Source organism: Laribacter hongkongensis DSM 14985, assembly GCF_000423285.1.
In the GTDB taxonomy this organism is placed as follows: Bacteria; Pseudomonadota; Gammaproteobacteria; order Burkholderiales; family Aquaspirillaceae; genus Laribacter; species Laribacter hongkongensis.
In genome coordinates, this window is sequence record NZ_AUHR01000002.1 from 1 (window position 1) to 56,836 (window position 56,836).

At 64.5% G+C, this 56,836-nt stretch carries 48 protein-coding genes, 1 rRNA gene and 1 pseudogene (1 of these 50 cut by a window edge); 29 read left to right on the plus strand and 21 right to left on the minus strand.

The features are described from left to right. Positions 1–168: 168 nt before the first annotated feature. The 4 genes from rrf (at position 169) to G542_RS0101545 (ending at position 3,156) form a co-directional block, all read left to right on the plus strand. Positions 169–281 (plus strand): 5S ribosomal RNA (rrf, locus tag G542_RS0101525). A 156-nt stretch (positions 282–437) separates the two neighbouring features. Further along, positions 438–983, plus strand: a complete 546-nt coding sequence (gene orn, locus G542_RS0101530) for an oligoribonuclease (protein WP_027823189.1) — start codon at positions 438–440, stop codon at positions 981–983. 14 nt (positions 984–997) lie between these two features. Next, complete coding sequence (pgi, locus tag G542_RS17775) at positions 998–2,656, plus strand: glucose-6-phosphate isomerase (RefSeq protein ID WP_012697786.1); 1,659 nt, start codon at positions 998–1,000, stop codon at positions 2,654–2,656. Beyond that, positions 2,653–3,156 (plus strand): CinA family protein, encoded by a 504-nt coding sequence (locus G542_RS0101545; RefSeq protein ID WP_012697785.1) that lies wholly within the window; start codon positions 2,653–2,655, stop codon positions 3,154–3,156. Before pgi ends, G542_RS0101545 begins: the two co-directional genes overlap by 4 nt. A gap of 186 nt (positions 3,157–3,342) precedes the next feature. Here G542_RS0101545 and G542_RS0101550 read toward each other — a convergent pair. The 6 genes and pseudogenes from G542_RS0101550 to prpB form a co-directional block, all read right to left on the minus strand. Continuing rightward, positions 3,343–4,401 (minus strand): annotated as a pseudogene (locus G542_RS0101550) (IS3 family transposase). Positions 4,402–4,710: 309 nt separating this feature from the next. Further along, entirely contained in the window at positions 4,711–5,898 is a 1,188-nt protein-coding gene (prpF, locus tag G542_RS0101560; protein WP_027823192.1) for a 2-methylaconitate cis-trans isomerase PrpF, read from the minus strand. An 84-nt stretch (positions 5,899–5,982) separates the two neighbouring features. Next, on the minus strand, positions 5,983–8,622 hold the full coding sequence (gene acnD / locus G542_RS0101565) for a Fe/S-dependent 2-methylisocitrate dehydratase AcnD (RefSeq protein WP_027823193.1): 2,640 nt from the start codon (positions 8,620–8,622) through the stop codon (positions 5,983–5,985). A 78-nt stretch (positions 8,623–8,700) separates the two neighbouring features. Continuing rightward, positions 8,701–9,852 carry a bifunctional 2-methylcitrate synthase/citrate synthase gene (gene prpC, locus G542_RS0101570; protein ID WP_012697778.1) on the minus strand — a complete coding sequence of 384 codons (1,152 nt, stop codon included), beginning with the start codon at positions 9,850–9,852 and terminating at the stop codon, positions 8,701–8,703. Positions 9,853–9,895: 43 nt separating this feature from the next. After that, positions 9,896–10,225, minus strand: a complete 330-nt coding sequence (locus G542_RS0101575) for a cupin domain-containing protein (protein WP_027823194.1) — start codon at positions 10,223–10,225, stop codon at positions 9,896–9,898. Positions 10,226–10,234: 9 nt separating this feature from the next. After that, on the minus strand, positions 10,235–11,113 hold the full coding sequence (prpB, locus tag G542_RS0101580) for a methylisocitrate lyase (protein WP_012697776.1): 879 nt from the start codon (positions 11,111–11,113) through the stop codon (positions 10,235–10,237). Between the two features lie 273 nt (positions 11,114–11,386). Between prpB and G542_RS0101585 the strand changes: the two genes are divergently transcribed. Next, positions 11,387–11,923 carry a YfaZ family outer membrane protein gene (locus tag G542_RS0101585; protein WP_012697775.1) on the plus strand — a complete coding sequence of 179 codons (537 nt, stop codon included), beginning with the start codon at positions 11,387–11,389 and terminating at the stop codon, positions 11,921–11,923. Between the two features lie 90 nt (positions 11,924–12,013). Here G542_RS0101585 and G542_RS0101590 read toward each other — a convergent pair whose 3' ends face one another. After that, entirely contained in the window at positions 12,014–13,195 is a 1,182-nt protein-coding gene (locus tag G542_RS0101590) for a vWA domain-containing protein (protein WP_027823195.1), read from the minus strand. A 122-nt stretch (positions 13,196–13,317) separates the two neighbouring features. Between G542_RS0101590 and G542_RS0101595 the strand changes: the two genes are divergently transcribed. From G542_RS0101595 to G542_RS0101605, 3 genes are read left to right on the plus strand one after another with little or no spacing between them, the layout of a single operon-like run. Next, on the plus strand, positions 13,318–14,739 hold the full coding sequence (locus tag G542_RS0101595; RefSeq protein WP_051189867.1) for a coniferyl aldehyde dehydrogenase: 1,422 nt from the start codon (positions 13,318–13,320) through the stop codon (positions 14,737–14,739). Between the two features lie 2 nt (positions 14,740–14,741). Continuing rightward, complete coding sequence (locus tag G542_RS0101600; protein ID WP_027823197.1) at positions 14,742–15,281, plus strand: twin-arginine translocation signal domain-containing protein; 540 nt, start codon at positions 14,742–14,744, stop codon at positions 15,279–15,281. Between the two features lie 6 nt (positions 15,282–15,287). After that, positions 15,288–16,883, plus strand: a complete 1,596-nt coding sequence (locus tag G542_RS0101605; RefSeq protein ID WP_027823198.1) for a GMC family oxidoreductase — start codon at positions 15,288–15,290, stop codon at positions 16,881–16,883. 57 nt (positions 16,884–16,940) lie between these two features. On the opposite strand, the gene G542_RS18360 is transcribed toward G542_RS0101605, so the two are convergent. Continuing rightward, positions 16,941–17,105: a hypothetical protein gene (locus G542_RS18360; protein ID WP_012697770.1), complete on the minus strand. Its 165-nt coding sequence runs from the start codon at positions 17,103–17,105 to the stop codon at positions 16,941–16,943. Positions 17,106–17,229: 124 nt separating this feature from the next. Continuing rightward, positions 17,230–18,387 (minus strand): pyridoxal phosphate-dependent aminotransferase, encoded by a 1,158-nt coding sequence (locus G542_RS0101615; protein WP_027823199.1) that lies wholly within the window; start codon positions 18,385–18,387, stop codon positions 17,230–17,232. A gap of 165 nt (positions 18,388–18,552) precedes the next feature. On the opposite strand from G542_RS0101615, the gene mobB reads away from it, so the two are divergent. The 3 genes from mobB (at position 18,553) to G542_RS15610 (ending at position 22,155) form a co-directional block, all read left to right on the plus strand. Continuing rightward, positions 18,553–19,050, plus strand: a complete 498-nt coding sequence (gene mobB / locus G542_RS0101620) for a molybdopterin-guanine dinucleotide biosynthesis protein B (protein WP_027823200.1) — start codon at positions 18,553–18,555, stop codon at positions 19,048–19,050. Beyond that, entirely contained in the window at positions 19,047–20,270 is a 1,224-nt protein-coding gene (locus G542_RS0101625) for a molybdopterin molybdotransferase MoeA (protein ID WP_081666706.1), read from the plus strand. The genes mobB and G542_RS0101625 overlap by 4 nt, the downstream gene beginning before the upstream one ends. Positions 20,271–20,430: 160 nt before the next feature. Further along, positions 20,431–22,155, plus strand: coding sequence for a cation:proton antiporter domain-containing protein (locus G542_RS15610; RefSeq protein WP_012697766.1), 1,725 nt, complete (start codon positions 20,431–20,433; stop codon positions 22,153–22,155). A 407-nt stretch (positions 22,156–22,562) separates the two neighbouring features. On the opposite strand, the gene yaaA is transcribed toward G542_RS15610, so the two are convergent. The 8 genes from yaaA to G542_RS15620 all read right to left on the minus strand — a co-directional run bounded on the left by yaaA (position 22,563) and on the right by G542_RS15620 (position 29,396). Next, entirely contained in the window at positions 22,563–23,339 is a 777-nt protein-coding gene (yaaA, locus tag G542_RS0101635) for a peroxide stress protein YaaA (RefSeq protein WP_027823202.1), read from the minus strand. A gap of 47 nt (positions 23,340–23,386) precedes the next feature. Then, a complete protein-coding gene (locus tag G542_RS0101640; protein WP_027823203.1) occupies positions 23,387–24,043 on the minus strand; it encodes an MOSC domain-containing protein in 657 nt (218 codons plus the stop codon). Positions 24,044–24,079: 36 nt separating this feature from the next. Then, complete coding sequence (locus G542_RS0101645; RefSeq protein ID WP_027823204.1) at positions 24,080–25,297, minus strand: multifunctional CCA addition/repair protein; 1,218 nt, start codon at positions 25,295–25,297, stop codon at positions 24,080–24,082. A 26-nt stretch (positions 25,298–25,323) separates the two neighbouring features. Then, on the minus strand, positions 25,324–26,028 hold the full coding sequence (locus tag G542_RS0101650) for a MarC family protein (RefSeq protein WP_012697762.1): 705 nt from the start codon (positions 26,026–26,028) through the stop codon (positions 25,324–25,326). Positions 26,029–26,145: 117 nt separating this feature from the next. After that, entirely contained in the window at positions 26,146–26,448 is a 303-nt protein-coding gene (locus tag G542_RS0101655) for a chorismate mutase (protein ID WP_027823205.1), read from the minus strand. Positions 26,449–26,522: 74 nt separating this feature from the next. Beyond that, positions 26,523–27,764: a spore maturation protein gene (locus G542_RS0101660; RefSeq protein WP_155826578.1), complete on the minus strand. Its 1,242-nt coding sequence runs from the start codon at positions 27,762–27,764 to the stop codon at positions 26,523–26,525. A gap of 200 nt (positions 27,765–27,964) precedes the next feature. Continuing rightward, the gene (locus G542_RS0101665; RefSeq protein WP_027823207.1) at positions 27,965–28,183 is read right to left on the minus strand and encodes a tautomerase family protein; all 219 of its coding nucleotides are present in this window, start codon (positions 28,181–28,183) and stop codon (positions 27,965–27,967) included. Positions 28,184–28,226: 43 nt separating this feature from the next. After that, complete coding sequence (locus tag G542_RS15620) at positions 28,227–29,396, minus strand: YbfB/YjiJ family MFS transporter (protein WP_051189852.1); 1,170 nt, start codon at positions 29,394–29,396, stop codon at positions 28,227–28,229. A gap of 103 nt (positions 29,397–29,499) precedes the next feature. Here G542_RS15620 and G542_RS0101675 point away from each other — a divergent pair, with 103 nt between their 5' ends. The 10 genes from G542_RS0101675 to G542_RS0101720 all read left to right on the plus strand — a co-directional run bounded on the left by G542_RS0101675 (position 29,500) and on the right by G542_RS0101720 (position 40,820). Continuing rightward, a complete protein-coding gene (locus G542_RS0101675; protein WP_012697756.1) occupies positions 29,500–30,372 on the plus strand; it encodes a LysR family transcriptional regulator in 873 nt (290 codons plus the stop codon). Between the two features lie 38 nt (positions 30,373–30,410). Further along, a complete protein-coding gene (locus G542_RS0101680; RefSeq protein WP_162142318.1) occupies positions 30,411–31,355 on the plus strand; it encodes an alpha/beta fold hydrolase in 945 nt (314 codons plus the stop codon). Positions 31,356–31,357: 2 nt separating this feature from the next. Next, complete coding sequence (gene rseP, locus G542_RS0101685) at positions 31,358–32,701, plus strand: RIP metalloprotease RseP (protein WP_034984833.1); 1,344 nt, start codon at positions 31,358–31,360, stop codon at positions 32,699–32,701. A 10-nt stretch (positions 32,702–32,711) separates the two neighbouring features. Continuing rightward, a complete protein-coding gene (bamA, locus tag G542_RS0101690; RefSeq protein ID WP_012697753.1) occupies positions 32,712–35,015 on the plus strand; it encodes an outer membrane protein assembly factor BamA in 2,304 nt (767 codons plus the stop codon). 17 nt (positions 35,016–35,032) lie between these two features. Further along, complete coding sequence (locus G542_RS0101695; protein WP_012697752.1) at positions 35,033–35,518, plus strand: OmpH/Skp family outer membrane protein; 486 nt, start codon at positions 35,033–35,035, stop codon at positions 35,516–35,518. A gap of 91 nt (positions 35,519–35,609) precedes the next feature. Continuing rightward, positions 35,610–36,650 carry a UDP-3-O-(3-hydroxymyristoyl)glucosamine N-acyltransferase gene (gene lpxD / locus G542_RS0101700; protein ID WP_027823210.1) on the plus strand — a complete coding sequence of 347 codons (1,041 nt, stop codon included), beginning with the start codon at positions 35,610–35,612 and terminating at the stop codon, positions 36,648–36,650. Further along, entirely contained in the window at positions 36,647–37,105 is a 459-nt protein-coding gene (gene fabZ, locus G542_RS0101705) for a 3-hydroxyacyl-ACP dehydratase FabZ (RefSeq protein ID WP_012697750.1), read from the plus strand. The genes lpxD and fabZ overlap by 4 nt, the downstream gene beginning before the upstream one ends. Before the next feature lie 2 nt (positions 37,106–37,107). Beyond that, on the plus strand, positions 37,108–37,881 hold the full coding sequence (gene lpxA, locus G542_RS0101710; protein ID WP_027823211.1) for an acyl-ACP--UDP-N-acetylglucosamine O-acyltransferase: 774 nt from the start codon (positions 37,108–37,110) through the stop codon (positions 37,879–37,881). A 3-nt stretch (positions 37,882–37,884) separates the two neighbouring features. After that, positions 37,885–39,045 carry a lipid-A-disaccharide synthase gene (gene lpxB / locus G542_RS0101715; protein ID WP_027823212.1) on the plus strand — a complete coding sequence of 387 codons (1,161 nt, stop codon included), beginning with the start codon at positions 37,885–37,887 and terminating at the stop codon, positions 39,043–39,045. 128 nt (positions 39,046–39,173) lie between these two features. Further along, positions 39,174–40,820: a formate--tetrahydrofolate ligase gene (locus G542_RS0101720; protein ID WP_012697747.1), complete on the plus strand. Its 1,647-nt coding sequence runs from the start codon at positions 39,174–39,176 to the stop codon at positions 40,818–40,820. 427 nt (positions 40,821–41,247) lie between these two features. Here G542_RS0101720 and hrpA read toward each other — a convergent pair whose 3' ends face one another. From hrpA to G542_RS0101735, 3 genes are read right to left on the minus strand one after another with little or no spacing between them, the layout of a single operon-like run. Next, positions 41,248–45,147, minus strand: coding sequence for an ATP-dependent RNA helicase HrpA (gene hrpA / locus G542_RS0101725; protein WP_027823213.1), 3,900 nt, complete (start codon positions 45,145–45,147; stop codon positions 41,248–41,250). A 57-nt stretch (positions 45,148–45,204) separates the two neighbouring features. After that, positions 45,205–45,879, minus strand: a complete 675-nt coding sequence (locus tag G542_RS0101730; RefSeq protein ID WP_012697745.1) for a response regulator transcription factor — start codon at positions 45,877–45,879, stop codon at positions 45,205–45,207. Next, positions 45,845–48,118 carry an ATP-binding protein gene (locus tag G542_RS0101735; RefSeq protein ID WP_162142319.1) on the minus strand — a complete coding sequence of 758 codons (2,274 nt, stop codon included), beginning with the start codon at positions 48,116–48,118 and terminating at the stop codon, positions 45,845–45,847. Before G542_RS0101735 ends, G542_RS0101730 begins: the two co-directional genes overlap by 35 nt. Before the next feature lie 231 nt (positions 48,119–48,349). On the opposite strand from G542_RS0101735, the gene G542_RS0101740 reads away from it, so the two are divergent. After that, positions 48,350–49,129, plus strand: a complete 780-nt coding sequence (locus tag G542_RS0101740; RefSeq protein WP_027823214.1) for an alpha/beta fold hydrolase — start codon at positions 48,350–48,352, stop codon at positions 49,127–49,129. A 16-nt stretch (positions 49,130–49,145) separates the two neighbouring features. Here G542_RS0101740 and G542_RS0101745 read toward each other — a convergent pair whose 3' ends face one another. Then, positions 49,146–49,943, minus strand: coding sequence for a 3'-5' exonuclease (locus G542_RS0101745; RefSeq protein WP_027823215.1), 798 nt, complete (start codon positions 49,941–49,943; stop codon positions 49,146–49,148). Positions 49,944–50,083: 140 nt separating this feature from the next. Between G542_RS0101745 and pdhA the strand changes: the two genes are divergently transcribed. From pdhA to G542_RS0101780, 7 genes are all read left to right on the plus strand, one after another. Then, a complete protein-coding gene (gene pdhA, locus G542_RS0101750) occupies positions 50,084–51,145 on the plus strand; it encodes a pyruvate dehydrogenase (acetyl-transferring) E1 component subunit alpha (protein WP_034984839.1) in 1,062 nt (353 codons plus the stop codon). Between the two features lie 3 nt (positions 51,146–51,148). After that, the gene (locus tag G542_RS0101755) at positions 51,149–52,126 is read left to right on the plus strand and encodes an alpha-ketoacid dehydrogenase subunit beta (RefSeq protein WP_027823217.1); all 978 of its coding nucleotides are present in this window, start codon (positions 51,149–51,151) and stop codon (positions 52,124–52,126) included. 21 nt (positions 52,127–52,147) lie between these two features. Then, on the plus strand, positions 52,148–53,299 hold the full coding sequence (locus G542_RS0101760; protein WP_027823218.1) for a dihydrolipoamide acetyltransferase family protein: 1,152 nt from the start codon (positions 52,148–52,150) through the stop codon (positions 53,297–53,299). A gap of 80 nt (positions 53,300–53,379) precedes the next feature. Next, complete coding sequence (locus tag G542_RS0101765; RefSeq protein WP_027823219.1) at positions 53,380–53,727, plus strand: RidA family protein; 348 nt, start codon at positions 53,380–53,382, stop codon at positions 53,725–53,727. 114 nt (positions 53,728–53,841) lie between these two features. Beyond that, the gene (locus tag G542_RS0101770) at positions 53,842–55,476 is read left to right on the plus strand and encodes an ArnT family glycosyltransferase (protein ID WP_027823220.1); all 1,635 of its coding nucleotides are present in this window, start codon (positions 53,842–53,844) and stop codon (positions 55,474–55,476) included. A 150-nt stretch (positions 55,477–55,626) separates the two neighbouring features. Next, positions 55,627–56,079, plus strand: coding sequence for a D-aminoacyl-tRNA deacylase (gene dtd, locus G542_RS0101775; RefSeq protein WP_027823221.1), 453 nt, complete (start codon positions 55,627–55,629; stop codon positions 56,077–56,079). Between the two features lie 47 nt (positions 56,080–56,126). Further along, positions 56,127–56,836, plus strand: partial view of an L-serine ammonia-lyase gene (locus G542_RS0101780; protein ID WP_012697735.1) — the 5' portion only. Its footprint extends 658 nt past the window's final position; the window shows 710 of its 1,368 coding nt (coding positions 1–710); the start codon lies at positions 56,127–56,129; the stop codon falls past the right edge of the window.

Here is a 56,836-nt window from a genome sequence, read left to right on the forward strand (position 1 = left end):
GTGGAAGCGCAGTAATGCGTTAAGCTAACCGATACTAATTACCCGTGAGGCTTGATCCTATAAGTTGAAGCATTCAGTGAATGCGACGATCGATCTGACCTGTCACTTCTTTGACCGTTTGATGAGGCGGCGTGTTGCGAAAGCAGCACGACGGCTCGACAGTTTATGCCTGGTGGCCATAGCGAGTGGGTCCCACCCCTTCCCATCCCGAACAGGACCGTGAAACCACTTAGCGCCGATGATAGTACGGATACCCGTGCGAAAGTAGGACACCGCCAGGCTCCCCATCAAGGCCCCCAGCACACGCTGGGGGCCTTTGCTTTTTAGGGGGGGGTGGTATATTTTTGATTTTTGTTGATCAATTGTGTGTTTTTGCTATTGTGTTTTTATTTAGAATAAATCTTAGTCAATATTTTATGTGAATAGGAATCATTGTTATGTTACAAGACCAGAATAACCTTGCTTGGATTGATATGGAAATGACGGGTTTGAATCCGGATACTGATCGTATTCTGGAGGTCGCCATGGTCATTACTGATGGTAATTTGAATATCATTGCTGAGTCTCCTGTCTTGGTCGTTAATCAGTCTGCAAGTATTCTGGACTCTATGGATGACTGGAACAAATCTACGCATGGCCGTAGTGGCTTGATTGAGAAGGTACTACAGTCAACCCAGAATGAAAATTCGGTTTCTCAACAAGTACTTTCGTTCATGAAGGAATATATTCCTGTTAAAACCTCTCCTATGTGTGGTAATTCTATCTGTCAAGACCGGCGTTTTATGGCTCGCTGGATGCCTGATCTGGAAGAGTATTTCCATTATCGCAATCTCGATGTGTCTACTCTTAAAGAATTATGTAAAAGATGGAAGCCTGAACTTTCAAAGGGTTTTAAAAAGAGCGGGAAACATGAGGCGCTGGCAGATATTCACGAGTCTATTGATGAACTAAAATACTATCGGGATTATTTTATTAAGCTATAAGATTTGGTGGAAACATGAGATTTCAATCGATTAATGAAATTAATCTGACTTCTGTATGGGCTCAGCTTCATTTGCATCAGAGATCTACAAGGCATGTGGAGATGCGGGATTTATTTGAGGCTGAATCTGACAGATTTTTGAATTTTTCGATTGATTTAAACGGTTTTTTGTTGGATTTTTCAAAAAACAGAATTACTGGCCGCTCATTGGATCTTTTGGTTGAGCTTTCAAAAGTGGCAGGTCTGAGTGACTGGGTTGAAGCGGCACGTCTAGGAGAGCAGATCAATACCAGTGAGCATCGTGCCGTCATGCACTTTGCTTTAAGGGCAAGTGTAGATGATGTTTATTCTGTTGATGGGCAAAATGTTGTGCCTGTTGTCCACCGGGAACTTCGTCGATGCTTTGATTTTTCTGAAAAAATCCGTCAAAAAATATGGTGTGGTTTTAATGGCTCTCCCATTCGGGATGTTGTCAATATTGGTATAGGAGGTTCTGATCTAGGGCCTCGGCTGGCAGTGCAGGCTTTGCATCCATATGCTCTGTCTGATATCCGTGTGCATTTTGTTTCCAACCTTGATGGGGCAGATCTTGCTCAGACCTTGGAGGGTCTTGATCAGGCTACTACCTTGTTTATCGTTTCATCAAAATCTTTTTCTACGCCAGAAACACTTGATAATGCATATGCAGCTAAAGCGTGGTTCTTGCAAAAAGCACAAGGTTCTGATGTCTCAAAACATTTTGTAGCCATTTCAAGCAATGTTGAGGCTGTCAAGGATTTTGGGATCGCTCCTGAGCAGATGTTCCGGTTTTGGGATTGGGTAGGAGGGCGCTATTCCGTCTGGTCTGCCATTGGCCTGTCTGTCATGATTGCTATCGGAGAGAGGCACTTCAGGGCCTTTCTTGATGGCGCACGGGAAATGGACCAGCATTTTTTTACTGCTCCGCATGAAAAAAACATTCCAGTGGTGATGGCTTTATTGGGAGTCTGGTACAACACTTTTTACGGTGCCCATACCCATGCCATCATGCCTTACGCTCATGGCCTTGCAAGACTACCTGCTTATTTGCAGCAACTTGATATGGAATCAAACGGGAAACGGGTAGGGCGATTTGGTGAAATGCTGGACTTTGATACCGGTCCTGTTGTATGGGGAGAGGTCGGTGTCAATAGCCAGCACGCATTTTTTCAGTTGCTGCATCAAGGAACGCGACTGGTGCCTTGCGACTTTATCTTGCCTTTGCGTAGTCATTACGCTATTGGACAACATCACCAACAGCTCGTGGCAAACTGCTTGGCGCAAACGGAAGCCCTGATGCGGGGCAAGACGGATACCGAGGTATTGGAAGAATTGCAGGCAGCCGGTGTGACCGGAGAATTGCTTGATGCCTTGTTGCCACAAAAAGTATTTCCCGGCAATCAGCCATCCAATACGATTGTTATCGACGAACTTTCTCCTCATTTTTTGGGAATGCTTCTGGCCGCTTATGAACACAAGGTATTTGTTCAGGGCGTGATCTGGGGTATCAACTCGTTTGATCAATGGGGGGTTGAATACGGCAAGCAACTGGCCAAGCGCATCGCGCCCGAGCTGGCTTCAACAAAACCACCCAAGCATGACAGTTCAACGAATGCCCTGATTGAACGCTATCGCACGCGAGGATGCAGGTCATGACCGATCATTTGCTGGCCTTGTCGTCTGACCTTGGTCGCTTTTTGCTCCAGTACGGTCAGTCACTGGCGACGGCCGAATCCTGTACCGGAGGCTTGATCTCGGCCACCCTGACCGAAGTTGCCGGTTCAAGTCACTGGTTTGGATGGGGAGTAGTCAGTTATGCCAATGCTGCCAAGATGCAGCTGCTGGCCGTGCAGCCCGAAACCTTGTATGACCATGGGGCCGTGAGCGAGGCCGTTGTGCGGCAAATGGCAACTGGGGTGCAAAGGTTGTCCGGAGCAGACTGGAGCATTGCTGTCAGTGGTGTGGCAGGTCCGGGAGGCAGCAGTGCGGCCAAGCCGGTCGGAACGGTCTGGTTTGCCATTGCAGGCCCGGATCTGCGTGTGGAAGCCTTTGTACATCACTTCAGTGGTGATCGTGCCGGAATTCGCTGGCAAACCGTTGAAACAGCCTTGTCTGCCCTGATTGCTCGTGTGGCAGGGCAAACCAGCCAAGCATAACCATGGTGCTCCGGTTGTTGCAGCCAGTTGCGCAGCTAAAGGGAGCGCTGTTTGCACCCGTATCTTGCATGAGCAGGCACAATGGGTGATGAAATCGGTTCGACATGCTGATCGTCGAATTGTGTCGCAAGCACGTTTTTTCGGAAACTGGTTATTATTTCTTATATGGCCGACGTCTCCCCGTTCTCAGTAGCAGAGCGCTTTAGAGTCCGAGCTTAATTTACCTGATTTCTTAGCGAGTGATTTGGCGTAGGCCGTCGGCGTCAAACCGCCAAGCGCTTTCTTGGGTCTTTCGTTGTTGTATTCCCTCCGCCAGGCTTCAATGACGACCTGTGCATGGCGCAGGCTGGTAAACCAGTGTTCGTTCAGGCACTCATCCCGGAAGCGCCCGTTAAACGATTCGATGCAGGCGTTCTGATTGGGCTTGCCGGGCTCGATGAGGAAGAGCTGAACACTACGAGCATGCACCCAGGTGAGCATGGTACGACTGCAGAACTCCTTGCCGTTATCTGTCCTGGTCGCTTTGGGCAAGCCGCGTGTTGTCGCCAACTGGTCAAGGACACGCGTCAGATGCATGCCACTCATTGCGCGCTCCGGCACGATCGCGACTGCCTCGTGCGTGGCATCATCGACGACGGTCAGACTCTTGATGACGCGGCCTTCCGCCGTCCGGTCGAACGCAAAGTCCATCGACCAGACCTGATTGGCCGCCAAAGGGCAAGCCAGTGGGTGACGAGCTGCTACCGGCACCTTCTTGCGCCGGCGAATTTGCAGACCCGCCTCGGCATAAAGCCGATCCACTCGCTTGTGATTGACCCGTATGCCTTCCTGCCGCAGCTTCAAACAGATCATGCCAGCCCCGTAACGACGGTGACGTTGCGCGAGCGCGATGATCTTCGCTTTCAAGGCCGCATTGCGGTCGGTGGCGGGCTGGTAACGGAATGAACCGGGGCTCATACCAGCCAGACGCAGCGATCGACGCTCACCACTTTTTTCGCAGCGCCTCTTTGGCAATCTCGTTCTCGAGCATCGTCTCGGCCAGGAGCTTCTTCAGCCGCACATTCTCGCTCTCCAGCTCTTTGAGTCGCTTGGCCTCCGAGACGTTCATGCCACCAAACTTGCTGCGTCAAAGGTAATAGTTGGCTTCCGAGGAAGCGTGTTGCTGCACAGTTCGGCTCCGGGCATGCCTGCTTCTGCTTCGCGCAGAAACCCGATGATCTGTTCTTCGGTGAAACGTTTCTTCATGTCCAATCTCCATGTCATGGTGGATTGGACTCTAACTTCATGTGCTCCTCAATACCGGGGGCGTCGCAGCGACAAAAGTGGTGAGTGAACCCTCACCGCAGAAGTTGCTGTGCTATCTGATAAATAAGGGATTCCGTAAGCGTCGCTTGCTATGAACCTCCCTTGATTCTGTCTCTCACTCTACCGACCGCAAGGCTGCCTTGAAGACGCAAATCATCGTGTTTGCACAACGCCCATACGGTTTATGTCCAAGCGAAATCGGGTGAATCGTTCAGATTCACCCGATTTCATTTTACCTGCACTTTTTGTTCAGTCTATTGTGGCCGGTACGCGTACCCAGCCTTCCATCAGGATGCGGGCGCTGCGGCTCATCACGGCCTTGGTGACACTCCACTGGCCGTTCTGGCAGACGGCACTGGCACCGACGCGCAAGGTGCCCGACGGGTGGCCGAAGCGTACCGCGTCCTTCTCGCCGCCGCCGGCGGCAAGATTCACCAGCGTGCCGGGCACTGCAGCGGCGGTACCAATGGCGACGGCGCAGGTGCCCATCATCGCGTGATGGAGCTTGCCCATCGACAGCGCGCGCACCAGCAGGTCGATTTCACCGGCATCGATGGTTTTGCCGCTGGACGCGGTGTAGCTCGCCGGCGGCGCGACAAAGGCGATTTTCGGCGTGTGCTGGCGGGTGGCGGCTTCTTCCGGCGTCTTGATCAGGCCCATGCGCAAGGCACCGGCAACGCGGATCTTCTCGAAGCGTGCCAGCTGCTCGGGGTCGCTGTTGATTGCTTCGCGCAGTTCGGTGCCGGTGTAACCGATGTCGGCCGCGTTGACGAACACGGTCGGGATACCGGAGCTGATCATGGTTGCCGGGAAGCAGCCGACACCCGGTACTTCCAGCAGGTCGACCAGATTGCCGGTGGGGAACATCGAACCGCCGGCATCACCGTCATCCGACGGATCCATGAATTCAAGCACGATTTCGGCGGCGGGGAAGGTGACACCATCCAACTCAAAATCACCGGTTTCCTGTACCTGGCCATTGGTGACCGGGACGTGGGCGATGATGGTTTTGCCGATGTTCGCCTGCCAGATGCGCACGACGGCGATGCCGTTGTCGGGGATGCGCAGCGGGTCGACCAGACCGGCGTGAATGGCAAAGGCACCGGCAGCGGTGGAGAGGTTGCCGCAGTTGCCCGACCAGTCGACACACGGCTTGTCGATCGACACCTGGCCGTACAGGTAGTCCACGTCATGCTCGGGGACGCTGCTCCTGCTGAGGATCACACACTTGCTGGTGCTGGAAGTGGCGCCACCCATGCCGTCGATGTGTGCGGCATACGGGTCGGGGCTGCCGATCACGCGCATGAACAGCGCGTCACGGGCCGCACCCGGTTGCTGGCATGCCGGCGGCAGGTCCTGCAGGCGGAAGAACACGCCCTTGCTGGTGCCGCCGCGCATGTAGGTGGCGGGAATCCGGATCTGGGGTTGTTGGCTCATGGCTGGGTTTCCTGGGTGGGAGGGCCGGCGGGTGCGAAACCGGGCTGTGTAGTGCCCGGCTCCGCACCAGCGCGGCCTGTCCGTTTAGGCGGGTTCCGTTTCGCGCGAAGCGTTGGACTCGAGGAAGTCCTGCGCGAAGCGCTGCAACACACCGCCCGCCTGGTAGACACGCACTTCGGCGGCGGTATCCAGACGGCAGGTGACCGGTACTTCGGTGGTTTCGCCGTTCTGGCGGTGGATCACCAGCGTCAGTGTGCAACGTGGCGACAGCTTGCCCTGGATGTCATAGGTCTCGGTGCCGTCCAGTCCCAGCGTCAGGCGGGTAGTGCCCGGCTGGAATTCCACCGGCAGCACGCCCATGCCGATCAGATTGGTGCGGTGGATGCGCTCGAAGCCCTCGGCGACGATCACTTCCACCCCGGCCAGACGCACGCCCTTGGCTGCCCAGTCGCGGCTTGAACCCTGGCCGTAGTCGGCGCCGGCAACGATGATCAGCGGCTGTTTGCGCGCCATATAGGTTTCGATGGCCTCCCACATCCGCATCACCTTGCCTTCCGGTTCGACGCGGGCGAGCGAGCCCTTTTTCACCGCACCGTCGACAATGGCCATTTCGTTGACTAGCTGCGGGTTGGCGAAGGTGGCGCGCATGGCGGTGAGGTGGTCGCCACGGTGGGTGGCGTACGAGTTGAAGTCCTCTTCCGGCAGGCCCATCTTGGCGAGGTATTCGCCGGCGGCGGAACTGGCCAGAATGGCGTTGGACGGCGACAGGTGGTCGGTGGTGATGTTGTCCGGCAGGATGGCCAGCGGACGCATGCCCTTGAGCGTGCGCGGGCTGGCGGCCAGCGCGCCCATGCCTTCGGTGTCCCAGTACGGCGGGCGGCGGATATAGGTCGACATCGGGCGCCAGGCGTAAAGCGGGCTTTCGGCCTGCTCGGCTTTGCCCAGGTCGAACATCGGGATGTAGATCTGCTTGAACTGCTCCGGCTTCACGCAGGACGCGACCAGCTCGTCGATTTCCTCATCCGACGGCCACAAATCTTTCAGGCGGATTTCCTTGCCGTCGACCACGCCCAGCACGTCCTGTTCGATGTCAAAGCGCATGGTGCCGGCGATGGCGTAGGCGACCACCAGCGGTGGCGAGGCCAGGAAGGCCTGCTTGGCGTAGGGGTGGATGCGCCCGTCGAAGTTGCGGTTGCCCGACAGCACGGCGGTGGCGTAGAGGTCGCGCTCGATGATTTCCTGCTGGATTGCGGGGTCGAGCGCGCCGGACATGCCGTTACAGGTGGTGCAGGCGTAGGCGACGATGCCAAAGCCCATCTTTTCCAACTCCGGTAGCAGGCCGGCCTCTTCCAGGTACAGCCGGGCGACTTTCGAGCCCGGTGCGAACGAGCTTTTCACCCACGGCTTACGGGTCAGCCCCAGTGTGTTGGCCTTTTTGGCCAACAGGCCGGCGGCGATCACGTTGCGCGGGTTGGACGTGTTGGTGCAGCTGGTGATGGCAGCGATGATCACCGCGCCGTCCGGCAGCAGGCCTTGCGCTTCTTCATCGCGTGCGGCGGTGAGCCTGGTTTCGTCGGCGATGCCACGTTCTTGCAAAGCGGAAGTGGGCAGGCGTTTGTGCGGGTTGGACGGGCCGGCCATATTGCGCACGACGGTAGACAAATCAAACGTCAGCACGCGCTCGTACTGGGCGCTTTGCAGCGCGTCGGTCCACAGGCCGGTGGTCTTGGCGTAGGTTTCCACCAGCGCGACCTGTTCCGGCTCGCGGCCGGTGAGCTTGAGGTAATCGATGGTCTGCTGGTCGATGTAGAACATCGCCGCGGTGGCGCCGTACTCCGGACACATATTGGAGATGGTGGCGCGGTCGCCGATCGACAGGCTGTCCGCGCCTTCGCCGAAGAATTCGACGTAGGCACCGACCACGCGCTCCTTGCGCAGGAACTCGGTGAGTGCCAGCACGATGTCGGTGGCGGTGATGCCGGGTTGGCGCTGGCCGGTCAGCCTGACGCCGACGATGTCGGGCAGGCGCATCATCGACGGGTGGCCGAGCATCACGGTTTCCGCTTCCAGCCCGCCAACGCCGATGGCGATTACCCCCAGTGCATCAACGTGCGGGGTGTGGCTGTCGGTGCCGACACAGGTGTCGGGGAAGGCCACGCCGTCGCGCGCCTGGATCACCGGGCTCATTTTTTCCAGGTTGATCTGGTGCATGATGCCGTTGCCGGCCGGGATCACGTCCACGTTCTTGAACGCGGTCTTGGTCCACTCGATGAAGTGGAAACGGTCTTCGTTACGGCGGTCTTCGATCGCGCGGTTTTTCTCGAAGGCCTCCGGGTCGAAGCCGCCGCATTCGACGGCCAGCGAATGGTCGACGATCAGCTGGGTCGGCACCACCGGATTGACCAGCGACGGGTCGCCGCCCTGGTCGGCGATGGCGTCGCGCAGGCCGGCCAGATCGACCAGTGCGGTCTGGCCGAGAATGTCGTGGCAGACCACGCGGGCCGGGTACCACGGGAAGTCCAGATCACGTTTGCGCTCGATCAGCTGCCTGAGCGAGTCGGTGAGGCTGGCCGGGTCGCAGCGACGGACCAGTTGTTCAGCCAGCACGCGCGAGGTGTAGGGCAGGGTGGCGTAGGCGCCGGGCTGGATCGCCTCGACGGCGGCACGGGTATCAAAGTAATCGAGCCCGGTGCCGGGCAGGGCTTTGCGGAATTGTGTATTCATGGCGGATGACGGGGCAGTAGGGGCGACAAAGGGGAGCCGTCCCGCATGCAGCAGGACGCTCCCCCTCTCCGGTGTGGATCAGCGTTCGTCGATCGGCACGAACGTCAGGTTTTCCGGGCCGGTGTAGTTGGCCGACGGGCGGATGATCTTGCCGTCCTCGCGCTGTTCGATCACGTGGGCGGCCCAGCCGGTGGTGCGGGCGATGACGAACAGCGGGGTGAACATGGCAGTCGGTACACCCATCATGTGGTAGGACACGGCGCTGAACCAGTCGAGGTTCGGGAACATTTTCTTGATGTCCCACATGACCGACTCCAGACGCTCGGCGATGTTGAACATCTTCATGTCGCCGGCTTCGATCGACAGGTCACGTGCCACTTCCTTGATCACCTTGTTGCGCGGATCGCCGATGGTGTAGACCGGATGGCCAAAGCCGATGACGACTTCTTTTTTCTCGACGCGGGCCTTGATGTCGGCTTCGGCTTCATCCGGGCTTTCGTAGCGCTTTTGCACTTCGAAGGCGACCTCGTTGGCACCGCCGTGCTTCGGGCCGCGCAGGGCGCCGATGGCACCGGTAATGGCCGAGTACATGTCCGATCCCGTGCCGGCAATGACGCGGCCGGTGAAGGTGGATGCGTTGAATTCGTGCTCGGCGTACAGCACCAGCGAGGTGTGCATGGCGCGCACCCACAGGTCGGACGGCTTTTCACCGTGCAGGAGGTGCAGGAAATGGCCGCCGACGGAGTCGTCGTCGGTTTCCACCTCGATGCGGCGGCCGTTGGTGCTGAAGTGGTACCAGTAGAGCAGGGCGGAGCCGAGCGAAGCGATCAGGCGGTCGGCGATGTCACGGGCGCCTGGTGCGTTGTGGTCGTCTTTTTCCGGCAGGGTGCAGCCCAGTACCGAAACGGCGGTCCGCATCACGTCCATCGGGTGGCTGGCCGCCGGCAGGGCTTCGAGAGCCGATTTCACGCTGGCCGGCAGGCCGCGCAGCGACTTGAGTTTTTTCTTGTAGCCGGCGAGCTCGGCGTGGCTGGGCAGCTTGCCGTGTACCAGCAGGTAGGCAATTTCCTCGAATTCGCAGGTGGTGGCGAGATCGAGGATGTCATAGCCGCGGTAGTGCAGGTCGTTACCGGTGCGGCCGACGGTGCACAGGGCGGTGTTGCCGGCGGCAACACCGGAGAGGGCGACCGATTTCTTGGCCTTGGGAAGAACTTGCAGGGTTTCGCTCATGTTGACCTCCAGCTCCTGAAATGCATTGCAGTGAATGTGGGTTTTATTGGGGCTTGTAGAAAACGGCGAGCCAGACCGTGTCCTGGCCGGGGGCGGTGGCCGCCACCCGGTGGCGTTCGTGTGCAGGTATGGTGACCGCATCGCCGGGCCGCAGTTCCAGTACACGGGCCGGTTCATCGAATTCCAGCCGGGCGGTGCCCGACAGCAGCAGCACCCATTCGTGTTCGTCCTGGTCGTACCAGAATCCTTCGGGTGAGGCATGGCCGCGCGACACGATCCGTTCGACCCGGAAGCGGCCGCGGCCGCCCAGCAGGGTTTCCATCCATTCCTGCGGCAGCTCGGCCGGAATGCCGGTGAAAAGGTTGCGCGGCATGGGCGGGCCTCAGGCCTTCTGTTCGCGGAACAGGGCGTCGAGCTTCTGCTCGTAGCCGTGGTAGCCAAGGTGATCGTAGAGTTCCATGCGGGTCTGCATGGTGTCGAGCACGCCCTGCTGGGTACCGTTGCCGAGGATGGCGCCGTATACGCCGAGGGCGGCCTTGCTCATGGCACGGAAGGCCGACAGCGGGTAGAGGATCAGGCTGACATCGGCACTGGCCAGCTGGTCACGGGTGTAGAGCGGGGTGGAGCCGAATTCGGTGATGTTGGCCAGCACCGGTACGCCGACGGCTTCGGCAAACTGTTTGTACATCGACAGCTCGGTCATGGCTTCCGGGAAGATCATGTCGGCACCGGCTTCGACGCAGGCCCGGGCGCGGTCGATGGCGGCTTCGAGGCCTTCCACGGCCAGGGCGTCAGTGCGGGCCATGATGACGAAGCTGGCATCGCGGCGGGCATCAACGGCGGCCTTGACGCGGTCGACCATTTCTTCCTGGCTGACGATGGCCTTGTTCGGACGGTGGCCGCAGCGCTTTTGCTGCACCTGGTCTTCGATGTGGACGGCGGCCACCCCGGCGCGCTCGAGGGCGCGGATGGCGCGGGCGATGTTGAAGGCGCCGCCCCAGCCGGTGTCGATGTCGACCAGCAGCGGCACGTCGGTCACGTCAGTGATGCGGCGGGCGTCGACCAGCACGTCTTCCAGCGTGGTGATGCCGAGGTCGGGAATGCCGCACGAGCTGGCTGCCACGCCGCCACCCGACAGGTAAAGCGCCTTGGCGCCGCTGTGCTCGGCGAGCTTGGCGGCGTAGGCGTTGATGGCGCCCAGTACTTGCAGCGGCTTTTCGTTGGCGACCGCGTCGCGGAAGCGTTGACCGGCTGTCGTCATGCGTTTTCTCCTCCATCCCGGGTTGAATTTTTCTACCGAGCAATTGCTTGGTTGATTGGGTGATTCTAGCGAGTGCTTGGTTCGCTCGTAAACCATCTGATGAGATTCGGCCGGAAAATGAAACAATATGCTGCAAGAGTATTTCGTTTTCGTGTTATGTCGCAGGTAGCATATTGAAATTGGTGAATTATTTTACTTTTGCGCATCTGGCTAATCGGTTTCGATACAATCAGGGCTTCCGCAGTTTTTTATCCATTTCGAGAGGATTTCCCTATGCAAAGCCGTCTGTTGGCCGTGGTGGCACTGGCCGCCATGCCGTTGGTTTCCCATGCCGGAGGGCTGGGGGTGCAGGTTGGCGAGAACTACCAGTCGCTGTCGTACGCCAGCAGTGGTGCCGGTCTGGGCCTGTCGGCCGACTATCTGCACCGTGACAGCCGTGATGACCAGACCCTGTCGCTGGGCGCCGGTTTTTCGCTGCCGCTGGGCCCGGTCATGCTGACGGCCGGTGCGAAGCTGAGCTATCTGGATGTGGCCGGCCGCAATGAATGGGCCGTGCCGGTAGGCGGCCGGATCGGCATGTCGCTGGGACAAAGCTTTGGCGTGTATGCCCAAGGCTATGCTGCCAGCAACGGCATGGCCAGCGGCAATATCCACCAGTACCAGGATGGTGAAATCGGTGCCAGCTTTACGCCGTTCAAGCCGCTGACCGTGTCGGCCGGCTATCGCTACAGCGACGTGGAGCTGGCCGGTGGCAGCTGGAAGCGCAAGCTGGCCGACGGGCCGTTTGTCGGTGCCGCACTGAGCTTCTGAGCCGCAACGGCACTCCATGTACGACAGGCCGCACATGCGGCCTGTCTGCTTGTCCGGACGGCTGTTCCGGCGGTCTGCCCTGACACAGGGTTACGGCGTGCGCCGGAGCCAGCGGGTGGCGTCGGTCAGGCCGTCCAGCGTCAGCGGGCACATGCGCTCCTGCATCAGCTGGCGCAGCATGCCGACCGACTGGACGTACGGCCAGTGCGCCTGCGGCAGCGGATTGAGCCAGACGGCATGGCGGAAATGCGCCAGCAGGCGCTGCATCCACACTTCACCGCTTTCTTCGTTCATGTGCTCGACGCTGCCGCCGGGGTAGACGATTTCGTACGGGCTCATGCTGGCGTCGCCGACAAGGATCAGCCGGTAGTCGGGGCCAAACGTGTGCAGGACATCCAGCGTGGCCGTACGGGAATCATGACGGCGGGCGTTGTCCTTCCACAGCGACTCGTAGACGCAGTTGTGGAAGTAGAAAAACTCCAGATGCTTGAATTCGGCCCTGGCCGCAGCAAACAGGGCGGCCACTTCGCGGATGTGGTCATCCATCGAGCCGCCGATGTCCAGAAGCAGCAGCAGTTTGGTGGATTCGCGCAGCTCCGGGCGGAAAACCAGATCCAGCAGGCCGCCGTGGCGGGCAGTGCTGCTGAGCGTGGCGTCCAGGTCCAGCCGGTCGCTGGCACCCTGGCGGGCAAACGCCCGCAGCCGGCGCAGGGCAACCTGCATGTTGCGCGGGCTTAGCTCTGCTCCTGCGTCTAGGTTGCGGAATTCACGCTTGTCCCACACCTTGACGGCGCGCCGGTGGCGCGAGCCGTCCTGGCCGATGCGGACACCGGCCGGATTGTAGCCATAGGCGCCGAACGGGCTGGTGCCGCCGGTGCCGATCCATTTGCTGCCGCCCTGATGCCGTTCGTGCTGCTCGGCCAGCCGTTCCTTGAGCGTGCGCATCAGTTCATCCCAGCCCATGCCCTGAAGGGCGGCCTTTTCTTCGGCGCTCAGGTGCTTTTCGACCAGCTTGCGCAGCCAGTCTTCGGGAATCTGGCGTTGCAGGTCTTCCAGTCCGTCACTGACGCCGTTGAAGTGGGCAGCAAAAACGCGGTCAAAGCGGTCGTAGTGCTTTTCATCCTTGACGAGGATGGTGCGTGACAGGGCGTAGAAGGTTTCCAGACTGCCAAACGCCAGCCGGGCGCGCAAGGCACCCAGCAAAGCCAGGAATTCCGTGGTGCTGACCGGGATGTTGGCCGCACGCAACGCGTAAAAGAAATCGAGCAACATGATGAAACAATCGTTTGAAATTGTCGGCAGGGCGTGAAAAACTGGAGCTGTCACTCTAAACCGGCGTGCTTTGACGCCAGACTGCCAACATGACCGAGATGCTCCAGGAAAACCAGCATAGCATGGACGTTCTCCCTGACGATGCGCTTGCCCTGAACCGGCTGGGCCGGCTGTTCCAGTTGCACCGCCAGGCCGTTGCCGGCGAGCCCTTTCCGGATTACGCCACCCGGCTGCGCTGGCTGGCCGCCGTGCATGCCATGCTGGTGGAGGCGGCGCCCCGCTGGGCTGAGGCCGTCAGCCGGGACTTCGGTCACCGCTCGCCGGTGGAAACGCAGCTGCTGGAACTGTTTCCCGCAATCGAAGCGGTACGGCACGCCAAAAAGCAGCTGGCGCGCTGGATGAAGCCGCGCCGCTGCCATACCGGCATCTGGTTCCAGCCCGGCCGCAGCCGGGTCCTGCCGCAGCCCAAGGGCGGGGTCGGCGTGATCGTGCCGTGGAACTACCCGGTCTATCTGGCGATCGGCCCGCTGGTGTCGGCACTGGCCGCCGGCAACCGGGTACTGATCAAGACCAGCGAACTGACACCGGCCACCGGTGCCCTGCTGCGCGAAATGTGCGAGCAGTATCTGGGCGACAGCATCGCAGCGGTGGTCGAGGGCGGTCCGGAGGTGGCCCGCCGTTTTTCCGCCATGCCGTTCGATCACCTGCTGTTTACCGGTTCGACAGCGGTCGGCCGGCTGGTCATGGCCGCGGCCAGCACCCACCTGACGCCGGTGACGCTGGAGCTGGGCGGCAAGTCGCCGGTGCTGGTAGCACCGGGCCAGCCGCTTAAGCACGTGGCCGAGCGCATCATTGCCGGCAAGCTCGTCAATGCCGGACAGACCTGCATCGCACCGGACTACGTACTGGTGCCGCGCCACGAATGCGAGGCACTGGTGAACGAACTGCGGGCAGCCGCTGTGCGTGCCTATCCGGTCATCCACGACAACCCGGATTACAGCGCCATCATCAGCGAGCGCCACCGCCAGCGCCTGCAAGGACTGCTGGACGAGGCCGGGCGTCAGGGCGCGCGCATCGTGCCGCTGTCGGCCGAGACCGGCTGCCGTGGCGGCAAGCTGGCGCCGGCCCTGGTGCTGGATGCGCCGGCCGGTTCGGCCATCATGCAGGAAGAAATCTTCGGGCCGTTGCTGCCTGTCGTGACGTACGACAGCCTGGATGCCGCGGTCCGCTACATTGCCGAGCGGCCGCATCCGCTGGCGCTGTACCTGTTTGACCATGACAACCGCCGCATCGGGCAGATCCTGGCGGCAACCCGTTCCGGCGGCGTCACCCTCAACGACACCCTGCTGCACATTGCCCAGGACGACCTGCCGTTCGGCGGCATCGGCCCTTCGGGCATGGGGGCCTATCACGGCCAGACCGGCTTTGACACGTTCAGCCACCTGCGGGCCGTGTTTGCCCAGAGCCGCTGGGGTACCAGCTGGATGGCCGGCGCACCGTACGGCAAGCGGGTACAGGCCTTGCTGCGCCTGATGGTGCGCTGACGATGACCGTCGTGACCCGGCGCCAGTTGCTCAAAGCCGGCGCAGCAGGCGGCGCGGCCCTGGTGCTGGCCGGCTGGTGGGCGCAGTCGTCTGCAGGCAGGCCCGCCGTCTGCGCACCCGGCGAATCCTGCCTGAGTCCGACTGGCCGGACTGTCGTGCTGGCCCTGGCGCCGGCGCTGGTCGGCCGCTGGCCGGCAGATGATCCGGAAGCCGGACAGACGCTACTGGCTGGGCTGGATACCGCCATTTCCAGCCTGCCCACACCCATGCAGCAGGAAATCGGAGAGCTCTTTGCCTTCCTGTCCTTTCCCCCGGTGCGCTGGCTGTACCTGCGGCTGCCGGCATGGGACCGGGTACGGCCGGATGCGGCGGCACGGGCGCTGGCCCGCCTGCAAGGCAGTCCGCTACCGCTGGTGCGGTCAGTGTATTGCGGCCTGCACAAGCTGGTGCTGGCTGCGTGGTACGGCAACCCGGCCCACTGGGCCGCAACCGGATACGAAGGACCGCCGGCTGTGGTGCTGGCGGCCCGGCAAGGTGAATGAAAAAAGATGATTGCAGATCCGGTACGTGAAGGGCTGGCCCGTGGCTGGCGGGTGACGGATGCCGCGCGCTTGCAGGAGGATGCCGTCTGGCGTGCTGACGTGGTGATTGCCGGCAGCGGGGCGGGCGGGGCGATTGCCGCCCATGTCCTGAGTTCGGCCGGGCTGGAGGTGATCGTGCTGGAAGAGGGCGGGCTGTATTCGTCGTCCGATTTCACCCTGCGCGAAGCCGAGGCGTATCCGGCGCTGTACCAGGATGCCGCCGCGCGCCAGACCCGCGATCACGCCATCACCATCCTGCAAGGGCGGGCGGTGGGCGGTTCGACGCTGGTGAACTGGACGACCTCGTTCCGCACGCCCGAAACCACACTGGCCTACTGGCATGACCGGCTCGGGCTGCCGCTGGACCCGGCCGGCATGGTGCCGTGGTTCGAGCGGGCCGAGGCGCTGGTGGGGGTCAGCGACTGGCTGGCCGACCCCAATCCCAACAATGCCGTGCTGGCCCGTGGCTGTGAGGCACTGGGCATCCCGCATGCACGCATCCGCCGCAACGTGCGGGGCTGCTGGAACCTTGGTTATTGCGGCATGGGCTGTCCGACCAATGCCAAGCAGTCGATGTTGCTGACCGCTTTGCCGGCGGCGCTGGAGCGCGGTGCGCGCCTGGTGCACCGGGCCCGGGTGGAGGCCGTGGAATGGCAAGGGCGGCGCGCCAGTGGCGTGCGGGTGGCAGCCCTCGGCCCGGATGGCGTGACGCCCACCGGCCGTACCTTGCACATCCGGGCCGACCAGGTGGTGCTGGCCGGTGGTGCCATCAATACGCCGGCACTTTTGCTCAAGAGCCGGGTGCCGGATGCCGGTGGCCGCATCGGGCGTGCTACCTGCCTGCATCCGACCCTGGTATCCGGTGCCGTGTTTGCCACACCGGTGCGACCGTTCGAGGGCGCACCCCAAAGCGTTTATTCGGATCACTTCCTGCATCTTGATCCGGTCGACGGCCGGCCGGGCTTCAAGCTGGAAGCTCCGCCGGTTCATCCCCTGCTGGCTGCCGTGACCCTGACCGGTTTCGGCGACCGCCATGCCGGGCTGATGGCGGACCTGCCCAGGCTCAACGTCCTGATTGCCCTTGTTCGGGACGGGTTTCATCCGGATCTGGCTGGCGGCACGGTCAGCGTCAAGGCCGGCCGGCCGCAGCTGGACTACCCACTGACGCCGGTATTCTGGCAGGCCGCCCGGCGGGCCTTGCTGGCGATGGCTGACATCCAGTTTGCTGCGGGTGCCCGGCAGGTGTTGCCGCTGGACGAACGGCTGGCGCCGCTGGAGAGCATGACAGCATGCCGCAAGGCGCTGGACGGCCTGGATTTGCGGGCTCTCAGTACCCGGGTGGTGAGCGCGCACGTCATGGGCGGATGCGCCATGGGCACCGGACCGCGGCAGGGGGCGGTGAATCCGGACGGGCGGCTGTGGGGGCTGGATAACGTGACGGTGTGCGACGGCTCGCTGTTTCCGACCAGCATCGGGGCCAATCCGCAGGTCAGCGTGTACGCCCAGGCATGGCGGGTGGCTGACGGGCTGGCGCGTTCGCTGGGAAAAACACCGTCGGTGTAGGACAGGGTTGCAGACAAAAACAAGCCGGCTGAGGAAGGCCGGCGGGGTGGATGGGGGTCAGCGTTCGCTGTGTCGGACTTCGCCGATCCGGAACGGCTGGCTGGCCGTTTGCCGCGGCCGGCGGTTGCTGGCATCGACCCGGCGGAACTCGCGCTCCAGCGAGGTGCGCGGACGGTGGTTGATGCTGGCGTACAGGTCCAGGATCTTCATTGCGTTGTTCATGTGGTGTTCCTCGCAGAGATTGTTCGTTGTTGTGATTGACGCTCTGGGCGTATCAAACAGTCTAGAACATGCCAGCCGGAGGTGACAGTTTGATCAACGCAACATGACAAGTCCGTGACATCCCCTAGGTTCGCAGCACGCCGGCGATGCGTCCGGCGGCTTCCGCCAGTCGCCGGCAGTCGGTGGTGTAGGCAATCCGCACGTACCGTTCCGGCTCATGACTGCCGAAGTCGCGTCCCGGCGTAATGGCGACATGCGCCTGCGCCAGCAGGCGTTCACAGAAGGCAAAACTGTCGTCGGTCAGCGCCGATACGTCGGCGTACAGATAGAAAGCGCCGTCCGGTTCGGTGGCAAAGGCAAAGCCCAGCGGGGCCAGCAAGGACATCAGCGTGTCGCGCCGGCGCCGGAATTCAGCCCGCCGCTGTTCCAGCACGGTCAGGGTCTCCGGCCGGAATGCCGCCAGTGCGGCGTACTGTGCCAGCGTGGGGGGCGCCAGAAAGACGTTCTGGGCCAGGCGCTCCACCGCTTCGGCCAGTGCCGGCGGCATCACCAGCCAGCCCAGCCGCCAGCCGGTCATCTGGAAGTATTTGGAGAAGCTGTTGATCACCACGATGTCGTCCCCCAACGCCAGGGCCGTGGGGGCATCCACACCGTAGGTCAGGCCGTGGTAAATCTCGTCCACGATCAGCGTGCCGCCATGCCGGCGGACGGCCTCATGCAGCTCGGCCAGGGCCGGCGGCGTGATCAGGGTGCCGGTCGGGTTGGAGGGCGAAGCGATCATGGCGGCAACCGTGTCCGCCCGCCAGTGCGCGTCGACATGCTGCGCCGACAGCTGGTAACGGGTGCCGGCATCCACGGCAATGCCGACCGGCTCGGCGCCCGTCAGGCTGACCAGATGCCGGTTGCACGGATAGGTCGGGTCGGGCAACAACACCGAGCGGCCGGATTCGCACAGGGCAGACAGGGCCAGCAGCAGTGCTCCGCTGGCTCCGGGCGTGACGGCGATGCGGGAGGCCTCCACCGTCACGCCGTAATGGCTGGCATACCAGCCGGCGATGGCCTCGCGCAATTCCGGCAGGCCCAGGGCCGGCGTGTAAAAAGTGCGCTGTGCGGCCATGGCAGCGGCAGCGGCCTGCTGGACAGGTTCCGGAGTGGGAAAGTCCGGTTCGCCGATTTCAAGATGGATGACGTCATGACCGGCCGCTTCGAGGGCGCGGGCCCGCTCAAGGATGGCCATGACATGAAACGGGGCAATATGGTCCAGACGACGGGAAAGTTGCATGGAATTCACCTGGCTGGCGGAAAACGGACCCGGCAAGCGGCCAGGCAACGGATCGAGCCTAATGGGATCGACCCCTTGACGCAACCGGCAGGCTGCTGCATTCGCAGGTTGCCGCCCGGACGGGTTTTGGCCGAGAATCGTCAAGGCTTCTGCAAGGAACTTAACGTGAACGTCATAGGTTTTGCCGGCTACTCCGGCAGTGGCAAGACCACGCTGCTGGAGCGCGTGGTCAGCCGATTGACCGCACGCGGGATCAGGGTGGCCGTGATCAAGCACACGCACCACGATGCCGATTTCGACACGCCCGGCCGTGACAGCTGGCGGCACCGTGAAGCCGGTGCGGCAGCCGTCATGCTGGTGACACCCCGGCAGCGCATGCTGATCGAACAGGTGCCGGAGGCCAACGACGCACCGCTCTCGGGCCATCTGGCCCGGCTGGCTCCGTGTGACCTGGTGATCGTTGAAGGATTCAAGCACGAAGCCATCGACAAGATCGAAGTCGTCAATTCGGCGCTCGACCGGCCGCGGCTGGCACCGGACGACGCGCGGGTAGTGGCCGTGGTGGCCGACCAGCCAGCCGGTCTGGCAGACGCTTTGCCCCGTTTTCATCGCGATGACGTCGACAGCGTCGTCGCCTTTCTCTGCGAAAGGTATCTCTCTTGACTACTCCTGCCCTGCTTCCGTTCGACGATGCCCGCACCTGGTTGCTTGACCGGGCCCGCCGGCTGACCGAAACCGAGGTGCTGCCGCTGGTGCGTGCCCGCGGGCGGATACTGGCGCGTGACGTGGTGTCGCGTCTGGCCGTGCCGCCGCAGGACAACAGCGCCATGGACGGCTTTGCCCTGCGGGTCGCCGACTGGGCCGAGGGCAAGACGCTGCCCGTCAGCCAGCGCGTACCGGCCGGCACCCAGCCGCAACCGCTGCAACCGGGTACCGCCGCCCGCATTTTCACCGGGGCCCCGGTTCCCGCCGGTGCCGACTGCGTGGTGATGCAGGAGCAGTGCCGGCAGGAGGGCGATTGCGTGCTGGTGGCCAGCGCCCCCAGGGCCGGACAGAACATCCGCCGCGCCGGCGAGGACATTGCCGCCGGCACGGTGGTGGTGGCAGCCGGCAGCCGGCTCAAGCCGGCCGACATCGGGCTGATCGCTTCGGTCGGCCAGCCGGAAGTCGAAGTGCTGCGCCCGCTGCGCGTGGCGGTGTTCTTTACCGGCGACGAGCTGACCGAACCGGGCGAAACCCTGTTCCCCGGCCGTATCTACAACTCCAACCGATACTGGCTGCGCGGCATCCTGACGCAGATGGGCTGCGAAGTCCGCGATCTGGCCACCATCCCCGACAGCCTCGCCGCCACCCGTCTGGCGCTGGCAGATGCTGCCGGGTCGGCCGACGTGGTGATGACCTGCGGCGGGGTGTCGGTCGGGGAAGAAGACCATGTCAAAACCGCCGTCGAACGCGAAGGCCGGCTGGATTTGTGGCGGCTGGCGATCAAGCCGGGCAAGCCGTTTGCCTTCGGGGCCATTGGCGAGGCCGATTTCATCGGGCTGCCGGGCAACCCGGTTTCCGGATTCGTGACGCTGGCGACGCTGGTGGCGCCGTTCCTGCGTGAGCGCATGGGGCTGGACGGCCGGGCACCGATGCTGTCCGTGCAGCTGCCGGCCCGCTTTGACTGGCAGCAGCCGGACAGCAAGCGTACCGAATTCCTGCGCGCCCGCCTGAGCCATGAAGAAGGGCGGTTTGCCGTCGAAATCTATCCGCAGCAGGGGTCCGGCGTGCTGACCTCCTGCGCGTGGGCCGACGGTCTGGTCCGGCTGGCTCCCGGACAGTCCGTGAAAGCCGGAGATCCGGTCGACTACCTGCCGCTGTCGAACCTGATCAGTGGCTGAACCGTGATGGTTGCACCGGTACAAACCTCCCCGCAGCGGGAGGTTTTTTATCGGTGCAATCCACGAAAGACTGGTACTTTTAACCTGGTGTTAAGTGAAAAAAGTCACTTTGTGGCAGGTAAAACGCTTTTGACAAGCTACTTTCTTCTCTTGGACATGCATGGAACATAACTTTCCCCTGATTTCGACGATTGCGGCCGGCTTTGGCCTGGCTCTGGTATTCGGCTTTCTGGCTGAACGGTTCCGTATACCGGCGCTGGTGGGATACCTGTTTGCCGGCATCGTGATTGCACCGACCACACCGGGGTTTGTCGGTGACGTGCATCTGGCCGCGCAATTGTCCGAAATCGGCGTCATGTTGCTGATGTTCGGGGTCGGGTTGCACTTTTCGCTGGACGACCTGCTGTCCGTCAAGCGCATTGCCATCCCCGGGGCCGTGGTGCAGATGGGCGTGGCCACCGTGCTGGGAGCCCTGCTGGCCAGCTGGTGGGGCTGGAGCCTGGGCGCGGCACTGGTGTTTGGCGTATCGCTCTCGTGTGCCAGTACCGTGGTGTTGCTGAAGGCGCTGGAGGCGCGCGGCATTCTGGCGTCCATGAACGGGCGCATTGCCGTGGGCTGGCTGGTGATGGAAGACCTAGCCACGGTGCTGGTGCTGGTGCTGCTGCCGCCCTTGGCCGGCCTGCTGGGCGGCGGCGAGGCGGCGGCTCCGGGCGGCTCGCTGTGGTGGACCATCGGCAAGACCCTGTTGCAGGTGTCGCTGTTCATCGGGCTGATGCTGCTGGTGGGGCGGCGCATCCTGCCGTGGCTGATCTGGCAGGTGGCCCGCACCGGCTCGCGCGAGCTGTTCACCCTGTCGGTGATTACCGCCGCCATCGGTATCGCCTACGGGGCGGCCGAACTATTTGGCGTGTCGTTTGCGCTGGGGGCATTCTTTGCCGGCATGGTGCTGCGCGAATCCCGCCTGAGCCACCGGGCTGCCAGCGAGTCACTGCCTTTGCGCGATGCCTTTGCCGTGCTGTTCTTCGTGGCTGTCGGCATGCTGTTCGAGCCTTCCATCCTGATCAAGATGCCGCTGCACGTGCTGGGCGTGGTGGCCATCATCATCCTGTGCAAGTCGCTGGCCGCTGCCGTGCTGGTGGTGGCGTTCCGCTATCCCTTGCGTACGGCGCTGACCATTTCGGCCAGCCTCGCGCAGATCGGCGAGTTTTCCTTCATCTTGGCGGGGCTGGGGCTCAGCCTCGGCCTGCTGCCGCCGGAAGGGCAAAGCCTGATCGTGGCCGGTGCCCTGATCTCGATTGCCCTCAATCCGGTGGTGTTTGCATCGGTGCCGCCGCTGAGCCGCTGGCTGCTGGCCCGCTCGGCGCTGGCGCGGCGGCTGGACGCGCGCCCTGACCCGTATGCCGAGCTGCCGCACGATACCGAGCACCATTACCTGCAAGGGCAGGTGGTACTGGTGGGCTACGGCCGCATTGGCGAGGCGCTGGCAGCCAGCATGCTGGCGCGGCAGATTCCGTTCGTGGTGGTCGAGCAGAACCGCGAGCGGGTGGACCGGCTGCGCGAGCGCGGCATCAAGGCGGTTTGCGGAGATGCTGCCGAGCCGGACGTGCTGGTGCAGGCGCACATCATGCATGCCGCCATGCTGGTGGTTGCCAGCGACAATCCGGCCGCAGTGCCGGCGATGGTGGATACGGCGCTGACGCTGAATCCGGACATCGACCTGCTGTTGCAGGCCGCCAGTGAGGCCGACTGGCAAGAGCTGCAACAGCAGTGCAATGCGACGGTGATCTTTGGTGAAGACACCCTGACCCAGGCCATGCAGACGCATGTAGAGGCTTTTTTTGCCCGGCGCGAAACGCATGAAGATGCTGTCGCCAGCCCGCAATAAGGAAACGGCTCCGGGCATTGCGGCCAGACACAAGAGGCGGCTGGTGCCGCGAAGGCCCGGATGACCGCTTTGCCGGCTCATGCAGAAAGCCGGCCCAAGGTGTTGGGCCGGCTTCTGCTCCAGCTTCGCGCATGCAGCAGGACGCTGCTGCGGCCGGTGCTGCATGTCCCGGGAGACCGGTCTGTCAGGCAATCCTGCTTTTGACCCTGTGCCATGTCTGGTTCGCCCGGGGTTTTCCGGACGATGCGGGTGCGTGGCGGATCATGGCCCCGGCTGTGGCCACTCCTGCTTGTTTGCCGGTCAGTATCTGTCGTGCAGAACGGGTGGCCACCTTGGATGGCCGGAGCGGCCCCGGGGCCGGTTGGCCTCAGCCATCTGGCGCAACGGGCCGTCAGGTTCCGGGTGGCTCAGTGGTCGCGCAGGAACACCAGCGTCGTGCCGTTGCTGGCAGCCGGGTTGAAGCGGTAGCCCTCGACATCAAAGGCACGCAGGTCGTCCGGTGATTCGATGCGCTGCTCGGCCATCCAGCGCACCATCAGGCCGCGGGCCCGCTTGGCCCAGAAGCTCACGATCTTGTAGGGACCGCCGGCCTTGCTGTCGCGGAAGACCGGTGTCCATACCGTGGCGGCCAGCTGCGCGGGTTTGACCGACCGGAAATATTCGTCGCTGGCAAGGTTGACCAGCACCTGGCTGCCGTCCTGTTGCAGGCGGGCATTCAGCTCGGTGGTGATGCGCTCTCCCCAGAAAGCGTACAGGTCCTTGCCGCGCGGGTTGGCCAGCCTGGTTCCCATTTCCAGCCGGTAGGGCAGCATCAGGTCCAGCGGACGCAGCAGTCCGTAGAGGCCGGAGAGGATGTTCAGGCGCGGTTGCAGCCAGTCAAGGCCGGTCCGGTCCAGCGAGGCGGCGTCCAGTCCTTCGTAGACGTCGCCGTTGAAGGCAAAGACAGCCTGCCGTGCCTGCGGTGCACTGTAGTTGGCGTGCCATTCGGCGAAGCGGGCCACGTTGAGGGCGGCAATCTTGTCGCTGACCTGCATCAGCCCAGCGATATCCTGCGGTGCCATCTGGCGCAGGATGTCGGCCAGCCGGGCTGATTCGTCCAGCATCGGCGGACGGGTGGCCGGCAGGCCGGACGGCAGGGGAGATTCAAAATCAAGGGATTTGGCAGGAGAAACCACCATCAGCATACGGGACAGGCTCCGGGCAAGGATTGGGGAAAGGGACGTTGTCTGATTCAGCCGGCCTGCTGTTCAAGCCAGTCGGCACGCTTGTGCAGCTTGTCCTGCCACGATTGCGTCAGGGCCGGAACGGCTGCGGCCCGCAATCTGGCCGGTTCGGGACGGTGCTCGGCCATCAGGGCCATCAGTTGCAACAGGGTCGGCCAGTCGGCGTGCACGGTTTCATGGCAGACCGGGCTGTCGGCACGGATGACGGCCGGATGCAGCACGCGGCAGTACCAGCCGGTCAGGTACTGGCGGGCAATGTGTTCGGCCACGCCTTTTTCGCCGGTACGGCTGTCGATTTTCCAGCACGGGCTGCGCGGCTGGCTGACTTCCAGCACGGCATCGCCGATGACCAGGCGGTCACCCAGCCGCAGCCGGTCTTCGCACAGCCCGGCCAGCGACACGTTTTCACCCAGAAAGCCGCTGCCCAGCACGGCAGCAGCGGCCGGAAACGCCTGGGCCAGCACCGCGTAATGTTCGACCGGATAGAGGTGGACGGCCTTGTCCACGCCACCGTGCACGGTCAGGTCTGCCTGCTGGTCTTCCTGCGGGCCGGTTGCGGTCAGCGTCAGCCGGTCCACCGGGTGCTTGACGATGGAGGACAGGCGGCTGCCACCGCCCAAAGGTGCCGGCTGGCCGGCGAACAGGCCCAGGATGTACGGGGTCATGAAGTGTGATCCGGTGCGGGTGAAAACGGGGTTGGGCTAGGATATCTGCCGTTTGGCGGCTTCGATGGCGCACAGGCGGGCGGCGTCAATCCGGTAGGGGATGGTGGACTTGTCCGGCGTTTGCCGGGCAATGTCGCCTGCGTTGACCGACTGCGCGGCATCAAGGTAGCGGCGGGCAATGGCAATCTGCGGATAGGCGTCCTGCTCGTGGCCGGGACGGCCGTGGGCATCGCAGCGGCAGACCGCCAGCAGGTCGTCAAACCGGGCCGGCCGGCGCAGGGCATCGCACTCGCGCAGCAGCCGCAGCACGGTGTCCGGACGCAGTTCGCGGATGCGGTGGATGTGCGAGTGAAAACGCACGGTCAGCAGCGCCAGGTCGCGGCATTCCGCCGGTACGCGCAGGCGCTCGCACAGGGCCCGGGTCGGCGCTTCGCCACGCCCTTCGTGTCCGCTGTGGCGCGGTAGCAGTTCGGCCGGTGTCAGGGCTTTGCCAAGGTCATGGCACAGGGCGGCAAAGCGCGCCGCCAGCCCCAGTCCGTCCCGGGCCGACTGGTCCAGCACCAGCATGGCATGCACGCCGGTATCCACTTCGGGGTGGTAGTCCGCACGCTGTGGCACGCCCCACAGGGCATCGACTTCGGGCAGGATGCGCGCCAGTGCACCGCAGTCGCGCAGGACGGTGAAAAAGCGCGATGGCTGTGCTTCCATCAGTCCCTTGGACAGTTCCTGCCAGACCCGTTCCGGCACCAGATGGTCCACTTCGCCGTCATCGACCATGAAACGCATCAGGTTTTGCGTGTCTTCGGCGACGGTGAAGCCGAAGCGGGCAGCAAAGCGGGCAATGCGCAGGATGCGTACCGGGTCTTCGACAAAGGCTTCGCCCACATGGCGCAGGATGCCGGCTGCCAGGTCCTGTCGGCCGTTGAACGGGTCGACCAGCTCACCGTTTTCGTCCTCGGCCATGGCGTTGATGGTGAGGTCGCGCCGGGCCAGATCGGCTTCCAGCGTCACGTCCGGCGCGGCATGAAACGAAAAGCCGTGATAGCCGCGCGCGGTCTTGCGCTCGGTGCGCGCCAGTGCGTATTCCTCGTGCGTGTCCGGATGCAGGAACACCGGAAAATCACGCCCGACCGGGCGAAAGCCCCGGCGGCGCATGGATTCCGGTGTTTCGCCTGTCACGACCCAGTCGCGGTCGCGCACCGGCAGGCCCAAAAGACGGTCACGCACCGCCCCGCCAACGATATAGGTCTTCATGCGGCTAGTGTAACCGAGCCGGCAGGTCACTTCATCCGGACCACGATGTCAAAGTGCGCGCTGGTGAATTGCAGGATGAGCTGGGTCAGCCCCTCCCAGAAGATCTGCACGCCCAGGCACATCAGGATGAAGGCCGACAGCCGCAGGAACACCATGGTGCCGTTGGGGCCGAGCAGCCTGAGCAGGCGGTCGGCGTAGCGGTAGCTCCAGTACAGCGAGTAGGCAATCAGGCTGACGGCGACAAAGCTGGCCAGCGGCAGCAGGGTGAAGCTTTCCAGTCCCTTGCCCTGCATGCTGGCGCCGACAGTGATCGCTACCGTGATCGAGCCGGGACCGACCGTGATCGGAAAGGTGATCGGGTAAAAGGCACGCTGGGACAGGGCGTTCTGGTCCAGCTGGTGGGGCTCGGCCTGTTCTTCGGGACTGGGGCCGTGCTTGTCGGCCAGCATTTCCCACGCAGCAATGGCGACCAGGATGCCGCCGCCCACCTGCACGAAGGGCAGGGTGATGTCGAAGATGCGCAGGACATAACTGCCGATGAACATGCTCGGCAGCAACAGCATGAAACTGTAGATCCCGACCTTGCGGGCGAGGATGGCGCGTTCTTCGGGCGTGTTGTGGACGGTCAGGGACAGAAAGAGGGGCGCGTGGCCGGGAGGATTCAGGATCGGGAACAGGGCGGCGATGACAAAGAGCACCTTGCTGGCAAAAAAGATCAGGGTGTCGGCCATGGTGTTACGGGTTTCCTTGTTGTTATCAAGTAAACACAGTAGCCCGCGCGCCGCATTGCCGCCACCGCCCGGCCCGGCAACGGCTGAAACCGGTAAAAATCCGGCGTGGTGCCGGAATTATCCGGTGGCCAGTGCCGGATATTCTGCCGTGTCGGCCGTGCCGAACGCCGCCAGCATGGCGAGGTAGACCCGCTCGGTCGTATCCGGATCGGCACCGACCGACAGGGACAGTGCCCGCGCCCGGCTGATGGCCGGAGCCAGCCGTTGCCGGTCGGCCAGTGCCGCCGGCTCCGTATTGAAGCGGCTGGTCTGCCGGACATAGGCACCGCGCTCCGCCAGCAGGGTGACGATCTGGCGGTCGATGGCGTCAAGGTGCCGGCACAGGTTGTCGAGCGATTGGCAGGCAGTGATGGCGGTCATGAAAATCTCCTCGCGGGGACGGTCCCTGGCCGTGGGTCATGTGCTGAGCATAGACGCTGTCCCGCCGCTTTGCCTCAGGCTGCCTGCCCGAAGAACAGGTAGGCCACCGCCACCGCCGCCACGAATCCCGCCAGATCGGCAAACAGGCCGCAGCCGGCGGCATAGCGGGTATGGCGGATGTTCACCGCGCCAAAGTACACCGCCAGCACGTAGAACGTGGTTTCGCTCGACCCTTGGATGATCGACACCAGCCGGCCGACAAAACTGTCGGCGCCGTGGGTCTGCATGGTGTCCAGCATCACCGCCCGCGCGCCGCTGCCCGACAGTGATTTCATGATGCCGTTGGGCAGGGCGTCGACCCAGCGGGCATCAAAGCCCCAGCCCGCCACCAGGCTGCGCAGGCCGCCGATCAGCAGTTCCAGTGCGCCGCTGGTGCGGAACAGCGCAATCGCCACCAGCATCGCCACCAGATAGGGAATGATGCCGACTGCTACCTGGAACCCTTCCTTGGCGCCTTCGATGAAGCTGTCGTACACATTGATGCCGCGCCGGATGGCTGCCAGCAGAAAACCGGCCACCACGGCCAGCAGCAGGCCGTTGCTCCAGAGCTGCGACTGCGCCTGCATTGCCTCCGGCGACAGGCCGGCAAACCACCACGCCAGCCCGCCCACCACGGCCGCCAGCCCGCCAAGATAGGCCAGCACCACCGGGTCCCAGATCCGCAGGCGCTGCATCGCCGCCACCAGCGCCACGCCCGACACGGTGGCGATGTAGCTGGCGAGGATCAGCGGGATGAACACGTCCGAAGGATCGGCCGCACCCATCTGCGCCCGGTAGGCCATGATGGTGACGGGAAACAGCGTCACCGCTGCCGTGTTGATGACCAGAAACAGGATCTGCGCGTCAGTGGCGGTGTCCGGCTCGGGATTGAGCGTCTGCAACTCGCGCATGGCCTTGAGCCCCAGCGGCGTGGCGGCGTTGTCCAGCCCCAGCATGTTGGCGGCGATGTTCATGGTCATGCTGCCCAGCGCCGGATGGCCGGCCGGCACACCGGGAAACAGGCGGCGGAACAGCGGGGCCAGCCCGCGCGCCATCAGGTTGATCAGGCCGGCGCGCTCGCCCACTTTCATGATGCCGAGCCACAGCGTCATCACCCCGGTCAGGCCCAGCGCGATTTCAAACGCGGTTTTCGAGGTGTCGAACAGTGATTTGACCATCTGGGCCGGCAGGTCGGTGGCCCCGAACAGCACGACCTGCAACAGCGTGGTGAAGATCGCGACCAGAATGAATCCGGCCCAGATGACGTTCAGCAACATGGCAGTGCGACCAGCAATGAAAGCCCTGCATGATAGGGATACCGTTCGTCGCTGACCATGCCGGGAATCCGGAGCGGTCCCTCATGCTGTTTTCCGCTTCCGCTTCCGCTTCCGCTTCCGCTTCCGCTTCCGCTTCCGCTTCCGCTTCCGCTTCCGCTTCCGCTTCCGCTTCCGCTTCCGCTTCCGCTTCCGCTTCCGCTTCAGGCTTGTGATGTCTGGCTCTGCCTTGCGCGGATCTGCGTGACCGGCTCGCCGCCGATGCCCCAGTTGTCCGTCTCGACCTCGTCGATGATCACGAAGGTGGTTGCCCGGTTCTTGCCCAGCACCGTGGTGACCAGATCGGTCACGCCTTCGATCAGCCGGGCTTTCTGTTCTTGCGTGGCACCTTCGCGGGTCAGGCGGATGTTGATGAATGGCATGGTGTTCTTTCTTTCGGGTCAGGTGGTCAGGAGGGTGAAAAGGCTAGCGCGACCGGATGGCTGCCCGGCCAAAGAGTGCCGGCAAGCGGTAGCCGGTAGCGGCAGGGATGAACAGCAGTGCAGGCAGCAAGGCCAGTGCGGCCACCAGGCTTGGCAGGGCAAAGCTGCCGCTGGTCTGGCGCAGTACGCCCGCCAGCAGCGGCCCCAATAACTGGCCGACGCCATAGGCCGCAGTGACGGCGGCTACCGGTTGCCAGCCCACCCGTACCGGCAGCCGGCTGGCCAGCGGCAGGACCAGGGCCGGCGTACCGGCAAATCCCAGTCCGAGACAGGCTGCTGCCAGAACCAGCAGGGCCGGCCCGGAGGCGAAGGCGGGCAGAGCGGTGGCCGTGACCTGCAAGGCAAGGTTCAGTGCCAGTGCCGGTGCATCGCCCAGCCGGCGGGCCAGTCCGGCCCACAGGAGCGGCGCGGGCATGGCGGCCGCACCAGCCACCAGCCACAGCAGGCCGGTGTCTGCATCAGGCCCCAGCGTGTCGCGGGCCAGAGTGGGCAGGTAGGTGGCGACGATGATGTAGCCCAGTCCGGCAAGGCCGTACAGCGCAGTCAGGGCGCCCAGGCTGGTGTCCGGGCGAGGCGATGCTGTCGCGGCGGGCCGGACGGCAGGACGTGCGCGCCGGGGCGGCTGCCAGACCAGACCGGCCAGCAGGGCGGCAAGGGTTGTGGCCAGCCAGCCGCTGTGAAGGCTGTCGGGCCACAGATGGGTCAGTCCGCCGGCGGCAACCATGCCGCAGCCGATGCCGGCATAGATCAGGCCGCGGGTCCGGGTACCGGCCCGTGGCAGCAGGAGGGCAGCAAGGCAGACCATGACCATGGCGCTGGCGATGCCCGATACGCCGCGGGCCAGTACCCAGAGCCAGACCGGCAACGGACAGGCCAGCAGTGCCAGTCCGGCCACGTTGAGTACCAGTCCGGTCCGCAGTCCGGCCATGAGCTGCCGGGGGCCGTGCAAGGCACGCCGCGCCAGCCACAGGCTGCCTGCGAGGTAGCCAAGATAGTTGGCAAAAGCCAGCCCTGAGGCATCCGGCAGGCTGATCCGCCCCTCGGCCAGCATCAGCGGTAACTGGGGTGTGTAGAAAAAGCGCCCGAGCCCCATGGCGGCAGCCAGGGTCAGCAGCCCGTACGGGCCGGCAGGCAGGCGGAACCGTCCTGGCATGAATTGCTCCTTCTGGTGACTGGTACAGGGTCACTTTAGGCGTGATGCATTTTCAATAAAAACGATTTAAATTGATTGAATCGATCTCCAGGAGTGATGAGTCATGGACCTTGCCAGCCTGCGGCTGTTCCGCATCGTGGCCGAGACCGGCAGTGTCACGGCCGCCGCCGGGCAGCTGTGCTGCGTGCAGTCCAACGTGTCAGCCCGCCTGCGGCAGCTGGAAGACGATCTGGGTATTGAGCTGTTCCGCCGCGACCGGCGGCGGCTGTTCATCACGCCGGCGGGCGAAATCCTGCTGGGCTACGCCCGCCGGCTGCAAAGCCTGGCAGACGAAGCCCGCGCGGCGGTGCGCGGCGACGAGCCGGGCGGCACATTGCGGCTGGGATCGATGGAAACCACGGCGGCCATCCGCCTGCCGCAGGTCTTGCCGGCCTTTCACCGGCGCCATCCGGCCGTGCAGCTGGTGCTCGACACACTGCCGACCCGCCAGGCCGTCAGTGCCGTGCTGGAATACCGGCTGGATGCGGCATTTGTCTGCGGGCCGGTGACCGAGCCCGGGCTGGAGGGCTGTCCGGTCTGGTGCGAGGCTCCGTGCCTGATTGCCGAGGCCGGCCTGTCGCTGGCCGAGGCGACCGTGGCACCGGTGCTGCTGACCTTTGGTGCTGGCTGTGCCTACCGCGACCGGCTGGAGGACTGGTGCCGTGTCCGCGGCATCGTGCCGGCAACCGTGCTGGAGTTCCGGTCGTTCCAGGCCATCCTGGGCTGCGTGGCGGCCGGCATGGGCATCGCCTTGTTGCCGCGTTCGGTACTGGATGATCCGGCCAGTGCCCACCTGGGGCTGGCGGTGCATGATCTGCCGGCAGAAGCTGCACCGATGCAGACCTGGCTGGTCTGGCGGCGTGGCTGGCAATCGCCGGCCTTGCGGGCGCTGTGTGCCAGCCTGCCCGCAGATGGTGCGGCCAGTGCGGCATGCTAGACTGCGCGCCGTTTGAACCACGCAGATTCCGCCCCTCTATGAGCGTTTCACGAATCTGGCGCCTTGTGCTGGCCAGCTGGCTGGTCCTGATGCTGGCCGCCTGTTCCCCCACCCGCCTGCATGCCCTGTGGGGTGCGACCGAAGCACGCTGGCACGGCTTCGAGCCGGCCGAACTGGCCTTGCCGGATGGCCGGCTGGCCTACCGCGAGGGGGGTAGCGGGCCGGCCGTGCTGCTGATCCACGGCTTTGGTGCCAATGGTCTGGCAAGCTGGAAAGCACCGATGCTGGACCTGGTCCGCGATCACCGCGTGCTGGTGCCGGACCTGCTCTGGTTCGGTGATTCGGTGTCGGGCCGCACGCCTTCGCTGGACGCGCAGGCCGATGCCTTGCAGGCCCTGCTGGCCGCCCGGGGCATCCGGCAGGTCGAGCTGGTGGGCATCTCCTATGGCGGATTTGTGGCCGTCGAGCTGGCGCGGCGCCTGCCGCAGGTGGTCAGCCGGCTGGTGATCGTCAATTCGCCCGGTCCGGTCTACACGCCGGCCGACTTGCAGGCCCTGCTGCAACGGGCAGATGCGGCTTCGCCGGCCGCCCTGTTTGTGCCGCAGGACACGGCCGGCATGCGCCGGCTGGTGCGGATGGTGTCGAGCAAGACCGACGATGTGCCGGACTGGATTCTGGACGACGTGCGTGAAACCTATCTGGCCGGGCGCGAGCCGGCGCTTTACCGCCTGATGGACGACCTGCTGGTCAACATGGACGGCTATCTTCCCCGCTATACCGGAATGAGCTGGCCGGATACGCGGCTGGTGTGGAGCGAGGGCGATCGCGTCTTTCCGCTGGCGATCGGCGAGCGGCTGGCGCAACGGCTGGGGGTGCCGCTGATCAGGGTACCGGCTGCCGGGCACAACCTGCCGGTGGACCGGCCGGAACAGGCCGTGACCGCCCTGCGCAAGGCGCTGGGCGACAATCTGCAAGGATCTTGACCATGGTGACGACCGTATTGGCTTTTCTGCTCGCCCTGGGGGTGCTGGTCACGTTTCACGAGTTCGGCCATTACTGGGTGGCGCGCCGCATGGGCGTCAAGGTGTTGCGCTTTTCCATCGGTTTTGGCCCGGCCATCGTCAAATGGCAGCGGGGCGAGACCGAGTGGGCCATTGCGCCGGTACCGCTGGGCGGTTATGTGCGCATGCTCGACAGCCGTGAGGGCGAGGTGGCGCCGACCGAGATGCACCGGGCGTTTGACCAGCAGACGGTGTGGCGGCGGGTGGCCATCGTGGCGGCCGGTCCGGTAGCCAACCTGCTGCTGGCAGTGGTGCTGGTGTGGGTGACGTTGCTGAACGGTACCGAAGGCTTGCGCCCTGGGGTGGGCAGCGTGGTGCCGGGCAGTCCGGCCGCCGTAGCCGGCCTGCGGGCGGGGCAGGAGGTGGAAAGCATCAACGGCCAGCCGGTGCACGACTGGCAGGAGTTGCGGCTGGCTCTGGTCGAAGCGCTGACCGACCGTGGCGAACCGCTGGTCATCAAGGTGAGTGACGGCGGCGTGACGCGTACCTTGCAGGTGCCGGCCGGCCGGATCGACGGTGGCAGCCTTGAGCGTGGCATGGCCGGGTTCGGGGTGTCGCCGGCGCGGCCGACGACGGAGGCGGGATTCGTGTTGCCCGGGAGTGCTGCCGAGCAGGCCGGCATCCAGGTCGGTGACCGGCTGGTGGCGCTGGACGGCATGGCGCTGGATGGCGACTGGGAAAAAATGGTGGCGGCCGTGCAGGCCAGCCAGGGCCGGCCGTTACAGGTGACATTGCAGCGCCGCGACGGCGGTCGCGAGTCAGTGACCCTGACGCCGCGGCAGGATGCAGCATCCGGTGAATGGAAGATCGGGCTGGCCTCACAGCCTGATCGCGACTGGATGCAATCTTTGCGCTATGTGCGTCATGTCGGGCCGGTTGATGCAATCGGGATGGCGGTGGCGCAGACGTGGCAGACCTCGGCGCTGACGCTGAAAATGATGGGACGCATGCTGACCGGGGCCGTTTCGCCCAGCAACATCAGCGGGCCGATCACCATGGCCGATTTCGCCGGCAAGAGCGCCCGGGCGGGCTGGGAATCGTTTGTCGATTACATGGCGCTGATCAGCATCAGTCTGGGCATCCTCAATCTCTTGCCCATCCCTCTGCTGGATGGCGGGCATTTGCTGTATTATGCGGCCGAAATCATTCGTGGCCGCCCCTTGTCCATGCAGGTGCAGGACATCGGTCGACGCATCGGGCTGGCAGCCTTGCTGCTCCTGATGTCATTTGCCCTTTTCAACGACATTACCCGTCTTTTTGCGGGATAACCGCCACTCTATGAAATTGACAAACCTTGCCGCGGCCATCATCGGCTTGGCCGCGCTGCCGTCCCTGGCAGCTACGCCCTTTGTGGTCCGTGATATCCGCGTCGAGGGCTTGCAGCGCACTGAACCCGGCACCGTGTTCAACTACCTGCCGCTCAAGGTTGGCGACACCTTCACCGACACCCGTGCGCAGGACGCCATCAAGGCGCTGTTTGCCACCGGGTTTTTCGACGACGTGCGCATCGAATCCGAAAGCGACGTGGTGATCGTGTCCGTGGACGAACGTCCCGTGGTGGCACAGCTCTCCATTACCGGTGCCAAGGAATTCGACAAGGACCAACTCAAGAAGGCGCTGAAGGAAAACGGCTTTGCAGAAAGCCGCATTTTCGACCAGGCGCTGCTGGACCAGGCGGTGCAGGAACTCAAGCGCCAGTACTTCACCAAAGGCAAGTACTCGGTGGAGATCAAGCCGACCGTCACCAAGCTTGACCGCAACCGCGTGGCCGTGGCGCTCGACATCAGCGAAGGCCCGGCTGCCCGCATCAAGCGTATCGACTTTGTCGGCAACCAGGCATTCAGCGCCGACGACCTGAGCGAGCAGATGCAGCTCGCCACGCCGGGCTGGTTCTCGTGGTTTACCAAGGACGACCAGTATTCGCGGCAGAAACTGACCGGTGACCTGGAAAAACTGCGGGCGTTCTACCTTAACCAGGGCTATTTCGAGTTCAACATCGATTCGACCCAGGTGTCGATCAGCCCGGACAAGGAAGACATGTTCATCACCGTGAACGTGTCCGAAGGCAAGAAGTACACCGTCAGCGACGTCCGGCTGGCCGGCGACATGATCGTGCCGGAAGCCGAGTTGCTGCCGCTCCTGGTGGTCAAGAAGGGCGACACGTTCACCCGTGACAAGATCACCGACAGCGTGACGGCCATCACCGACCGTCTGGGAGCCGAAGGCTACGCCTTTGCCAACATCAATGCCGTTCCGGAAGTGGACAAGGAAAAGGGCGAAGTCGGCTTTACCTTCTTTGTCGATCCGGGTCGCCGCACCTACGTGCGCAAGATCAACATCGTCGGCAATACCCGCACCCGTGACGAAGTGATCCGCCGCGAAATGCGCCAGATGGAAGCCGGCTGGTATGACGCAGCCAAGATCAAGCGCTCCAAGGAACGCCTTGACCTGCTGGGCTACTTTACCGACGTCAACGTCGAAACCCCGGCCGTGCCGGATACGGCCGACCAGGTGGATGTCAACTTCAAGGTGACCGAAAAACCGACCGGCAACGTAACGCTGGGTGCCGGTTACGCGCAGGATGAAGGCCTGATCCTGTCAGCCGGCATTTCGCAGTCGAACTTCTTCGGTTCGGGCAAGGCCGTGAGCGCGTCGTTCAATACTTCCAAGCTCAACCGCTACCTGAACCTGTCGTTCACCGATCCGTACTTCACCAATGATGGCGTGTCGATCGGCTACGACCTTTATACCCGCCGTTATTCGCCCAACAAGACCGACACGTACCAGTACCAGACCGATACCACCGGTGCTGCCGTGCGCTTCGGCTTCCCGATTACCGAATACGACACCATCAACACCAGCCTCGGGGTCGAGCAGGTCAAGGTCAAGACCTTCGCCGGCAGCCCGCAGCGCTACAAGGATTATGTCAACCAGTTCGGTGACAACAACCTCAACTACCTTGCCAAGGTGGGCTGGGGTCGTGATACCCGCGACAGCTTCCTGTGGCCGACCAAGGGCCGTGTCTCGCGCATCAACCTCGAAGTGGCGCTGCCGGGCAGTGACATCCAGTACGGGCGCATCGTGGCCAGCCAGCAGTTCTTCTGGCCGCTGTCCAAGACCTTTACCCTGGCCCTGAACGGTGAAATCGGTGCCGTGCAGTCGTATGGTTCCACCAGCTCGGTGCCGTTCTTCCAGAACTTCTACCTCGGTGGCATCGGCTCGGTCCGCGGCTTTGAAACCGGCTCGATCGGTCCGCGCGACGAACTCAACGATGCCTACGGTGCCACCCGTCGCGCCATCGTCAATGCCGAAGTGCTGTTCCCGTTCCCGGGCATGAAGGACGACAAGACTCTGCGCATGTCGGGCTTTGTTGACGCCGGTACCCTGTGGGGAGGAGATTACGCCACTGCCGCCGACGGCAAGCCGCTGTCGTGGCAGGACAACCTGCGTTACTCCACCGGTGTCGCCCTGTCGTGGCTGTCGCCGCTGGGACCGATGAAATTCAGTTTTGCCTACCCGCTCAAGAAGGAAGAGGGTGACCAGATCCAGCGCTTCCAGTTCACGCTGGGAACAGTGTTCTGAGGCAAGGAGAGCAGATCATGAGGGCATTGAGCGTATTTGCGCTGGCGATTCCCTTGATGGTGGCATTGCCAGCCATGGCCGACGTCAAACTCGGCTACATCAATACCGAGCGCATCTATCGTGAGGCCGCACCCGCCGTAGCCGCCCAGAAACGGCTCGAGGCCGAGTTTGCTCCGCAGGAAGACGCACTCAAGCAGATGGCCGAGCGGGCCCGCAAGGTCAAGCAGGCCCTCGATGGCGGCAAGCTGGGAGAGGCCGAGCGCCGGCAGCGGGAAAAAGAGCTGGTGCAGATCGAGCGTGATTTCCAGGCCCGCAACCGCGAGCTGCGCGACAGCTTTACCGTACGCCGCAACGAGGAGTTTGCCTCGGTGCTGGAGCGTGCCAATGCGGTGGTGCTCGACATTGCCAAGCAGGACGGTTATGACCTGATCGTCCAGGAAGCGGTCTACATCAACCCGAAGTACGACCTGACCGACCGCATCATCAAGGCGCTTGACCGCTAGACAAGCGCGTGTTCAATCCGTGCGGCCTGAGGGTCATCGGCTCCATCCGGGCCATGACCGGCAGGCCGCCCGTTTTTGTGTGGACTCTGCCATGAATGGCCTGACTCTCGGTGACATTGTTGACCGGCTCGGTGGCGAGCTGTGCGGCGAAGGCTCGCTGCTGATCGAGCGGGTGGCTGCACTCGAAACAGCCGGCGAGGGCGACATCGCTTTCGTTACGGCAAAACATGCCGCCGCCGGCCATGCCAGCAGTGCCAGCGCCCTGATCGTTCCGGTCGCGCTGGCCGGGCAGTTTGCCGCCACCCACATCGCCTGCCGTGATCCGCAGCTGTATTTCGCCCGGGTGGCCACCCTGTTCCATCCCTTGCCGACGGCCCGGCCGGGCATTCATCCCTCTGCCGTTGTCTCGCCGAGTGCCAGCCTGGCACCCGGGGTCGAGGTCGGCCCGCACGTCGTGATCGGTGATCATGCCGTGATCGGCGAAGGGGTGATCCTGTCTGCCGGCAGCTTTGTCGGTGAAGGCGCCCGCATCGGCTCGGCTACCATCCTTTATGCCCGCGCCGTGGTCGAGCATCATTGCGTGGTCGGAGAGCACTGCATCCTGCATCCGGGATGCGTGATCGGAGCCGACGGCTTTGGCAATGCCTTTGCCGGCGATCACTGGGAAAAAATCCCGCAGATCGGGCGTGTCATCATCGGCAACAGCGTCGAGATCGGTGCCAATACCACGGTTGACCGGGGAGCGCTGGCCGATACGGTCATTGAGGACGGCGTCCGGCTCGACAACCTGATCCACATTGCCCACAACTGCCACATCGGCAGGCATACGGCCATGGCGGCCTGCGTCGGCGTGGCCGGCAGCACCCGCATGGGAGCCTATTGCCTCGTCGGCGGGGCGGGCATGGTTTCCGGTCACCTCGACATCGGTGACCGAGTGCAGATTTCCGGCGGGACACTGGTGGCCAAGTCCATCAGGAAGCCCGGGGTCTATACCGCTGTCTATCCGCTGGCCGAGCACAAGGAGTGGCTGACCAATGCCGCCCGCGTGCGCCAGCTCGACGGCCTGTTCTCGCGCGTGAAAGAGCTCGAGCGGGAACTTGATGAACTGAAAAATTCGGAGAAGTGCAAATGAGCGAAGTGTCCAACGTGATCGATATCCGCGGCATCATGAAAATGCTGCCGCACCGCTACCCCTTCCTGCTGGTGGACCGGGTGCTGGAAATCGAAGAGGGCAAGCGGATCAAGGCCATCAAGAACGTCACGGCCAACGAACAGTTTTTTGTCGGGCACTTTGAGCAGTATCCGGTCATGCCGGGCGTGCTGATCATCGAGGCACTGGCGCAGGCCGCCGGCATCCTGGCGATCAAGACCCACGACGGCGAAGTGCGCCAGGAAAACGCGCTCTACTTCTTCGTCGGCATCGACAATGCCCGCTTCAAGCGCCAGGTGATTCCGGGTGACACGCTGGTGTTCGAGGTGGAAATGCTCCGGGTTTCCCGCGGCATCGGCAAGTTTGCCGCCAAGGCCTTCGTCGATGGCGAACTGGCCTGCGAGGCTGACCTGATGTGCGCCCGCCGGGAGATCTGAAGATGGCGATTCATCCCACTGCTGTCATCGATCCCAAGGCCGAACTCGACAGTTCGGTCGAGGTGGGCGCCTATGCCGTTGTCGGCCCGGACGTCCGTATCGGGGCCGGCAGCAAGATCGGTCACCATGTGGTGGTCGAAGGGCTGACCACCATTGGCGAACAGAACACTTTTTTCCCGTTCTGCTCGGTGGGACAGGCGCCGCAGGACAAAAAATATGCAGGCGAGCCGACCCGGCTCGAAATCGGCAACGGCAACACCTTCCGTGAATGCGTCACCCTCAACACCGGTACCGTGCAGGATGTCGGCGTCACCCGTCTGGGCGACGACAACTGGGTGATGGCCTATGCCCACGTGGCGCACGACTGCCAGGTCGGCAGCCACTGCATCCTGGCCAACAACGCCACGCTGGCCGGGCATGTCACGCTGGGTGACTACGTGATCTTGGGCGGCCTGACGGCCGTGCACCAGTTCTGCACCATCGGAGCCCACGCCATGGTGGCCGGTGGCTCGATCATCGTGCAGGACGTTCCGCCCTACGTGATGGCTGCCGGCAATCATGCCAGCCCGGTCGGCATCAACAGCGAAGGGCTCAAGCGCCGTGGCTACACGCCGGAGGCCATCCGCGCCATCCGCACCGCCTACAAGCAGCTTTACCGTCAGGGCCTGTCGCTGGACGAGGCCAAGGTTGCCATTGCCGAGGCTTCGGCCGGTGTGCCGGAGCTTGGCCTTTTCAACGCCTTCTTTGCCCGATCCGCCCGCGGCATCATCCGCTAGACCATGACGCTCTTTCACCGACCCGGAACCTTTCGTGTAGCCCTGGTCGCTGGCGAAGCCAGCGGCGACGGGCTGGGAGCGGCCCTGATGGCCGCTCTCAAGCAGCAGCGCCCGCACATCGAGTTTGTCGGCATCGGCGGCCCGAAAATGCAGGGCGAAGGGCTGGTGAGCCTGTACCCGCAGGAAGCGCTGGCCGTGCGCGGCTACGCCGAAGTCATCAGGAGCCTGCCAAGGCTCCTGAAAATCCGCTCCGGACTGATCGACGCCCTGCTGGCCGACCGGCCGCACGTGTTCATCGGCATTGATGCGCCCGACTTCAACCTCGGGCTGGAAGCCCGGCTCAAGCGCCGCGGCGTGCGTACCGTCCATTACGTCAGCCCCTCGATCTGGGCCTGGCGCGGCGAGCGCATCCACAAGATCCGCCAGTCGGTCGACCACATGCTGGCGCTGTTCCCGATGGAGCCCGCGATCTATCGCGATGCCGGCGTGCCGGTTACCTACGTCGGCCACCCGTTTGCCGACGGCTTCGCGCTGGATCCCGACCAGCCGGCTGCCCGTGCCCTGCTCAAGCTGGGCGAAGGGCCGGTCTTTGCCGTGCTGCCCGGCAGCCGGGTCAGCGAAGTCGACTACATGACGCCGCTGCTCCTCGAAACCATCCGGCGCCTGCTGGCAGCACTGCCTGATGCGCAGTTTGTCGTGCCGATGGCCACCCGGCCCACCATGGACCGCTTCCGCCAGCTGATCCGCATTCACGGGGCGGAGGAACTGCCGATCCGCGTACTGTACGGCCATGCGCGTGAAGCCATGGTTGCCAGCGATCTCGTGCTGGCCGCCAGCGGCACCGCCACGCTGGAAGTGGCCCTGGCCAAACGGCCCATGGTCATCAGTTACCGCATTTCCAGTACCACTTACCGCATCGTCAAGAAAAAGCTGCGGCTGCCCTATGTCGGGCTGCCCAACATCCTGGCCGGCCGGTTCGTGGTGCCGGAACTGCTGCAACATGAAGCCACGGCCGCCAATCTGGCACAGGCTGCGCTTAACGCCCTGGCCGACCGGCCCTACCAGGCATGGCTGGCCGGCGTGTTCCGCAAGCTGCACCTCGAACTCAAGCGCAACGGTGCCGAAGTGGCCGCCCGGGCTGTCATCGAGGTTGCAACCCGCTGATCCAAACGGGTTTGTCCTTACCCCGCCTGCGTATTGCGGCGGGGTTTTTCCTGTCCGCGATTCGCGTCCGGCATGACGGGTTTTGGCGATAATCCCGGTTTCTGCCATTCCGGTTTTCCTGCCAAGCCATGCTTTCCGACCTCGACATTGCCCAGCGTGCCAGCCTGTTGCCCATTACCGACCTTGCCAGCCGGATCGGACTGGATCCGGCCGAGTACGAGCCCTATGGCCGTGCCAAGGCCAAGGTCACGCTGCGTGCCGACCGGCCCCGCGGCCGGCTGATCCTGGTCACCGCCACCAGCGGCACGCCGGCCGGCAGCGGCAAGACCACGGTGTCGATCGCCCTGGCGCAGGCCATGCAACGCCTCGGGCAGTCTGCCGCACTGGCCCTGCGCGAACCGTCGCTGGGGCCGTGTTTCGGCCTCAAGGGGTGCGCCACGGGGGGCGGTTACGCCCAGCTGCTGCCGATGGAAGACATCAACCTGCACTTCACCGGCGACTTTCACGCCGTCACCAGCGCCAACAACCTGATTGCCGCACTGATAGACAACCTGCGCTTCCAGCAGCCGGAAACCCCGGTGGCCGAAGTGCTGTGGCGCCGGGTGCTCGACGTCAACGACCGCGCCTTGCGACAGGTCGTGACCGGACTGGGTGGTGGTGCCAATGGCGTGCCTGCCGAAACCGGCTTTGACATCACGGCAGCATCCGAAATCATGGCTGTCCTGTGCCTCGCGGAGGACGAAGCCGACCTGCGCCGCCGGCTGGATGCCCTGGTCCTTGGCTTCCGCTCCGACGGCACGCCGCTGACCGGCCGGGAACTCGGCAGCACCGGCGCCGTCATGGCGCTGTTGCGGGACGCGGTCAAACCCAACCTGGTGCAGTCGCTGGAAGGCAATGCCGCATTCGTGCACGGCGGACCGTTTGCCAACATCGCGCACGGCTGCAACTCGGTAGCGGCAACCCGTGCAGCCCTGTCGGTGGCGGACTGGGCGATTACCGAGGCCGGCTTCGGCTCGGATCTGGGCGCAGAAAAATTCTTCAACATCGTCAGCCGGCAGACCGGGCTGGCGCCGGCTGCCGTGGTGCTGGTCACCACGCTGGCTTCGCTCAAGTGGCATGGCGGCTGCGAGCTGGCCGACGTCAGGCAGCCCCAGCCGGCAGCCCTGATGCAGGGGCTGGCCAACCTCGGGCGCCATCTGGACAACCTGGCCGGTTTCGGCCAGCGCGTCGTTGTGGCGCTCAACCGGTTTGCCGACGACAGCGACAACGAAATCGCCATGCTGGCCGAATACTGCCACCAGCGTGGTGCAGCCTTTGCACCGTGTGACGGCCATGCCAGGGGCGGAGTGGGTGCCGAGGCACTGGCTTGGGCCGTGCTGTCGGCCGCACAGGCGCCGGATGCGCCGGTGCAGTTGAGCTACGCCGACGACGACAGCGTGCCCGACAAGCTCGATGCCATCGTGCGGAAGGTGTATGGCGGCAGCGGTGTCCGGCTCAGCGAAGCCGCCCGGCGCGACCTGGCGCGTATCGAAGCCATGGGGCTGGCTCACCTGCCGGTGTGCGTGGCCAAAACGCAGTTTTCCTTTACCGCCGATTCCAAGCGGCGCGGTGCGCCGGACGGTTTCAGCCTGCCGGTGACGCGGCTGATTCCCTGCGCCGGCGCCGGCTTCATCGTGGCCATGGCCGGCAGCATCATGCGCATGCCCGGGCTGTCGAAGTCACCGCAGGCGCTGCGGATCGACATGCAGGACGACCGGATCAGCGGTCTGGCCTGAGCAGGAACGGTCGGTCCCGTAGCCTTTACCGACGGAATACTCGGTCTGCCAGGCACCCTGGCCGGTGCCTGTGCGCGGACCAGCGCAGTACATGCATTTGGGGCTGCCGCAGTACGCCAACCGGATTGCCGGCCCGGCCTGCAGGCGGGAGTCTGGCCGTCCTGGTACATGTTCCCGACGGAGCATGTGCCGGTGCTTGCCGCCGCCAGGCCCGGCGCTCATGTGCGGGCCCGTGGTAGCTGGTGCTGGTCTGGAACGGTCGCAGCGGCATGGTATGTCGAACATCCGGAGCCGCTGACCGCAGCCGGCCGGGCAGGATTCACGCCCACGAAAGCGGAGAGAGCGGTTCGCTGACAGCCGCTGCGGCGCAGCATGGTGCTGGTCCGGGCTGCTCATGACGGCCAGGTTTTCCTGCCTGGCCGTAAAGTCATCGCCGGCCGGTGTTGCTGCCTGCCTGCAGCCGGAGATCAGCCCAGGCTTTTTCCAGCCGTTTCACCGATACCGGGAACGGCGTTTTCAGCTCCTGCGCAAACAGGCTGACGCGCAGTTCCTCGATCAGCCAGCGGAAGTCGCGCAGCACCTGCGGTGCGCCTTCGCGCGCGTCCAGCTCGGCCACCTTGTCGGCCCAGCGTTGCCACAGGGCGGCCACCTCGGCGCCGCGCTGGCCGTCACGCTGGCTGTTGCTGGCGTACTTGTCCATGCGCAGCTGCTTGGCTTTCAGGTAGCGCGGCAGGTTCGGCAGCTGTGCCCACGGCGTGGCGGCCAGAAAACCCGGATACACCAGCGCGCGGATTTCCGGGCCGAGCTTCGGGCCCAGCCGGTGCTTGTCGGCCATCTGCGTGGTTCTGGTGTATTCGGCGGCAATCGCGGTCAGGTATTGCGTGACGGCCTGCGTGACGGCCGGCAGGCGCGTGCGAGCGCGCTTTTTCTGCTCGTCGAAGGCTTTCTGGCTGCGCGGTGCGTCGTCGTCGCCGATAAAGGCGCGGTCGCAGATGCAGGCCACCGCGTCGTCCAGCAGCGCGTCGGCGCTGGCGACACCGCGCAGTTGCAGGGCGATCTGGGTAAAGCCCGGCAGCCCTTTGGCGAGCTGCTTCATGTGTTCCTTCAGCTCGCGGCGCAACAGGCGCACTACTCCTTGCCGGTGGGCGGCGCAGGCTTTTTCCGGCGTGTCGAACAGGCGCAGGGCCACCCGGTCTTCCTCGCAGGCCAGCGCCGGATAGCCGGTCAGCTGCTGGCGCCCGCGGGCGAACTGGATGCTTTCGGGCAGGTTGCCCACGTCCCAGCCCTGCACGTCGTCACGCTCGAATTCGTGGGTGCTGTCGCGGAAGGTGAGTTCGGCGGCGGTGCCGAACTGCTTTTGCAGGGTGACGAGGTCGCGCCCCATGCCCAGCTCCTGCCGCCCGTCGTCGAGCACGCGCAGGTTCATGCGTGCATGGGCCGGCAGCTCGGCGGTCTCGAAGGCTGCCGGGTCGACTTCCACCCCACCGGTTTCGCGCAGGATGAAGCGTGCCAGCTGCGGGCCGACCGGCTGGTCCTGTCGCGGGCCGGTCGACAGGAAACGGGTAACGAAATCCGGCACCGGCACACAGGCACGGCGGATCTGTTTGGGCAGCGCCTTGATCAGCAGGGCGAGCTTTTCGCGGATCATCCCCGGCACCAGCCACTCCAGCCGGGCCGGTTCCAGCCGGTTGAGGATGGCCAGCGGCACGTCGACCGTCACGCCGTCGAGCGGGTGGTTCGGCTCGAAGCGGTAGCCCAGGCGCAGGCGGCCATCCGGCGTGTCCAGCCATTCGGGGAACTGTTCTTCGGTGATGTGTTCCGCCGCGTGCTGCATCAGGTAGTCGCGATCGAGGAACAGCAGTTTCGGGTCGGCTTTTTCCGCGCCTTCCCGCCAGGCGTCAAAGCTGCGGGCGTCGCAGATGTCGGCCGGAATTCGCTCGTCGTAGAAGGCGACCAGGGTTTCCTCGTCCACCAGCACGTCCTGGCGGCGCGCCTTGTGTTCGAGTTCTTCCACTTCGCGGATCAGGCGCTGGTTGTGGCGGAAAAACGGTGCCTGCGTGTGCAGCTGGCCGTTGGCCAGTGCCTCGCGGACAAAGATCTGCCGCGCTTCGGTGGCGTCGATGCGGCCGTAGCTGACGGTGCGGCGCGGCACGATATTGAGGCCGTACAGCGTCACGCGCTCGCTGGCGACCACTTCGCCGCGGGCTTTTTCCCAGTGCGGCTCGAAGTAGTGGCGCTTCACCAGATGCATCGCCAGGGGCTCAATCCATTCCGGCTCGATCCTGGCCACCGTGCGCGCATACAGGCGGCTGGTTTCGGTCAGTTCGCCTGCCACCAGCCATTTCGGCTTGCTCTTTTTCAGGCCGGAACCGGGGAAGACATGGAAATGGATGCCGCGGGCGCCGAGGTAGTCGTCGCCTTCCATCGACTTCATGCCGAGGTTGCCCAGAAGGCCGGTCAGCAGTGCCTTGTGCAGTTGCTCGAAGGTGGCCGGGGTCTGGTTTTCGCGCAGTTCGAGGTCGTGGGCGATCTGCGCCAGCTGGCCATGCAGTTCGCGCCATTCGCGCAGGCGCAGGTGCGACAGGAAATGGCTGTGGCACAGCTCGACCAGCTGGCGGTTGGATTTCTTGTGCTTGAGCGCGTCGTCAAAGAAATCCCACAGCGCCAGAAAACCGAGAAAGTCCGATCGTTCGTCGGCAAAGCGAGTCTGCGCGCGTTCGGCTGCCTCGCGGGCATCGAAGGGGCGTTCGCGCGGGTCCTGGATCGACAGCGCCGACACCAGCACCAGCATTTCGCGCAGGCAGTGGTAGTCACGCGCTGCCAGCAGCATGCGGCCGATTTTCGGGTCGACCGGGATGCGGGCCAGCTCGCGGCCCAGCGGGGTGAGTTCGCCGCGCTCGCTGACCGCGCCGAGTTCGTGCAGCACGTCGTAGCCGTCGGCGATCAGGCGTGCCGATGGCGGGTCAATAAAGGGGAATTCGACCACCGCCCCCAGCCGCAGCGATGCCATGCGCAGGATGACGGCGGCGAGGTTGGAGCGGACGATTTCCGGGTCGGTAAAGGCCGGGCGGGCGTTGAAGTCGTCTTCGGCATACAGGCGGATGCACACGCCGGCGGCGACCCGGCCGCAGCGGCCGGCACGCTGGCGGGCGGCGGCCTGCGAGATTTTTTCCACCAGCAGCTGTTCGACCTTGGCGCGCGGGCTGTAGCGTTTGATGCGGGCCAGGCCGGTGTCGATGACGTAGCGGATGCCGGGGACGGTGAGCGAGGTTTCGGCGACGTTGGTCGCCAGCACGATGCGCCGGCCGTTGCCGCCCTTGAAAATGCGGTTCTGCTCTTCGTTGGACAGGCGGGCAAACAGCGGCAGCACTTCGTAGCGCACGGTGAGCCGCGCCTTGCGCAGCGCCTCGGCGGTGTCGCGGATTTCGCGCTCGCCGGGCAGGAACACCAGAATGTCACCGGAGCCGAGGCGGGCCAGTTCGTCGACGGCATCGACAATGGCGTCTTCCATGGCGAGGTCGCGGTCGTCTTCATCCTTTTCGCCCAGCGCCCGGTAGCGGACTTCGACCGGGTAGGTGCGGCCGGACACTTCGATGACCGGGGCGCCGTTGAAGTGGCGGCTGAAGCGTTCGGCGTCGATGGTGGCCGAGGTGATGATGATCTTGAGGTCGGGCCGGCGCGGCAGCAGCTGGCGCAGGTAGCCGAGCAGGAAGTCGATGTTGAGGCTGCGTTCGTGCGCCTCGTCGATGATGAGGGTGTCGTAGGCTTCGAGGTAGCGGTCGGTCTGGGTTTCCGCCAGCAGGATGCCGTCGGTCATCAGCTTGATGAAGCTCTGGTCGGAGGTGCGGTCGGTAAAGCGCACCTTGAAGCCGACGCCCTGGCCGATCTGCGTGCCCAGTTCTTCGGCAATGCGGCTGGCCACCGAACGCGCCGCCAGCCGGCGGGGCTGGGTGTGGCCGATCAAGCCGCGGGTACCGCGGCCGAGTTGCAGGCACAGCTTGGGCAGCTGGGTGGTCTTGCCCGAGCCGGTTTCGCCGCAGACGATGACGACCTGGTTGGCGTCGATGGCAGCCAGCAGTTCGTCCCGCTTCTGGTTGACCGGCAGGGCCTCGTCAAACGCGGGCACCGGCAGGCGCTCGCGTCGTGCAGCCACTTTGTCGGCCGATGCCTGTGCGGCAGCCAGGAGCTGCGCGGCCAGCCGGTCAGCCGGCTTGCCGGCCTTGATCCGCTCCGCAAGTTCGCGCCGCCGGCGCAGAAGGGCGTGGCGGTCGCGGACCAGGCAACGGGTCAGCAGGGCATCGATCGGGGCAAGCAGGTCGCGGGACATCGGCGGCGGCACAGGGCAAAAAACGCGCGATTATACGCCGCCTTGTGCCGGAGCCGGTCAGGCTGACGCCATGGCATTGAGCCGTTCAGCCAGTTTGCGGTCGGAAAGGGCGGTCAGGTACAGCCGCACGAGGTCGGCCAGCGTGACCACTTCGAGCTTGTCGTAGATGTTGGCGCGGTGGGCTTCGACCGTGCGCGGCGACAGTTCCAGCAAATGGGCGATTTCCCGGCTGGACATGCCGTCGACGATGTAGCGGACGATCTCCAGTTCGCGCTTGGACAGGCGGGTGAGACGTTCTTCCACTTCGCGCGTCTGCGCCTGCTTGGTGTGACGGCGGATGCTTTCCTGCACGGCGTGGCGCACGGCGGATACCAGCGCCAGTTCGTCGATCGGCTTGGTCAGGAAATCGATGGCGCCGGCGCGGAAGGCGTGGCTGCACTGCTGCACGTCGCCGTGCCCGGTCAGGAAGATGATCGGGATGTCGAAGTCGGCCGCAGCCAGTTCGTGTTGCAGCTCCAGTCCGCCCATGCCGGGCATGCGCAGGTCCAGCACCAGACAGGCGATCTGGCCTGGCTGGTAGGTCTGGAGGAAGTGGCGGGCCGAATCGAACGGCTGGGCGGTGATACCGTGCGAACGCAACAGCAGGACGACCGAGTCGAGCACGGCCGGGTCGTCGTCGACCACGTAGACGGTCGGGTCAAGCTGCTGTCGGGGAGGCATCGGATGGGACATGGCGGGATTCCACTGAAGACGGAGTGTTGAGCGGCAGCTCGATCGTGAACACGGCACCACCGGCGGCCTGGTTGGCCGCACGGATGCGGCCGCCGAACGACTCGATGATGGTCTGGCAGATGGTCAGGCCCAGACCCATGCCTGAGGATTTGGTCGTGTAGAACGGTTCGAACATGCGGTCGGCATGTTCGCCCAAACCGCAGCCATTGTCACTAATCGTCAGGCGAACGTGCTGTTCTGCATGGCTGGTGGCAAGGTGGATGCGTCCCCACGGCGCCACGGTCTGGATGGCATCCAGCGCATTGCGCAAAAGGTTGAGCACGACCTGCTCGAGCTGGATGGCATCGGCGATGATCGGCGGCAGATCGTGGCTGAGCGCGGTATCCACCGTGACTTCGTGGCGGCGCACGTCGTATTCGGCCAGTGCCAGCACGTCCTTGACGACCTGGTTCAGGTCGACCGGCGCCAGGTGGATGGGCTGGCGGGCCACGAAGGCGCGCAGGCGCTTGAGGATTTCGCCGGCACGCTGGGCCTGGGTGGCCGTGGCCGACAGCGCATGCCGCAGCGTCGGAAAATCCGGCTCGTCTTCTTCGATGAGGCGCAGGCAGGCCTGGTTGTAGTTGACGATGGCTGCAAGCGGCTGGTTGAGTTCGTGGGCGATGCCGCTGGCCATTTCGCCCATGGTGTGCAGGCGCGCCACATGCGCCAGATGGGCCTCGTGCTCGTGCAGGCGCCGCTCGCTTTCTTCCAGTGCCTGACGTGCCCGCTGGCGGACCGGGCCCATGTTGCGGAAGGCGAACACACCGCCGATTACCTGGCTGTTGGGATCGAACAGTGGCGAAATGTTGCCTTCAAGCAGGATTTCCTCGCCACCGGGATGCAGCAGCAGGCTGTTGTCGGCGAGGTCGATGGCATGTCCGCTGCGCAGGCAGAGCCTGAACGGATTGGCGGGCAGGCTCTGGGCGAAGTCGTAGCGCAGCCGCACTACCTGGTCGATCTGCTTGCCGATGGCTGCACTGGCCGACACGCCGGTCAGGGAGGCTGCCATCGGATTGATGAAGTCGATGCGCTGCGACAGGCCGAAGGTAATGACACCATCGTTGATGGCCTGCAACGTGACGCTGGCCCGTTCGCGGCTGGTGTAGAGCTCGGCAGCTGCCAGCCGTCGCTGTTCTGCGGTTTCGCGGCGCTGGATCAGCCAGGCCGTCAGCAGGGCGGTCAGCAGCAGGCCGGCGGTGGCGATCAGGGCAAACAGCGACAGGTTGAGGTCGCGCAGGACAATGTCGCGCTGGATGTCGAGGGTGAAGGGCTGGTAGTTGGATGCCAGCGTGCGGCTGAACTGCAGGTCGCCCGTGATCGGTGGCACCCGTTCGCCGCGGTTGTCGAAAATCAGCGGCGGAGCGGTATTGCTGCCGGGCCGGCGGTAATACAGGCGGACCCGGCTGGGCAGTTCTTCCAGATCCAGTTGCGACAGCAGCCGGTGGGTGTCGATCACCAGCAGGATGGCGAAATTGCTGGAGGCATTGCTGTACGCCTGCACGTCGCGCAGTTTCAGGGGCAGGCTGACTGCGTAACCGGGCTTGCCGTTGAACAGCCGGTAGGGTGGCGAAGCCACCACCCGGCCGTGGGCCAGCGACTGGCTGAGGGCCGAGCGCAGGGGGCGGGACTCCAGTGCATCCAGTCCGAGCGCTGATCCTGGCAACACGCGGGGAGGTGCGACAAAGATGACCGGCAGGTATTGCGGCCGGCGGGGCGACACCTGCCAGTTGCCGTCAACGTAATCACGGATGGTCAGGGCGGAGCCGGCGCTTTGGGCCAGGTCACGTTCGAAGGCCGGTCGCTGGGCGTGGTCCACCCGTTGCAGGACATCAATGGCAAAGAGATGCGGGTACTGTTCCAGCAGGGTGCCGGTAAAGGTGTTGATGTCCCGGTAATTGAGGCCGTCAAAGGTGGAAAACAGGGCGGCCAGGCTGTTGAGGGCGGCTTCGTTCTGGTCAAAACGCTGGGAAACCTGCTGGTACAGCGCTTCGCTGTCGTGCATGAAACCGCGTTCGAGCCTGGCGTGTTCATTGCGGTACCAGCTCCACAATGCCACGCACTCGAACAGCAGGAAGAACAGCACGACCAGCCCGACATCCCGGCGGGACAACACCCGGTATCCGCGCAAACCGGCGGGCTGGGGTGAGGTCTCGGTGTCGGTGTTCATGAATGCGGGTGTGGGCTGTGATCGCGGGATCATGACATGCGTAAGCCGGATTGCACAATTTTTGTGCGGTGTTTGCCTGGCGTCCGGGCCGGCTGTGGCGGGAGGGGGCAGTGTCCGGTTTGCTGCTGTCCCTGTCCGCCGGCATGCCGGGCATGGCCCGGGGATGCAGGGCCGGACGCCGGTCCGGCGGTGCATGCCGGTTACGTGCCGGAGAGGACAGTATGCTAACCTGCAATATCCGTCAAACGATCGTTTTAAAAGCCGATGCGCCCAGCCCTGCACTTTGCCCACGCCAACAGTTATCCGGCCGGTTGCTACCGCAAGCTGTTGTCCCGTCTGGACGATGCTTTCGACGTTCATGCCATCGAGCGCATCGGTCATGACCCGCGCTATCCGGTCAGCGACAACTGGCCGCACCTCGTTGACGAAATGGAGCAGGCCATTGCCGCCGTCGGTCGCCCGGTCATCGGTGTCGGACATTCTCTAGGCGGGGCGCTGACCGTCATGGTGGCGCTGAGGCGGCCCGACCTGTTTCGCGGGCTGGTGATCCTGGATTCGCCCCTGATGTCGCCGTGGCGTTCACGCGGATTGTGGGCGGCCAAACGGCTGGGCCGGATCGAGGCCATCACGCCGGCCGGCGTGACGCTCCGGCGCCGCGATGCTTTTGACAGCACCGATGCCATGCAGGCGTATTTCGCTGCCAAGCGGCCGTTTTCCCGTTTTGATCCGGACGTGCTGGCCGACTATGCCCGGCTCGGCAGCGAGCCCAGCGACGGTGGCGTACGGCTGGCCTTCCGGCCGGAAATCGAATACCGCGTGTACTGCACCCTGCCGCATGTCTGGAGCCGGCTGGCCCGTCCGCTGGCCATGCCTGCGGTCTACGTGGTCGGCCAGCAGACCGACGTGATCAAGCCCGCAGACCTGCGCTTCATCCGGCGGCGGCTGGGCATGCAGGTGGAGCCAGCGCCTGGCAGCCACCTGTTCCCGCTGGAATATCCGCTGGCGACGGCCGATCTGGTTACCCGGCTGGCTGCCGGCTGGTAGGGCGGGGCGTGGCCGGTCAGGCTTCGGGCCAGGCAGCAAGGAATGCCGCCCAGTGCGCCTTGCCGGCTTCGGTACCGATCCAGTCGCGGACCAGGCGGATTTCCGTGGCGTATTCCGCCGGCGTCAGCGAGCCGCGCATCAGCTGGAAACGCAGGTACACCAGATAGGTATTGGCGGCATCGGTTTCGCAATAGTCGCGGATGTCGGCCAGCTGCCCGGCCTGGTAGGCCGGCCACACCTGGCTGCCGTCCATGCCGAGCTTGCCCGGAAAACCGCAGAGCCTAGCCATGTCGTCCAGCGGGGCATTGGCGCGGGGCTGGTACATCGCCAGCAGGTCCATCAGGTCCTGGTGCCGCTGGTGGTAGCGGCTGATGTAGTTGTTCCACTTGAAATCACGGCTGTCGGCAAAATCGCCGTCCCCCATGTCCCAGTAGCGCGGAGCGGTGATGCCGTGGATCAGCGCGCGGTAGTGCAGGGCTGGCAGGTCGAACCCGCCGCCGTTCCAGCTGACCAGCTGCGGGCTGTAGCGGCCGATCAGGTCGAAAAACGCCGCAATCATGTCCGCTTCGCTGCTGTCCTGCTCGCCCAGCGTGCCGATCCGCAGCTTGTCGTTGCCCCAGCGCAACACGCAGGAAATGGCCACTACCCGCTGCAAATGGTGCGGCAAAAAGTCCGAACCGGACTTCGCGCGCTGGCGTTGCAGCGCCCATTCGGCCACGTCGGCGTCCGGCATGTCCGGCGACAGCTGGCGGACTGCGCGCAGTCCGCTGATGTCGGGGATGGTCTCGATGTCGAAGGCAAGGACGGGCGACATGACAAAACTCCGCAAAATGAATGGACGGCATTGTAAACGTCTGCCCCGGCTGCCGCGCCGCAGCATGACAAATCTTCCGGCAATGCCTATCCAGCAAGTAGTGCTCCCGCATGACAGCGGGGATGACCGGGAGGCAGTGCATGCACACGATAGCGAGTTTTACGGTCGAAAGGCAGGACTGGCTGGATGCCGGTGGCCGGCTGGCTGCCCGTCCGGCCGGGTTTGATCCGGCGGCCCTGGTGCCGGTGTACCGCGCCATGACGCTGACCCGCGTGTTCGACGCGCGGGCAGTGGCCTTGCAGCGCACCGGACAGCTGCGTACCTATCCCTCGTCGCTGGGCGAGGAAGCCAGCCGGGTCGGATTGGCGAGCGTCATGCGGGCGGAGGACGTGCTGCTGCCGACCTACCGTGACACCGGGGCCCTGCTGTGGCGCGGCCTCGCCCTGGGCTGTGTGCTGCTGTACTGGAGCGGTGACGAACGCGGCAGCGACTTTGCCGGGCCGCGCGAGGATTTTCCGGTGGCTGTGCCCATTGCCAGCCAGTGCCTGCATGCCGTGGGCGTGGCGGCGGCCTTTGCCTACCGGCGCCAGCCCAAGGTGGCCGTGTGCTGCCTGGGCGACGGCGCCACCTCCAAAGGTGATTTTTACGAGGCCGTCAACGCCGCCGGCGTGATGAACCTGCCGGTGGTGTTCGTCATCGTCAACAACCAGTGGGCGATCTCGGTACCGCGCCAGCGGCAGACCCGGGCAGAAACCCTGGCGCAAAAGGCCATCGCGGCCGGCGTGCCGGGCGTGCAGTGCGACGGCAACGACATCGTGGCCGTGCGGCAGACCGTCGGACAGGCCGTCGAACGGGCGCGTGCCGGCCACGGTGCCAGCGTCGTGGAATGCCTGACCTACCGGCTGGCCGACCACACCACGGCCGACGACGCCCGCCGTTACCGGCCGGAAGCCGAAGTCAGCGCCGCCTGGGCCGGTGAACCTCTGGTACGGCTGCGGCGTTTCCTGACCGCCGAAGGGCTGTGGACCAAAGAGGACGAAGAAGCCCTGCTGGCCGAAACCCAGGCCGCCGTCCAGCAGGCCGTCACCACATACCAAGCGGTGGCGCCGATGCCGCGCAGCGAGCTGTTCGACCGGCTCTACGCCAGCCTGCCGCCCGACCTGCTGGCGCAACGTGACCGTTTTGTGGCCGAAGGGGACTGAAGCATGAGCGGACTGACATTGCTGGACGCCATCACCGCCGCGCTGGCGCACGAGCTGGAACACGACCCGGACGTCCTGCTGTTCGGCGAGGACATCGGTCTCAACGGCGGTGTTTTTCGCGCCACCCAGGGCTTGCAGGCCCGCTTTGGCGAACGGCGGGTGTTCGATACCCCGCTGGCCGAGGGGCTGATTGCCGGCATGGCCGTCGGGATGGCGGCGCAGGGGCTCAGGCCGGTCTGCGAAATCCAGTTTGCCGGCTTCATGTATTCCACCTTCGACCAGCTGATCAACCACGCCGCCCGCATGCGGCACCGTACCCGCGGCCGGCTGGCCTGCCCGATGGTGCTGCGTACGCCGGTCGGCGGCGGCATCCATGCGCCCGAACATCATGGCGATTCGCCCGAAGCCTGGCTGGCGCACATTCCCGGCATCAAGGTGGTGTCGCCCAGCTCGCCGGCCCGGGCCTACGGCCTCTTGCTGGCCGCCATTCGGGACCCGGACCCGGTGGTTTTCCTCGAGCCCACCCGGCTCTATCGCCTGCTGCGCGAGCCGGTGGCCGACGACGGGACGGCATTGCCGCTGGGCCAGGCGTTTGTGCTGCGACCCGGCAGCGACCTCACCCTGGTCAGCTGGGGTGCGGCCGTTCACGAAACCCTGCTGGCGGCCGACACGCTGGCCGACCAGGGCATCGAGGCCGAGGTGATCGACATGGCCACGCTCAAGCCGCTGGACATGGACACCGTGCTGGCATCGGTCGCCCGTACCGGGCGGGTGGTGATCGTGCACGAAGCACCATTGAGCGGCGGGCTGGGCGCGGAGATTGCTGCCCGGCTGGCCGGTGACGGGCTGGCGTACCTGCTGGCGCCGGTCGAGCGGGTCACCGGCTTTGACATCCCGATGCCGCTGGCGCGCCGCGAGGACGACTACCTGCCAGGTCCGGCGCGCATCTTGGCAGCCTGCCAGCGCGTGCTGGCCTGTTGATCCGAACGAGGGAGAAGCTGCATGAAAACCTTTTGTCTGCCCGATCTGGGCGAAGGCCTGCAGGAAGCGGAAATCGTGGCCTGGCATGTCGGCGAGGGCAGCCGGGTGGTGCTTGACCAGCCGCTCCTGTCGGTGGAGACGGCCAAGGCGATTGTCGACGTACCGGCTCCGTTTGCCGGGCTGGTCATGCGTTGCCATGCCGGAGTCGGCGACATCGTGCCGCTGGGCGCGCCACTGGTGGACATTGACGAGGACGCGGGCTGCAATGACAGCGGCACGGTGGTCGGCCATGTGGAACCCGCCCGTCCGGCAGCCGGTGCCGCCGCGCCCGGCGTGGTGTTCGAGCGGAAAACGGCACCGGACGGAGGTGTGGTCCGGGCCATGCCGGCAGCCCGCCTGCTGGCTGCCCGGCTGGGAGTGGAGCTGTCTGCGGTCACGGGCAGCGGCCCGGACGGGGTGATCGTGCTGGCGGATGTCGAGGCGCAGGCCGGACGGCAGGCTCCGGCTCCAGTGGCGGCACCGTCTGTGGCCGAGCCGCCCGAACACTACGAGCGCATCCGCGGCCCGCGCCGTGCCATGGCCCAGTCGATGAGCCGGGCCCATGTGGACGTGGCCGCCGTGACGCTGGTGGAGGATGCCGACATTGATGCCTGGCCTGCGGGCAGCGACACGACCCTGCGGCTGATCCGCGCCATCGTGGCAGCCTGCCGCGCCGTGCCGGTACTCAACGGCTGGTTTGATGCTGCCAGCCTGTCGTTCCGGCGCCGCGACACGATCGACCTCGGCGTGGCGCTGGACATGGATGACGCGCTGTTCGTGCCGGTGTTGCGCGATGTGGGCGCGCGCAGCGAGGCAGACCTGCGTGCAGGCATCGAAGCGATGAAGCACGACGTAAAAAACCGGTCGCTGGCGCCGGAAGAACTGCGCGGCCACAGCATCACGCTGTCGAATTTCGGCATGGTGGCCGGGCGTTACGCCAGTCCGGTGATCGTGCCGCCCACTGTCTGCATCGTGGGGGCCGGCCGCATCCGGCCACAGCCGGTGGCCGTGGGGGAATTGGTCGGCGTCCACCGTGTCCTGCCGGTATCGCTGACCTTTGACCACCGGGCTGCCACCGGCATGGAGGCCGCGCGCTTCCTGCGCGTGCTGGTGGCTGACCTGCAGGCCGGTTGAGGTCGGGGCAAGGGCATTGCCGGGATTCCGGGCGCAGGCGACAATCACCGGAGGTTTAACCCACTGGAAGGATGGACTGCATGTTTCTCGAACGCATTGACCCCGGCCACCGGCTGTCCGAGGCCGTGATTGCCGGCGATCTGGTTTTTCTGGCAGGCCAGGTGCCCGGCGACACCAGTCTTGACATCCGTGGCCAGACGGCTGATGTGCTGGCGGCTATCGACGGCCTGCTGGAGCGCTGCGGTTCGGACAAGTCGCGCATTGTTGATGTCACGATTTTCCTCGCTGACCTTGCCGACTATGAAGGCATGAACGAGGCGTGGGATGCCTGGCTAGACCGCGACAACCCGCCTGCGCGGGCCACGGTGCAGGCGCAGCTGGCCAATCCGGAGTGGAAGGTTGAGATCAAGATCGTGGCTGCCCGCTAGGCTGCCGGCCTGCGGGATGCGGGCCAGCAGACTTAACAGGTATCATTGCCGCCCGCCCCGTGTGCGGGCGGCGCTGTTTTGTGGCGCCGGTTTTTCGTGACTCCAGGTTCAGGCATGCTTACCTATACCCCTACGCAGGACAGTCCGGCCGCCCACAGCGTCGAGCGGCCGTGGATGCTGCTGCTGCTGTGCTTTTTCTGGCTTTGGCCGGGCATTTTCGGTCACGACCCGTGGAAACCGGACGAGGGTTACGTCGTCGGCGTGGTGCAGTCCATGCTGGAGGACGGCCACTGGCTGGTGCCGACCATTGCCGGTGTTCCCTATCTGGATGCCTCGCCCCTGTATTACTGGGTGGCGGCCGGGTTTGCCGGCCTGCTGCGGCCGGTGATGCCGCTGGCAGACGGCATGCGGCTGGCCACGCCGCTTTTCATGGCGCTGGCCCTGTGGTTTACCGGTCTGGCCGGGCGCGACCTGATCGGCTACCGGCACGGGCGCAGTGCCGCCATGCTGCTGCTGGGCGCACTGGGACTGATGCTGTTCGGTCATTCGGCCTCGCCTGACGTGGCATCCTTTGCCGCCATGGCTCTGGCACTGTGGGCACTGTCGCGTGCCCGCACGCAGGGCTGGCTGGCCGGAGCGCTGCTGGGGCTGGCCAGCGGGGCGCTGGCCTTGTCGTCGAGCGTGGTCGGTGCCGGCCTGGTCTGGCTGGTGGCGTTGCTGCTGCCGGTATTCCGGGCCTGGCGTACGCCGGAACACGCCAAGACCTGGGCGGTGGGGCTGACCGTCGGCCTGCCGCTGGTGCTGGTGTGGCCGCTGGCCCTGGCGCAGTCGTCACCGCTCTTGTTCGATTTCTGGCTGCACCAGCGGGCGCTGGGCGTGTTCCATGATTTCAGCGGTGCGTTCTCGGTGCGCGAGTTCGGTTATTACCTCGAGATTTTCCCGTGGTTTGCGCTGCCGTTGTGGCCGCTGGCGGTCTGGACGCTGTGGCGCCGGCGGGGGCACTGGCAAACGCCGGTGATCCAGCTGCCCTTGCTGATGGTGGCGGTGATCTCGGCGATGCTGTTCCTGTCACCGGTCAAGGAGCAGGAGCTGGCGCTGCCGCTGCTGATTCCACTGGCCGTGCTGGCGGCGGTCGAGCTGGATGGCCTGCGCCGGGGAGCTGCGGCGTTTTTCAACTGGTTTGGCCTGATGACCTTTGGCCTGATTGCCACGTTCCTGTGGATTGGCTGGGCGGCGATGAATTTCGGCTGGCCGGCCAGGCTGGCGCAGCGGGCGCATTTTTTCAATCCGGACTACGTGCCGCAGGTCAGCGTACCGCCGTTGTTGCTGGCGCTGGTGGCCACGGGAGTCTGGATCTGGGCGGTGACGCGGCGGCACATGGGCGGCCGCAAGGCGGCAACCAACTGGGCGGCCGGCGTGACGCTGATCTGGTCGCTGGCGGCCAGCCTGTGGCTGCCGTGGATCGACGGGCAGAAAAGCTACCGCAAGGTGTTCGAGTCGCTGGCCGTGTCACCGCTGGCCGATGCCTGCATGGTGACTGACGTGTCGCTGAGCCTGATCGCCCTGGCCCGCTATCACGGAGGCGTGGTGCTACGTCCGCTGGACAGTGCCGGAGCCCATCAGTGCCGGCATTTCTTCACGATGCGCGACCGTGATGCAGTCAAGCCGGTTGATCCTTTGTGGCAGGGGCTGCGCTCGGGGGACCGCAAGGAGTTTTATTACGTGCTGGAGGCCGCTCCAGGCCGCTAGCCGCAAGGCCGGTTGACGCTGGCGCGCACTCCTGGCTGGAGGCGCGCCTTTTCTTTGCCTTGACTGGTGCGGGCGGTGCGACCAGCGGACCCATTGTTTATTAGAGTTTACTGAATCTATAACGTACACTCACGCCAGAAAGGGGCAGGCATGCGAGTTCTGTTGCAGAGGGTCGGTCAGGCCAGCGTGGAGGTTGACCGGCAGGTTGTGGGCGAGATCGGCCGGGGGCTGCTGTTGCTGGTCGGGGTCGAGCCGGAAGACGGTGCGGCCGACATTGACTGGCTGGTGCGCAAGATCGTCAACCTGCGCGTGTTCAGCGACGCCGAAGGACGCATGAACCGCTCGGTGCTGGAGGATGGTGGCGAGGTACTGGCCGTGAGCCAGTTCACATTGTTTGCTTCCTGCCGCAAAGGCAACCGGCCGTCGTGGAGCCGTGCCGCGCCGCCGGAACTTGCGCGCTGCCGTTTTGATCAATTTGTTGCTGCCATGTCCGAAGCATTGCAGCGCCCGGTGCCGACCGGTGTGTTCGGTGCCGACATGCAGGTCGCGCTGGTGAACGATGGCCCGGTCACGTTGTGGCTGGATTCGCGCCAGCCGGAGTAGACACAATCGCGTTGGCCAGGCTGGCCGCGCTGGAAGGAAAGCAGTTCATGATCAGTTTGTTCGATATGTTCAAGATCGGCATCGGCCCGTCGAGTTCGCATACCGTCGGGCCCATGAAAGCCGCGGCCGAGTTTGCGGCCGGGCTGGAGGCCGACGGACTGATCGACCGGGTGGCGCGCGTGCAGGCTGACCTGTATGGCTCGCTGGCGTTGACAGGCGAGGGACACGGAACGGTGTCGGCCACGTTGCTGGGGCTGGAGGGCGCCTTGCCACATCTGGTGAATCCGGACGAAGTGCAGCCGCGCTTTCGTGCCTTGCAGGCCGGGACGCCGCTGAAGCTGGCCGGCCGGCGCGAAATCGGCTTTGACTTTGCCACCGACGTGCGGCTGAACCGGCACCAGTTCCTCAAGCCGCACTCCAACGGCATGCAGTTTGCCGCGTTTGACGCTGCGGGCCATTGCCTGCGCGAACAGCGCTATTACTCGGTCGGCGGCGGGTTTGTCGTGACCGAGGAGCAGTTCGGCGAGCCGCTGGCCGAGCGGGAAATGCCGCCGTATCCGTTTTCATCGTCGGCCGAGCTGCTGGCGCATTGCCGGCGCGAGCAGAAACCGGTGGCCGATATCGTGCTGGCCAACGAGTTTTTCTGGAACAACGAGGCCGACGTGCGCCAGCGCCTGCTCGACATTGCCGAGGTGATGAAGGGCTGCATCGAGGCCGGTTGCCGGCATGATGGCGTGTTGCCGGGCGGGTTGCAGGT

Coding starts and splice junctions, on each gene's coding strand:
- lpxD (WP_027823210.1), top strand. CDS start 35,610: ATGAATGGCCTGACTCTCGGTGACATTGTTGACCGGCTCGGTGGCGAG.
- G542_RS0101745 (WP_027823215.1), bottom strand. CDS start 49,943: ATGTCGCCCGTCCTTGCCTTCGACATCGAGACCATCCCCGACATCAGC.
- G542_RS0101655 (WP_027823205.1), bottom strand. CDS start 26,448: ATGACCGCCATCACTGCCTGCCAATCGCTCGACAACCTGTGCCGGCAC.
- G542_RS0101720 (WP_012697747.1), top strand. CDS start 39,174: ATGCTTTCCGACCTCGACATTGCCCAGCGTGCCAGCCTGTTGCCCATT.
- G542_RS0101600 (WP_027823197.1), top strand. CDS start 14,742: ATGACCGTCGTGACCCGGCGCCAGTTGCTCAAAGCCGGCGCAGCAGGC.
- G542_RS0101770 (WP_027823220.1), top strand. CDS start 53,842: ATGCTTACCTATACCCCTACGCAGGACAGTCCGGCCGCCCACAGCGTC.
- G542_RS0101650 (WP_012697762.1), bottom strand. CDS start 26,028: ATGGCCGACACCCTGATCTTTTTTGCCAGCAAGGTGCTCTTTGTCATC.
- G542_RS0101755 (WP_027823217.1), top strand. CDS start 51,149: ATGAGCGGACTGACATTGCTGGACGCCATCACCGCCGCGCTGGCGCAC.
- G542_RS0101735 (WP_162142319.1), bottom strand. CDS start 48,118: ATGATCCCGCGATCACAGCCCACACCCGCATTCATGAACACCGACACC.
- prpF (WP_027823192.1), bottom strand. CDS start 5,898: ATGAGCCAACAACCCCAGATCCGGATTCCCGCCACCTACATGCGCGGC.
- G542_RS0101665 (WP_027823207.1), bottom strand. CDS start 28,183: ATGCCATTCATCAACATCCGCCTGACCCGCGAAGGTGCCACGCAAGAA.
- G542_RS0101695 (WP_012697752.1), top strand. CDS start 35,033: ATGAGGGCATTGAGCGTATTTGCGCTGGCGATTCCCTTGATGGTGGCA.
- G542_RS0101760 (WP_027823218.1), top strand. CDS start 52,148: ATGAAAACCTTTTGTCTGCCCGATCTGGGCGAAGGCCTGCAGGAAGCG.
- G542_RS0101675 (WP_012697756.1), top strand. CDS start 29,500: ATGGACCTTGCCAGCCTGCGGCTGTTCCGCATCGTGGCCGAGACCGGC.
- acnD (WP_027823193.1), bottom strand. CDS start 8,622: ATGAATACACAATTCCGCAAAGCCCTGCCCGGCACCGGGCTCGATTAC.
- prpC (WP_012697778.1), bottom strand. CDS start 9,852: ATGAGCGAAACCCTGCAAGTTCTTCCCAAGGCCAAGAAATCGGTCGCC.
- G542_RS0101640 (WP_027823203.1), bottom strand. CDS start 24,043: ATGACCCCGTACATCCTGGGCCTGTTCGCCGGCCAGCCGGCACCTTTG.
- G542_RS0101575 (WP_027823194.1), bottom strand. CDS start 10,225: ATGCCGCGCAACCTTTTCACCGGCATTCCGGCCGAGCTGCCGCAGGAA.
- yaaA (WP_027823202.1), bottom strand. CDS start 23,339: ATGCTGATGGTGGTTTCTCCTGCCAAATCCCTTGATTTTGAATCTCCC.
- G542_RS0101545 (WP_012697785.1), top strand. CDS start 2,653: ATGACCGATCATTTGCTGGCCTTGTCGTCTGACCTTGGTCGCTTTTTG.
- pgi (WP_012697786.1), top strand. CDS start 998: ATGAGATTTCAATCGATTAATGAAATTAATCTGACTTCTGTATGGGCT.
- dtd (WP_027823221.1), top strand. CDS start 55,627: ATGCGAGTTCTGTTGCAGAGGGTCGGTCAGGCCAGCGTGGAGGTTGAC.
- prpB (WP_012697776.1), bottom strand. CDS start 11,113: ATGACGACAGCCGGTCAACGCTTCCGCGACGCGGTCGCCAACGAAAAG.
- G542_RS0101590 (WP_027823195.1), bottom strand. CDS start 13,195: ATGTTGCTCGATTTCTTTTACGCGTTGCGTGCGGCCAACATCCCGGTC.
- bamA (WP_012697753.1), top strand. CDS start 32,712: ATGAAATTGACAAACCTTGCCGCGGCCATCATCGGCTTGGCCGCGCTG.
- G542_RS0101645 (WP_027823204.1), bottom strand. CDS start 25,297: ATGAAGACCTATATCGTTGGCGGGGCGGTGCGTGACCGTCTTTTGGGC.
- rseP (WP_034984833.1), top strand. CDS start 31,358: ATGGTGACGACCGTATTGGCTTTTCTGCTCGCCCTGGGGGTGCTGGTC.
- G542_RS0101660 (WP_155826578.1), bottom strand. CDS start 27,764: ATGTTGCTGAACGTCATCTGGGCCGGATTCATTCTGGTCGCGATCTTC.
- G542_RS0101765 (WP_027823219.1), top strand. CDS start 53,380: ATGTTTCTCGAACGCATTGACCCCGGCCACCGGCTGTCCGAGGCCGTG.
- G542_RS15620 (WP_051189852.1), bottom strand. CDS start 29,396: ATGCCAGGACGGTTCCGCCTGCCTGCCGGCCCGTACGGGCTGCTGACC.
- G542_RS15610 (WP_012697766.1), top strand. CDS start 20,431: ATGGAACATAACTTTCCCCTGATTTCGACGATTGCGGCCGGCTTTGGC.
- hrpA (WP_027823213.1), bottom strand. CDS start 45,147: ATGTCCCGCGACCTGCTTGCCCCGATCGATGCCCTGCTGACCCGTTGC.
- fabZ (WP_012697750.1), top strand. CDS start 36,647: ATGAGCGAAGTGTCCAACGTGATCGATATCCGCGGCATCATGAAAATG.
- G542_RS0101680 (WP_162142318.1), top strand. CDS start 30,411: ATGAGCGTTTCACGAATCTGGCGCCTTGTGCTGGCCAGCTGGCTGGTC.
- G542_RS0101740 (WP_027823214.1), top strand. CDS start 48,350: ATGCGCCCAGCCCTGCACTTTGCCCACGCCAACAGTTATCCGGCCGGT.
- G542_RS0101595 (WP_051189867.1), top strand. CDS start 13,318: ATGGACGTTCTCCCTGACGATGCGCTTGCCCTGAACCGGCTGGGCCGG.
- G542_RS0101615 (WP_027823199.1), bottom strand. CDS start 18,387: ATGCAACTTTCCCGTCGTCTGGACCATATTGCCCCGTTTCATGTCATG.
- lpxB (WP_027823212.1), top strand. CDS start 37,885: ATGACGCTCTTTCACCGACCCGGAACCTTTCGTGTAGCCCTGGTCGCT.
- G542_RS18360 (WP_012697770.1), bottom strand. CDS start 17,105: ATGAACAACGCAATGAAGATCCTGGACCTGTACGCCAGCATCAACCAC.
- lpxA (WP_027823211.1), top strand. CDS start 37,108: ATGGCGATTCATCCCACTGCTGTCATCGATCCCAAGGCCGAACTCGAC.
- pdhA (WP_034984839.1), top strand. CDS start 50,084: ATGCACACGATAGCGAGTTTTACGGTCGAAAGGCAGGACTGGCTGGAT.
- orn (WP_027823189.1), top strand. CDS start 438: ATGTTACAAGACCAGAATAACCTTGCTTGGATTGATATGGAAATGACG.
- G542_RS0101605 (WP_027823198.1), top strand. CDS start 15,288: ATGATTGCAGATCCGGTACGTGAAGGGCTGGCCCGTGGCTGGCGGGTG.
- G542_RS0101585 (WP_012697775.1), top strand. CDS start 11,387: ATGCAAAGCCGTCTGTTGGCCGTGGTGGCACTGGCCGCCATGCCGTTG.
- G542_RS0101730 (WP_012697745.1), bottom strand. CDS start 45,879: ATGTCCCATCCGATGCCTCCCCGACAGCAGCTTGACCCGACCGTCTAC.